Here is a 49718-nt window from a genome sequence, read left to right as displayed (position 1 = left end):
CCACCCCTGGTTGGGACATCGAGAGGCTCACCTCGAGCATTGATCGCTCCGGGGCACAGTTCAGCGGGTCAGGACAGGTCAACCTCCGAGGAGGAACCAGCCATCCACGCGCACATCCCATATCTACCCACTCCCTTATCTGGTTAGATGCCTCCTATGAGGCAGATCACTCGACTTGAGCACATCAGCATGAGCTACACCGACACTGGCGGTGAGAAGCCCCCGCTGGTCCTGCTTCATGGGTGGCCCCAAACCTCCCAGTGCTGGGACGCGGTCATCCCCGCACTGGCCGAGGACTACCGCGTCGTCGCTCCTGATCTTCGCGGCTACGGGCACACCGACAAGCCGCGCGGCGGATATGACAAGAAGACGATGGCTGAAGACATCCGAGAGCTCATCGCGCACCTCGGATACGACTCTGTACGGGTTGTAGGACACGATCGGGGCGCTCGGGTCGCCCACCGTCTGGCCCTGGACCACCGGGAGCTGATCACACACCTGACGCTGCTGGACATCGCTCCGACGCTTCACATGTTCCGAAACGGCACCATGGAGATGGCTCAGGGCTACTGGCACTGGCTGTTCCACATGAAGGACGATCTGCCAGAGCTGCTGGTCGGGCCCCACATCGAGGAATACCTCAGGTTCTTCTTCGAACGATGGACCCTGCAGCGCCACACACTCGACGCGGTGATCCCTGACTACGTGGAGGCGTTCTCCCGACCAGGAGCGTTGCGCGCCGGATTCGACGACTATCGCGCCACCGACATCGACCTGGTCCACGACGCCGAAAACCTCGACGCCGGTGACACAGTGGATCTGCCGATCCAGGTGCTCTGGGGAGATCATGGATTGGTCGCCGGGCGCGACGTGGTCCAAGCCTGGAGACCCTTCGCCCCGCACGCGCACGGCGAACCGATCACCGACTGCGGACACTTCATCCCGGAGGAACAGCCCGAGGTTCTGGTGAAGAAGCTCAAGGACCACCTCGCCTCCTGAGCACGGAGGCCTCCCCCGCTCAGGCCTACAGGGTTCCCCGCGTGGGCTCCCCCGCGAGCGGCGCGGCCTGCCGAGGGAGGTCTCGCCGCAGACTCACGTTCTCTTCGCGCGGGGGAGCAGCACGTCCAGGGCATTCTCGATCGACTCCGCGTGCTTCTCCGCCGTATAGCGATCCCGCACGACGGCGAGGCTCGCCTCCCCCAGCTGGGTCAGCTGCGCTGGGTCGGCCAGGAGCTCGGCGAGGACCCTGCGCAGCGAGCCGGCGTCGCCGGCCTGGTAGTACCGGCCGGTGATTCCCTCCACCACGGCCTCGATCTCGGGGCTTGAATCGGGGTTGCCGTCCTCGGCCAGCACCGGCACGCCGAAGCTCATCGCCTGGGTGACGTTCAGCCCGGCCCCGCCGACGGAGACCGCGAGGTCGGCCTGGGCGTAGAGCCCGCGCAGCTGGTCATAGTCGTAGACGGCGCCGAGAAACGCTGCATCCACGCCGTGTTCGGTGAACACCTGCTCGAGCCGGGGCCGCTCGGCACCCTCGCCCACGATGAGCACCTTCGGCCGCTCAGCCGCCGGCATGCCGCCGAGTGCTTCGGCGAGCAGGTCCAGCCGGTGCCGGCTGGTGAGCCGGGAGCTGTAGATGATCGTGGCGGCTGAGCCGGCGTCGTCGTAAGTGGCTTGACCCACGTGAGCGTCAGCGGCCTCCCGGGCCATGCCGGTCAGAGCCTGCGGGTAGATGCTGTTGTAGATGACCTGGATCTTCTCGGCCGGGACCCCGTAGGAGCTGCCGAGCTCCTTCGCGCGGTCCCCGTAGACGAGCAGCCCGTCGGTCAGTCGGTAGAAGGCGAGCCGGACCCGGCGCTTGAGCCCTTCCTCGGGGCGCTTCCAGCCGTGGCCCCACATGATCAGGGTGCGTCCGCGCAGCGCGGCGATCGCTGAGGCGGCCCAGGCGGAGACGGTGGGGATGCGACCGGCGATCACGTAGGCGTCGTGGTGACCCCGCCAGATCTCCCGGACCTGGCCGTGTTCCCACCAGAACTTGCCCAACGCGGAAAACTTGAGCGGCCTGACCTTCGCCAGGACCTCGTCAGCGGCGGAATGGATCGAGTCGGCGGAGGAGGCTTCGGAGTTCTTGAACCGTCCCACAAGGTCGAAGTCGTACCGCGTGGACTCCAGCAGCCGGCGCAGCAGAGGCTCGCGGTAGTGCGCCACGGTGGGCTGGACCACGAAATACACCCGGGGAGGCGCCATGGGTTCCTCTCACTTTCGAGCCGACTTTGCGGCAGATGCACAAAAAGCCTCTCCTGCTGTGACCGAGGGGACCCGATCACCGGGAGAGGCTTGGAAGTGACTGGAGGGGATGACGGGAATCGAACCCGCATCGTTGGTTTGGAAGACCAAAGCTTTACCACTAAGCTACATCCCCGTGTACGCCCGGAATCTGGCCCTTTTCAGGCTGATTCACCGCCGCAACGAGCCTTCACTCTAGCAAGCCGGACTGCCTCCTCCAAACCCAACACGCCTCGGGATAGTGTCGAGGAGTGAATCTCCCAGACAACTCCTCCGCCCAGCCCGCGAGCACTCCCGCCAGCACCCCGGCCTCTGGCACAGCAGTCTCTGAGATCACGACGGCGGCGGCATCGGCAGCCGAAGCCCACGAACAGGCCGCGCAGGAACTCTCCAGCTCAGCGCATCATGAGCAACTATGGGCGCCGTTGGAGCGGGCCCACCGCGAGCGCGCGGCGGATCTGCGCAGCCGGGCCGCACAGGCGACCGCCGCACCCGATGACCCCGCGCTGACCGCCCCACTCGCGGCACCTCTGGCGGCACCATTGGCGGCCCAGTCCACCCAGGACGCGCTGGCCGCCGCCCGCGCCGCGGCCGCGCAGCTTCCGGCCACCGAGCCTGGCACCTCCCGGCCCCCGCTGGACCTGCGGATCGGGATCATCTGCGACCGGTTCCTCTTCGACACCTACTCCGGGGCGGCCACCCTGATCCCGATCACCCCAGACAACTGGCAGGACCACCTCGATGACGTGGACCTGCTGCTGGTGGCCGCCACCTGGCGCGGCCACGACGGGCTCGCCTGGGACAACACGGCCGCGGAGGCTCCGGAGCGCCGTCGGCTCCTGATCAGCACCATCATCCCGGCCTACCGTGAGGCAGGGGCTCCGCCGGTCTACTACGGCAAGGAGGACCCTCCGGACTACCGACAGTTCCTCGACGTGGCCCGGGCCTGCGACCACATCTTCACCACCGCCGCCGAGGTCCTCGAGGACTACCGGCGCGACTGCCCCGCCGCCCACAGCATCGAGGTGCTGCCCTTCGGGGTCAACCCGCTGCTGCACTCCCCCATCGGGTCCCGCAGCGCACCCGCGCAGGCCCGCGAGCTGATCTTCTTCGCCGGCTCCTGGATGGCAGGCAAGTACCCGAAGCGGGCCCGCTATGCCGAATGGATCTTCGACGGGGTGCTCGACGCGGGCAGGCCGCTGGCGATCGTGGACCGCTGGTGGGAGGAGATCTCCGCCCAGCTGGACTCCGCACACCCGCTGCTCAGCCCCAACCAGCTGATCCCGGTCAAGTACTGGCCCTACCGGGTGCCGGCCATGGACCACCACGAGCTCATGGACCTCCAGCGCGTGGTGGACGTCGCGGTGAACTTGAACTCGGTCATCGACTCGCAGACCATGTTCGCCAACCGGGCGCTGGAGCTGCAGGCCGCCGGCACTCTGGTGCTCTCCAGCTACAACCAGGGCCTGAATTCTTACCACCCGCAGGTCCGCATCGCGAACTCCGCGGCCGACGTGGAGGAGAGCCTGCGCGGGCTCGACCTCGAGGAGCTGCGCCGGGCCCAGGGCGACGGCGTCCGGGAGGTCTACCTGCGCCATCACGTCTCCGACCTGCTCACCCGGGTGGCCCGGACCGCCGGCAAGGCGATGGAGCGTCAGCAGGAGCTGGTGGTCGCCGTGGCCGAGAACGTCACCGCCGAGCTCGCCCAGGACATGGCGGCGCAGAGCCTGGCCGGACTCAGCTCGTCAGCCCCTGGATTCAGCCCGGTGGAGCTGCTCAGCTGGGAGCAGCTCGGCGCCCGCGCCGCGGACCCGCTGGCGACGCCCATCGACGTGTTGCTGCCGTTGAGCGACCAGCGCCGGTATGGGCCGCACTACGCCGCCGATCATGTGGCGGCCTTCCGCTACCAGTCGGCGACGATCAGCACCAAGCTCACCGGCACCGCCGCAGAGACCGACGCGCACGCTCACCAGCACCAGCGCGGCTTCGCCGATCTGGACCTGACGGCCTGGTGGCGGCCCGAGGCGGCGGCGCTGGTCACCCCCGCCGTGCTGGCAGCCTCCGGGCAGGACGCCCGGGTCTACGCCATCGATCATCTGGGGCACGCCGCGGCGTCGTCCATCGCGGCTTCAGGGCTGCTCCCTGCAGCGCTCCCCCATCCCGGGGATGACCTGGCCGCCGTCAAGGCGGAGGTTCGTCGCACCGCGGAGGCCGAGCAGCTGGAGCTCTCGGTGATCGTGCCGATCTACAACAACGGGGACCATCTGCAGCACAAGGCGTTCGCCTCGCTGCGCCGCTCCCCGCATTTTCCGCGCACCCAGGTGCTGCTGGTCGACGACGGCTCCTCCGACCCGGTCACCGTGGCCACCGTCGAAGAGCTGGCCCGGGCCTACCCGAACGTCTCCGCCTTCCGGCACGGCACCGGAGGCTCCGGCTCGGCCTCACGTCCACGCAACACCGGCCTGGAGCTCGCGGCGACCGAATACGTCACCTATCTGGATCCTGATGACGAGGAGCTGGAGGCCGGCTATCACCTGCTTCAGCAGCGCCTGTCGCAGATGCCCGACGCCGACTTCGCCCTGGGCACGCAGGTCACCTGGACCAACCGGCACCAGATCCTGCGGGTCCACGACTGGTACACCGGCATCGAGCAGCGTGATGGCCTGTGCTGGCCGACCCGCGACTCGCTGCGTGAGATCCGGTTCCGCCCGGCCTCGATCGAGGGACTCGTGACACGCACCGAATGGCTGCAGGGGCTGGGACTGACCCAGCCGGTGGGTGCCACCGGGCAGGACACCTTCTTCTTCCAGCAGATCCTCTTCCATGCCCGCGCCTATGTGCCGGTGGACCGCCCGGTCTACACCTACTACGGGGCTGTGGACACCTCCATCGTGAACGTGGTCAGCCCCGGGTACTTCCGCAAGTACCTGATCCTGGAAGCTGCCCGGGCCTCCTGGCTGCGCGAGGTCGGGCTGCTCCAGGACTACCTGGACACCCGCTTCGAGCACTTCTTCGTCACCTGGTACCTGTGGAAGTTCTCCCGGGTCCCCGCCGCAGACAGGGCGGAGGCGGCAGCGGTGCTCGCCGAGATCGCCGCGTTCTACGTGGAGGACCCGAAGAATCACCCCTGGCAGACCCCGGAGGCGCTGCGCTTCTTCGGTCAGCGTCGGCTGCCGTCGGCCAAGAAGCTGCGCCCGCTCGCGGGCCGGGTCAAGCGCCGGGCCCGCAATGCTGCGGGCCAGCGACTGGGTCAGTTCAAGCGAACCCGCCTGGGACGTGGCGCCGGGGCCGTCTACCGGCGCACGCTCAAGCCCAAGTCCGATGACCAGGTCACCGCGCTGCGCGAGGTCTCCGCCGAGATCGACCGCATCCGCCGACGCGAAGCCGACCAGTGGGGCATCACCGCCGCGGAAGCGGCCTACGCGCTGGCAGTGCAGGACCGCAGCAAGACCGACGACGCCGGCTGAGTCAGCGGCCGTATTCCTCGTAGCGACGGCCGGCGGCGGCCTGGAGCATGCCCCACCCTTCACGGTGGTAGACGCTGTCCACATACCGCACCGGTGCACGCTTGAGCCGACGCGCCGCGGTGCGAGTGGCCCCATAGCCGAGCCGAACGACTCCTTCGGCGGCGATCCGCAGCCGAAGCGCCGGAGTGGGGTGCTCGAGCTGAGCGCGGCGGATGAGTTTGGTGGCGCGCACGTGACCGGCACGGATCCCGCGCTGACGCATCCAGGCGGGGCTGAGCCGTTCGGCGGGCAGGTCCTCTTCCACCTGCGCCTCGGCGCACCACCAAGACCGCGCCCCGGCGGCCTGCATCCGGCCGAAGAGGTCGGAGTCCTCGCCGCCGATGAAGCTGAACGCCTCGTCGAAGCGAAAGCCCAGCCGGGTGAACCAGTGCGCGCGGACCAACACGTTGTTGGTCGCCGCCCGGAGGCCCCAGGGTCCGGTGGGAAAATCGATGCGCCGGATGAAGCCGCTGGACTGCAGCCAGGCCGGCGGGTCCTCCCCGAAATGGGTGATCACCGGACCCGAGACGGTGTCGGCCCCGGACTCGTTCGCGCAGTCGATCATCGTGCGCAGCCAGTCCGGCGCCGCGCGTTCGTCGTCGTCGAGGAAGAGCACTGCTTCCGCATCCGTGGGCACGGCCTGCACTGCGGCGTTGCGCGCGGCGGCGATCCCCGGGCGTGGCTCATGGATGTAGTGCGCGGACGGATACCGGCCGCGGACCTGGGCCTCGGCGTCGCCCTCGGGGCTGTTGTCCACCACGATCAGCTGCGGCAGCTGCGCTGCGCCAGTTGACTGCCCTGAGTCGCCCGGGGGCCCGGAAGCTCCGAGATCCTGGGCGCGCAGCGAGGCCAGCAGCTCAGCCAGCGGGCCGGGTCGACGGTAGGTGCAGACACAGATATAGGCGTTGGCGGCGGTGATCACCGGGAGTGCTCCTGCAGCAGCTGGCGCAGCAGGGCGGCGTAGCGGCTTCCCAGGCCCGGCAGGTCGGCGTATTCGGCGACCCAGTCGCGTCCGCGCGAATCCACCGGGGTGGAGTCCGGGTCGGCGGCGAGCTCGGTGAGCGTGGCCGCGATCTCTGCGGAGTCTCCGTCGAGGAAGCTGACGTTGGGCGCGTGGCCGAGCACCCAGGCGGCCTCCCCGGTGACCGCGGCGGTGATGTGTTTGCCCAGGCCCAGCAGCTCGAAGGTCTTCGAGGGCACGGTCCAGGCGAAGGAGGCCCAGTCGGTGCGCAGGCTCACCAGCGCGGTGTCGGCCCAGCGGTAGTGCTCCCAGATCTCCTCGCCGTGCACCGGGTCGCAGAACTCCACCGCCCCGCTCTCCAGGGCCCCGGCGGCGGCGGCGATCTGGCGCAGCTGCTCCTTCTGGGTGCCGGAGCCGACCAGCCGGAGCGTGACGTCGAGCCCCTCGGTGCGCGGGATCATGGCCACGGCCGTGATGAGCCGCTCCAGCGCCTGGCTCTCCCCATGGTTGCCCAGATAGGCGATGCGCAGCTCCCCGGCCTCGCGGGAGCGGTGTTCCAGCTGCGGCACCTGCTCCAGGGCCACGCCGTTGCTGATCGTCTCCACTCGGGCGACACCGCGCTCGCGCAGCCGCTGACCGAAGCCCTCGGTGACGGTGACGACGAGTTCCGCGCGGCGCTGGACGCTGACCACCGCGGATTCCATGACCTTCCCCAGCACGCCTGCCTTGACCCCGGCCTCACGGGCGAGTTCAGGCCAGGCGTCGCGCATGTCGACCACCAGCGGGACCCGGCGGCAGCGGCTGACCAGCCATCCCGCGCAGATGGTGGGCAGCGCGGGCACGGTCGCGATGACCAGATCGGGCTTGGGAGCGCCGAGCGCGCGAGGCACCATCAGCACCGCAGAGGCCAGATCGGAGGCGAAGCGTCCTGCGCGGGAGTTCTGCAGCAGGATGTACGGGGTGCGGTGCAGCCGCTCTCCGGTGGGCCCCGGGCTGGGGCGCAGCCGGAAGCGCCCCAGCGCGCGGACCTCTTCCGGGGTGTGGTGGGAGTTCACGGCAGGCGTGACGACGTCGACCGCCCAGCCGTCCTGGCGCAGCGAGCCCACGAGGCGCTCCCAGCGGCGCTGGGGGGCCGTGCGCTCGGGCCAATAGCTATGCGTCAGCAGCTGGACCCTAGGGGTCACTGCTGCTCATCCTGGGATTCGCGCAGCTCGATGTATTCGATGAAGCCCTCCATGTTGTCGTTCTTCAGAGACCGCTGCAGCAGCTCCAGCATCTCTTCGTCCTTGAGGATCACCTGGGCGCCGCTGGCGGTGGTGGCCATCTCCCCGGTGGGGATGGTGAACATCTCGATGTCCCCGGAACGGATGTCGCGCATCTCCAGGGCGTAGCCGGCGATGGTGTTGGCGTCGAGTCCGTCATCCACGCTCAGGTAGGGGACGATGCCGTTGACCACGTCCATCACCCGCTGCGGGTTGGTGAGGGTGTCGGCGGAGAGCAGCTGATCCACGATGCCGTTGATCACCAGCTGCTGGTTCTGCACCCGGGTGAAGTCTCCGTCTGGGAAGGCCTTGCGCTCGCGGACGAATCGGAGCGCGTTGTCCCCTTCCAGCCGGATGGTGCCTTCGGGGTAGAACGCCGGGTTGTGCTGCCCGGCGGAGAAGGGCCGCGGGTTCTCCACGTAGACCCCGCCCAGCGCGCGGGTGAGGTCGGAGAACCCTTCGAAGTCGATGATGGCCACGTGGTCGATGTGGGTGTTCAGCAGCTCCTCGACCGTGTCGATCACCAGCGGGTAGCCGCCCACGCCCAACGCGGAGTTCACCCGGCCCTGGCCCTCACCGGGGACATCGACCCAGAGGTCACGCACGATGGACATCACGTAGACCCCGGACCGGTCCGCGGGGATGTGGACGAACATCATGGTGTCTGAGCGTTCGGCGGCCTCGTCGCCGATCTCGCCCCGGTACTCCAGATCGTCTTCGCCGCGGCTGTCGGAGCCGAGCAGCAGCATGTTCACCGTGCCGTCCTCGGTGCGCCCGGCGGTGTCATCGCTTCCAAGCCCCAGGTCCAGGACGTTTCGCTGTTCGTCAAAGGTGGTGCGCAGCTGGTTGACGTAGATCAGCCCGGCGCCCACCGCGACGATGAGCAGCACCGCCACGGCGATGAGACCGTTGCGGATCAGGCGGCGTCGTCGTGAGTGGTCTTTGGGGGTGTCCTCGGAAGAGTCTGTGGCGCGGTTCGACGTCGAGGCTGCCACCGGGTCCGCGGGGCGCTTGGCGGCTCTGCGGGGTCGGTGAGGCTGTGGCTCGGGCGAATTCTTTTCGGCCACAGACCCTCCTCTACACGTTCGTCGATCCGATTCATGCTAGCCCACCGATCTGGGCAGTTACGCATCGGCGCTGTTCAGGCGGACTGTTCAGGGACTCCGGTCAGGCGCGGGCCCGGCGGGGGCGGGGCTGGCAGGTCGGGCACCAGAAGGAGGAGCGACCCATGAAGGGATCCCGGCGGATGGTGGCGGCGCGCGGCGTGTCTGCGCAGCGGCGGCAGGGCTGCCCGGTGCGCCCGTAGCTCTGCAGCGAGCGGTCGAAGTAGCCGGAGGCGCCGTTGACGTTGACGTAGAGCGCGTCGAAGCTGGTGCCGCCGGCCTCGAGCGCGGCGAGCATCACGGTCTTGACCCCGTCGAGGAGCCGGGCGGCCTCGGCACGGGTGATGGTCTCGGTGGGGCGCAGGTAGTGCAGCCGGGCGAGCCAGAGCGCCTCATCGGCGTAGATGTTGCCGATCCCGGAGACCATGCCCTGATCCAGCAGCGCCCGTTTCAGCCCGGTCTTGCGTCGGCGCAGGGTGCGGAAGAAGGTCTCCTCGTCGAATCCGGGCTCCAGCGGGTCCGGGGCGATGTGCACCGCTGCGGCCGGCACGCTGCCGCTGGGGTGGGTGGAGGCGACCAGCTCGGAGATCTGCATGCCGCCGAAGATCCGCTGGTCGATGAAGCGCAGCTGCTTCGGGCGCGCGTCTTCGCCTCTGGAACCTTCGTCGCCGGAACCTGACAGATCAGTACATTCCCCACCGAGCTGAAGCGTGATCTTCAGATGCTTCTGCGCCGGAGCGGAGGGATCATCGATGAGCACCTGTCCGCTCATGCCCAGGTGGATCAGCAGCGACTGCTGGACCGGTTCACTCCCGGAGGCGGATTCGGCAGGTGCCGCGGGTCCCTGCAGCGGGATCCAGAGGAATTTTCCGCGCCGCTGGGGCGCCAGCAGCGTCTGCTGGGTCAGTGCGGCGGCGAAGGAGTCCAGTCGGGCCGGTTCGGCGAGCGTGGTGCCCAGAGCGTGCCGGCGCAGGCTGCGCGGATCGTGGATGGTGACCTTCTCCACGGTGCGTCCGGTGGCCCAGCGGCCGATGCCGCGGCGGACCACTTCGACCTCGGGCAGCTCGGGCATCAGGCGGGTGCGTCGTCCCCGAAGCGGTCGAGGACCAGGGTGAGGATGTCGCCCTGTTCACCGCGGCCGGCGGTGAGGGTCTCCACGGTGACCCGGGCGGCTTCGCGCTCGGCCTCCTTCTTGGAGGGCCCGGAGCCGGCGCCGTACGGGGTTCCGCCGATGACCAGGGTGGCATTGAAGGACTTGTGGTGGTCCGGACCGAAGTCGGTGATCAGGTACCGGATCTCGCCCATGTCTTTGGCGGCCGCAATCTCCTGGATGGTGGTCTTCCAATCCTTGCCGGCGGTCATCGCGTCCTTGTCGCTGAGCAGCGGGACCACGAGGCGCAGCACCAGACGGCGGGCCGTCTCGGTGTCGGTGGAGAGGTAGGCGGCGCCGATGAGCGCCTCCATGGTGTCGGCGAGGATCGAGTCCTTGTCCTGCCCGCCGGTTAGCCGTTCGCCGGCGCCGAGGCTGATGTGGGGGCCGACGCCGAGGCTGCGGGCGACCCGCGCCAGGGCACGGGTGCTCACCAGCGCGGCACGGAGCTTGGCGAGGTCGCCCTCGGCCAGGTCCGGGAAGGTCCGGAACAGGTAATCGGTCACCGCCAGGCCGAGGATCGAGTCCCCGAGGAACTCCAGCCGCTCATTGGTGGGCAGGTTGGAGTTCTCGTAGGCGTAGGAGCGATGTGTCAGGGCAAGACGAAGAGTCCCGGGGGCAATATGCACCCCGAGACTCTTCACAAGCTCTTCGTGATCACTCACGTGTGATGTCGTCATGTTTCGACGACTCAGGCGTCAGCGACCTTGCGACCCTTGTACTCATAGAACAGTGGTGAGCCGGCGGAGTCGGTGACCAGCTTGGCCTGGTGAGGCTGGCTGTAGACGACGCGACCGTTCTCCACGGTCTTCACCAGCTTCGGCACAGAAGCCTTCCACTGCGAGCGGCGGTGACGGGTGTTGGATCGGGACATCTTCCGCTTTGGAACAGCCACGGTGTCTCTTTTCTCTCTAGATGATGGACAGGGTCTTGGTCAATGAAGTTCTAGGTGTTCAAGTTCTAGGTGCTGGAGCTGGACTCGGGGTCCGACTCCGGCAGTCCCGCGGCCACGTCTTTCAATGCGGCCCAGCGGGGGTCGAGCTGCTCGTGGTAATGCTCGAGGTCGTCCTCCATGCGGAATCCGCAGACGGAGCACAGTCCCGGGCAGTCCTCGCGGCAGACCGGCTGGAACGGCAGCGCCGAGACCATCAGGTCACGCAGCACCGGTTCCAGGTTGATGGTGAGGTCATTGCCCATCGGGCGGGTGTCCTCATCCTCTTGCTCTGCCGGATCGGTCCGCGCCTTCTGGGGCCAGCTGAACAACTGCATGATGTCAACGGTGAGCGGGAACTTCAACTCATCGAGACACCGTCCGCACTGTCCGGTGACCTCGCCGACGGCGGTGCCTGTCATCAGCACACCTTCATGCACCGATTCCAGACGCAGATCCACCTGCAGCTCGCTGCCCTGCGGGATCCCGATGAGGACCGTTGCGAAGCCCTCCGGGGCCGGGACAGTTCTGTGAATCTCGTGCTGAGTTCCGGGCTTGCCCCGGAGCTCCTGCACATCTACGCGTAGAGCAGTCATTGCTGAACCACTCCTCAATGATCTAGACCGACGTGCCACTCTACCAGTCAGGGTGGCTGCGGGGCGAACCCCCGATCAGATCTGGCCGACGAACTCTTTCAGCCACTCGCGCAGGTCCGGTCCGAGGTCTTCGCGGTCCACTGCCAGGGTCACCACGGCCTTGATGTAGCTGAGCTTGTCCCCGGTGTCATAGCGGCGTCCGCGGAAGATCACGGCGTGGACTCCGCCGCCTTCTTCGGCGGGCTTGGACGCCATGGCCTGCAGCGCGTCGGTCAGCTGGATCTCGTTGCCACGACCGGGCTTGGTCTGCTCGAGCTCGGCGAAGATCGCCGGGTGCAGCACGTAGCGGCCGATGATGGCGAGGTTCGAAGGCGCCTCGTCCACGGGAGGCTTCTCCACCAGAGCGTGGACGGGCACGACGTCGGCGGGCTGTCCGTTCTCGCCGTGGAGCTTGTCGTGGCCGTTGGCGTCGATGACGCCGTAGGCGCTGATCTTGTCCTCAGGAACCTCCATCACGGCGATGACGGATCCGCCGAGCTTCTCCTGGGTCTCCAGCATGGTCGAGAGCAGCTCGTCGCGCTCATCGATCAGGTCATCGCCGAGCAGCACGGCGAAGGGCTCGTCGCCGACGTGGCGCTTGGCGCAGAGCACCGCGTGGCCCAGGCCCTTGGCCTCGCCCTGGCGGATGTAGTGCAGATCGCCGAGCTCGGTGGCCTGACGGACAGCCTCCAGCTTCTTGGTGTCACCCTTGGCTTCCAGGGTGGCCTCCAGGTCGGGGACCCGGTCGAAGTGGTTCTCCAGGGAGCGCTTGTTGCGGCCGGTGATCATCAGGATGTCATCGAGGCCGGCCTTCGCGGCTTCGGCGACGACGTACTGGATCGCCGGCTGATCCACCACGGGAAGCATCTCTTTAGGCATGGCCTTGGTGGCCGGAATGAATCGGGTTCCCAGTCCCGCAGCGGGGATCACGGCTTTTCGAGTAGACGTTGTTGAACTCATGTAAACACCTTATCGTTTCCTGAATGCTTGACCAGAGGGTTCTATGAAGTTTATTCATCCGACTCTCTCAGCGGCGGCGATCCTGGAGTCGGCGCTGCACGGCACGCGGAATGAACTCAGCGACGTCTCCGCCGAGCGTGTGGATCTCCTTGACCAGCGTGGAGGACAGATGCGTGTAGCGGCCGTCCGCGGCGAGGAACACGGTCTCCAGCCCGGAGAGATGGCGGTTCATCGTGGCCATCGGGGACTCGTAGCCGAGATCCCTGGGGTCGCGCAGGCCCTTGACCAGAGCGTTGGCGCCTACCTCTTTGCAGAAATCGGTCAGCAGCCCGGTGCCCAGCGGCTTGACGCTCACCCCGCGCACATAGGAGAAGGTCTCCTGCGCCATCGCTATGCGCTCTTCGACGGAGAACATCGGGTTCTTGTGGATATTGGGCGACACGGCGACGATCACCTCGTCGAAGAGGTTCGAGGCACGGGCGATGATCTCCACATGGCCGTTGTGCAGGGGGTCGAATGATCCGGGGCACACTGCTAGCTGCATGATCTGACACTACTTCAGGTGAGCAACCTCCTGCCTCAAGACGCGCAGGACACATTCCCGATCGGCTGGCTGTCTACGATGGAGTACATGTCCTCTCATCCCACCCCCAGCCCCGATCCGCTCACCCTCGACCAGCCCTGGGCCCGGACCGCGGCCGGAGCCAACACCTTGGGCATCGACTCTGCGCAGAGCTCACCCCAGGTCATGCCCACCATCTACGAGCGCACGACGGCGGCGGCGATCGCCCACGGCGCGATCAATCTGGGTCAGGGATTCCCCGACACCGAGGGCCCGGACTGGCTGCTGGAGCTGGCCGCGCGAGCGATCACCGAGCCCGAGACCGGTCCGCGCAATCAGTACGCGCCGGGGATGGGATTGATCGAGCTGCGCGAGGCGATCGGTGACGCCCAGGCGCGGCGCCAGGGCGTCACGTTGGATCCTGCCACGCAGGTCATGGTCACCACCGGAGCCACCGAAGGGATCTCGGCGACGATCCTGGCGTTCGCCCGTCCCGGCAGCGAGGTGCTCACCTTCGAGCCGCACTATGACTCCTACGGGGCCTGCGTCGCCCTAGCCGGGGCCCGCCTGGTGGGCATTCCGCTGCGCGGCCCGGAGTTCCGCCCCGATCTGGACGCCTTCGAGGCCGCCATCACCGAGCGCACCTCGATGATCCTGCTCAACACCCCGCACAACCCCACCGGCACGGTCTTCAGCACCGAGGAGCTGACCCGGATCGTGGAGCTGGCGGTCAAGCATGATCTCAAGATCATGTGCGACGAGGTCTACGAACACCTGGTGCTCTCCGATGCGCGGCTTCCGCACCGCAGCATCCTCACCATCCCCGGCGCCGAGGAGGTGGCCGTCGCGGTGGGCTCCGCCGGGAAGTCCTTCTCGGTCACCGGGTGGAAGGTCGGCTGGATCACCGGTGGGACTGAACTGGTCAGCCAGATCCGCGGGGTCAAGCAGTTCCTGAGCTTCTCCTCCGGTCCGGCCTTTCAGTGGGCGATCGCCCACGGACTCGAGGACGACCGAGGATTCTTCGCGAAGAACACGGCCGAGCTGGAGGCCGGCCGGGACCTGCTGCGTGACGGCCTGCGCGAGCTGGGCCTGGCGCCGAACCGCGCCGAGGCGGGCTACTTCGTGCTCGGCAACGTCTCCGGCATCACCTCCCTCTCGGCCGCCGACTTCTGCCGGATCCTCGCCGAGGAGGTCGGTGTCGCGGCGATCCCGGTCTCGGCGCTGACCATCCAGCACCTGGCAGCACCGACCGATGAGCTGGAGCACCTGGTCCGCTTCGCCTTCTGCAAGGATCACGCGACCATCGAAGAGGGGCTGCGCCGGATGCGTGAGCACCTGCCGGCCGCGCTGGCTGCCTGCCCGCCGGTGGAGGCTGCCTTCGGCGCGAGCTCGGTGGCCGACGCCGGCCCGGCTGCCCGCGCGACCGTGTCTGTCGCCGGACCTGGAAGCCTGTGATGCCGCACCGGGACACCCTGGGGCTCCCCCGCAGCCAGCGGCTCTCCTTCTCCGGGCAGCTGGCCGAGCTCACGAAGGACGACCTCACCGAGGACGGGGTGGTGCTGAGCATCGGCGGGGCCGAGCAGTCCCATGTGGAGGTCGGCGATCCCGATTATCTGCTCCACGACTACCTGTTCCGGATGGGCGCGGTGCTGCAGACCTGCGCCCGCGAGCGCCTGGGTCCTGCTGCCGCTGGCAGCTCGGCGAGCCCTGAGACCCCATCCTCCGAGCGGTCGACCTCCGGCTCCCCCCGGGTGCTGCACCTGGGCGCCGGGGCGCTGACCCTGCCGCGGTGGATCGAGCACCACTGGCCCGCGGTGGAACAGACCGTGGTGGACATCGAGCCCGAGCTGGTGGAGTTCGTGTTGGAGCATCTGCCGATGCGCAGAAGCCCGCGCAATCTGGTGGCCGACGCCGCCGCGGTCCTCGGCCCCGGCGGGGCCCTGGAGGAGGCGAGCTTCGACGTCGTCGTGGTGGACCTGTTCAACAGTGCGGCCGCGCCGGAGCACCTGCGCAGCCCGGAGTTTCACCGGGCGGTCTCTGCGGGTGTGGTCCCGGGCGGGCTGCTGCTGGTGAACCTCGGGGATGAGCCGCCGATGGACTTCGTCCGGGCGCAGGTGGCCTCGCTGCTCGACGCGGCGGCCGCGACCGCAGCCGGAGGCGGCGTGACAACTCCTGCTGAGGCGGCGAGCTCCGCGCTGCTGAGCGCGCCCAGCGATGTGCTCCAGGCCCGTGCGGAGGGGAACCTGACCTTCGCCGCGCGCCGTGGGCCTGAGCTGGAGCAGACCGAGCTCAACGCGCTCTGGGCCGCGGGCCCGCATCCCGGGGACGTGCTCAGTGCGGAAGAGCTGCTGGTGTGGGCTCGACCATGAAGATCTGGGTGCTTCCGTAGGACTTCTCGCTGAAGATCTCCAGGCCGTCCGGCAGTGAGGGCTCCCCGCTGCCGGCGTCGCGCTCGATCACCACGGTGGCCGCCTCGTGCAGGTGCTCCCGTGCGGCGCGCAGCACCTTGAGCAGCTCGGCATCGCCGAGGCTGTAGGGCGGATCCAGGAAGAGCAGCTCGATGGGCGGGCCGGTGCGGGACCCGAGGTATTTCAGCGCATCGGCCTTGTGCACCGAGACCTGCTTGCGCAGCGACTTCTCCGCGTCCGGGCCGAAGAACTCGGCGTTGCGGCGCAGCGTGCGCACCGCGGACTCGGCCTTGTCGATGGCCTCCAGGCTGCGGGCGCCACGGCTGAGCGACTCGAAGCCCAGCGCCCCGGAACCGGCGTAGAGGTCGACGACGACGGCGTCGATGAGCGCGTCATAGCCTTCGAGCCGGGAGAACAGCGACTCCTTGACCCGGTCGCTGGTGGGTCGGGTGGCGTCGTTCGGGACGGCGACGAGGCGGCGTCCCTTATGCGTGCCGGCGATGATCCGTGCCATCTCACACTCCTGTCCTGGGGCCCTGATGTCCTGATCCGCGGGAGGTCAGCCGCGCTGGATGAATTCGTCCGCACCCTCGTGGAGGTCGCGGTACTCCCCTACCGCGGTGCGGAGTCCAGGGTAGTCCTCCCAGCTGGGATCCTTGGCGCTGAGCTGGCTCAGCAGCTCGGAGGCGCGGACGATGATCTTCTCATCTCTGATCGTGCGCAGCAGCTTCAGCGTCGACGCCCGGCCGGCCTGCGCGGCGCCGAGCACGTCGCCTTCACGCCGGCGCTCCAGATCCAGCCTCGCCAGGGTCATCCCGTCGGAGTGTTCGGCGACCTGTTCCAGCCGCTCCAAGGACGGGTGCCCGTCGGGCAGCCGGGTCACCAGCAGCGCCAACCCGTGGGCGCCGCCGCGGCCGATCCGTCCGCGCAGCTGGTGCAGGGTGGAGACCCCGAAGGCGTCGGCGTCGAGCACCGCCATCACCGTGGCGTTGTGCACGTCCACGCCCACCTCGATCACGGTGGTGCAGACCAGCACGTCGACCTCCCCGCGCTCGAAGGCGGTCATCACCTCCTCCTTGGAGGCGGCGTCCATCCGGCCGTGGACCTCGGCGCGCCGGGTCCTGCCCAGCAGCGGGTGATCGGCCAGGCGCTGGGAGATCAGCTCCACCGAGGCGTCCTGGTCGGTCTGCACCCCGGTCTCGGGGTCCTCGCGCGCATCGGCCTCGCTGATCTTGGGGCACACCACGTAGACCTGGTGACCGGCGGCGACCTCCTCGGCGATCCGCTCCCAGACCCGGCCGATGAGGCGCGGGCCCTGCACGGTGCGCACCACGTGGGTGACGATCGGCTGTCGGCCCATCGGCAGGCCCTCCAGGGTGGTCAGCTCCAGATCGCCGAAGACCGTCATCGCCACCGACCGTGGGATCGGGGTGGCGGACATGACCAGCATGTGCGGGGTGAGCTCGTAGCGGGTGCGCAGCGCATCCCGCTGCTCCACCCCGAAGCGGTGCTGCTCATCGACCACGGCCAGGCCCAGATCGACGAAGTGCACCTGGTCGCCGAGCACCGCGTGGGTGCCCACCACCAGTCCGGCGGTGCCGGAGGCGATGTCCAGCAGGGCGCGGCGTCGATCGGCGGTGTTCAGCGATCCGGTGAGCAGGGTGAGCCCGACCTCCCCGGCGAGGTCACCGAGCATCCGGCGCAGCGAGCGCTCATGCTGGGCGGCGAGCACCTCGGTGGGCGCGATCAGGGCGGCCTGTCCGCCGCTCTGAAGCACCTGCAGGATCGCGCGCAGCGCGACGAGGGTCTTGCCGGAGCCCACCTCGCCCTGGAGCAGCCGGTTCATCGGGTGCTCGCTGTCGAGCTCGGCGGCGATGAGCCCGCCGCAGCGGACCTGACCCTCGGTGAGGGTGAAGGGCAGCGCGGCGTCGAACCGGGCCAGCAGTCCGTCCTCCCGTGCGGGTCGCGGCTCGGCCCGGCGGTGCTGCTCCTGGGCGCGGCGCAGATGCAACAGCCCCTGGAGCAGGAACGCCTCGTGATAGCGCATCCTTCGCAGTCCGCGGTCTGGGTCTTCCATGGTCTCGGGCCGATGGATCAGCCGGTAGGCCTCGCCCAGGTCGGGCAGCTCCTCTTCTGTGCGGACGCTGGAGGGCAGCGGCTCGGGCCAGGCGGAGAAGTCGGTGAGGTCCAGCAGGATCTCGATGCAGTCCAGGATCCGGAAGCTGCTGATCCCGGAGGTCGCCGGATACAGCGGCACCGGGGTCTTGCCCCGGCTCAGCGCCCGGGGCAGGGCGGTCGCGCCCAGCGGGTCCTTGGCCGGGTCGACATGGTCGGTGATGGTCTCCGGATCGGCGTCGACCAGCACGGTGAAGTCGGGGTTGTTCAGGGTGGGGCGGTCGCGGTAGCTGCCGACCTTGCCGTGGAAGATCGCGCGGACGCCCTGGGTCAGCTGGCGGCCCACGCTCCAGCCGTTGAAGAACGCCATCTTCAGCGAGTTGCCCTCGTCATCGGCGACCCAGACCTCGGCGAGGGAGCCGCGCCGGTTCTGCATCTTGCGCACCGAGACCCCGGTGACCTCGGCGATCAGGCTGACGTGCTCCCCGGCCTCGGGGAGATCGCGGAAGGAGGAGAGCTGACCGAACTCGATCCAGCGGCGCGGATAGTGCTGCAGCAGCTGCGCGGCGGTGGTGATGCCCAGCCCCTGCTTGAGCGTCTTCGCCGACTCCGCGCCGATGAGCCGGCTCAGCTCGGTGGAGGGAAGCACATCCACGCGGGGGTCACTCCTGGCTTCGGGGCGGCTGGTCTTGATGAGTGATGTGCAGCGCGGTGGCGGCGTAGGACTCCACCGGTCCCGCGGCGTGCACGGTCTCGGAGGTGCGCGGCTCCTCACACGTGTGCACGTGGATCCGCCAGCGGTAGGTGCCGTCGTCGTCGGCGTTCACGTCGATCGGGGTCACGATCACCGAGTCGCCGAGGTCATCGAGGGCATGGCGCAGCGAGGCGGCTCCGAGCGGGTCCAGCCGCACGGTGCACATGACCTCGGCGCCGTCTGCCCCGTCGGCGGATGCCTCCGCAGTGGACGCCGGCGCGGAGTTCTGGCCCTCGGGGCCCTCATCGGCGGGGCGCTGCTGCCAGCCGGGCAGAGTGTGCAGCGGGGCGAAGTCCATGGCGATCCCGGTGATGGTCGAATGCAGCGCGATGAGCACCACCAGCAGTCCGGCTCCCCCGGAGTCCACCACGTTCGCGCGCTGCAGCACCGGCAGCTGTTCCCGGGTGGCCTGCACGGCGACGAAGGCGCGGGAGACCACGTAGGGCATGGCCGCCTCCAGGGCGGCCCGGCTCTCGGGCTCCTGGGCCGCGGCGGCACGATGGCGCACCTCGGAATGGACCGCGTCGAGCACCGAGAGCATGGTCCCGGCGACCGGGTCGGTCAGCGCGGACCAGGACCGGACCTTTGCACGCTCCAGCGCCCGGGCGAACCCGGAGATGGTGAGCCGCTCCTGCCCGTGCAGCGGTTCGGCCAGCCCGGAGATCAGCACCGCGAGCAGGGTGCCGGAGTTCCCGTAGGCCTCCGACATCGCGCGGGAGCCGGCGGCGGCGAAGAGCTCGCCCAGATCCTGGGTGGAGGAGGTCTCCACGCTCGCGCGGCAGGCCTTGATCGTGGCGAGCATGTTCTCGCCGGTGTCGGAGTCAGGGATCGGGAACACGTTGAGCCGGTTGAGGTTCTCGACGTTCTGTTCCAGGGCGGCTTCGGCCAGGATGAACCAGCGGTGCACTGCGGCGGCGCCCTTGACCTTGCCCCTCACCTAGTGCTCCCCTCGAGAGTGGTCTGTGTGTGGCCTCATCCGACGTGGCGTCGGCGGCTCATCTGTACGCGGCATATTCGTCCAGCGTACTGTCCGCGATGGCATCCGCGACGTCCGCCATGGCCTGTTCGTCCTGGTAGAAGATCCATTGGCCGTCCTGGGAGTAGCCGCTGCCGCCGGTGGGGACGGTGAACATGTCGACGTTGCCGGCGGCGCCGCGCACGTTCCAGCGCAGCGCGGCCGCGGTGCCGGCGTCGAGGGTGTCATCGACGATCAGGTGCGGGGAGAAGGTCTCCACCATCTCCTGGATCCGGCCGGGGCTGCTCAGGTTGCCGGGATCCAGCGTCTCGTCGAGGACTGCGCGGATGAAGGCCTGCTGGTTGCGCACCCGCTGGAGGTCCCCGTCGGGGAAGCTCATCCGGTGCCGGACGAAGGACAGCGCCTCTTCGGAGTTCATCTCCTGCTCCCCGGGATGGAAGGTGAAGCCCTCTGCGGTGGTGAACGCCTGGTCGTAGCCGGAGTACACGGTGACCCCGCCGAGCGCATCGACCAGACCGGTGAAGCCGAGCATGTCCACCGCCGCCACGTGATCGATGCGCGCATCGAAGAGGGACTCGATGGTGCTGACGGTCAGCGGTATGCCCCCCAGGCTCAGTGCGGCATTGATCTTGTGCGAGCCGTGTCCCGGCACCTCCACCCAGAGGTCGCGCGGGATCGACATGATCTGCACGCTCTGCCGGTCACTGGGGACATGGACCAGCATCATGGTGTCGGAACGCCCGCCCTGGGGCACCCGCGCAAGTTCCTCGGTCGCACCCGATCCGCCGTTGTCATCGGAGCCCAGCAGCAGGATGTTGATCGACTCGTCCTCCTCGGCCCGGACCGGGCGGACCTCCTCCTCCGGGAAGCTCTCCTCGAAGGTCTGGGCATTGTCCTCATAGGCGCTGCCCAAGGAGTTCAGGTACCACATCGACGCCACCAGGGCACCGACCACGACGACGGCCACCACACTCACGATGATCAGTACGGCACGACGCCCGCGCCTCTTCGGCCTGGGCCTGGCGTAGTCGACCTGATTTGTCATCTCGTGCTCCTGGAATGGGCAACTGTTGAGAACTTGATACAGAATATGTCATGTGTCTATATCTCCCGGCTACCCCCGTGTTCGCGTTCGTGCCGTCCTGACCACACTGTTGGGACTGGGTCTGATCAGCGGCTGCGCCTCCACGGCGACGGTCGAAGCCGCCCCGGACGCGGCGAATCCTGACTGCGCCGACGTGATGCTCATGGTGCCTGAGGTCCTCGGGGACCATGAGCTGCGCCCCACCACATCCCAGGGCACCGCGGTATGGGGCGATCCCAGCCAGGTGGTCATGCGCTGCGGGGTCGTCCCTCCGGGTCCGAGCGCTGAGCACTGCGTGGGGGCCGACGGCGTGGACTGGCTCGCGCTGGAAGAGGACGAGCAGACCTGGCGGCTGGTCACCTATGGTCGGGATCCAGCCGTGGAGGTGCTGCTGAACCTCGACGAGGTCGGCTCCTCCACCGCGATGCTCGGCCTGGCCCCCGCGGTGCAGCAGGTGGAGCAGACCAGGGCCTGCACCACCCTGGATCAGGAGATCGAGGAGACCGAGGACGCGCAGGAGGTCCAGGAGGGCGCGGCGACGGAGCCGCAGGACTGAGGAGCCCGGCCCCTGGGCCGGGCGCCGGCCTCAGCCGGTCGCAGCGGCAGGACTGGTGCAGCTCGCCCGCCCGGGCAGGTTCAGCGCAGGCCGGAGGGGCGCTGCAGCGCCAGGCTGATCAGCTCGGTGATCAGCGCGGTGTAGCCGATCCCGGTGGCCTTCCACATCTGCGGGTACATGCTGATCGGGGTGAAGCCGGGCATGGTGTTGACCTCGTTGATGACCACGTCCCCGGCGGTGGTGTAGAAGAAGTCTGCCCGCGAGATGCCCTCGGCGCCGAGGGATTCGAACGCGATGACGGCCTGGCGGCGGATCTCCTCGCTGACCTCCGCGGGCAGCTCGGCCGGGCAGGAGAGGTCCGCGGCCGCGGCGTCGGTGTATTTGGCGGTGAAGTCATAGAACTGGTGCGCCTGGGAGCCGTCGTGGACCACGATCTCGCCCAGCAGCGAGGCGCGGGCGGGTGCGCCGTTCTGGGATCCGAGCACTCCGCACTCGATCTCCCGACCGTCGATCCCCTGCTCCACGATCACCTTGGGGTCGTGTCTGCGCGCCTCGGCGATGGCGTCTTCGAGCTGGGCGTGGTCATCGACCCGGGTGATGCCCATGGAGGAGCCTGCTCGGGAGGGCTTCACGAACACCGGCAGCGTCAGCTCGCGGATCCGCTCCAGCGCCGCGGCGGGGTCCTGGGTCCACTGTCGGTCGGTGATGGTCACCCAGGGCCCGACGTGCAGCCCGGCGGCGGCGAAGGCGATCTTCATGTAGTGCTTGTCCATGGCCAGCGCAGAGCTGAGCACCCCGGCGCCGACGTAGGTCAGTCCGGCGAGCTCGAGCAGTCCCTGGATGGTGCCGTCCTCGCCGAAGGGTCCGTGCAGCAGCGGGAAGACCACGTCGACGTGGCCCATCGCGGTGGAGCTGCCGTCGGCGTGGACCTCGAGGAGTTCGGCGCGGCGCTCGGAGGAGCCGGCGGCGCCCGAGTGGAGCTGCACCGTGGACTCGGTGGGCAGCACCCGGGGCAGCTCCTCGCCGCCGAAGCCGTGGCTGCGCGGGTCGGTGACCGGGCGGGTCCACTGGCCGGTGGCGGTGATGCCGACGGCGACGACGTCGAAGGCGTCGGTGTCGATGGCGTTGAGCACGCCGGCCGCGGTCACGCAGCTCACCGCATGTTCGGAGGACTGCCCGCCGTAGAGGACGAGGACGCGGGGCTTGCATGCAGGGTCAATCTCTGCCATGGGTCATCTTCCTTCGGCTTTGAGGTCTCGTGCCAGCAGCAGCGAGGACAGGCGGTCCACCGGCAGCTTGCCGTCCAGGACGGCCACCACGGCTTCGCAGATCGGCATCTCGACGTCGTGCTGGCGGGCCAGCTCCACCACGGCGGAGCCGGACTTCATGCCCTCGGCGGTCTGCGAGAGCTGGGCGGTGGCCTCGTCGGCGGTGAGCCCCTCGCCGAGGAGTCGACCGGCGCTGCGGTTGCGCGAGAGCGGGGAGGCGCAGGTCGCGACGAGGTCACCGAGGCCGGCGAGGCCGGAGAAGGTCTCCAGGCGTCCGCCCAGCTCGGTGGCCAGGCGGGTGGTCTCGGCCAGCCCGCGGGTGATCACCGAGGCTTTGGAGTTGTCGCCGAGCTTCTGCCCGTCGCAGATGCCCACCGCCAGGGCGATGACGTTCTTCACGATTCCGGCGATCTCGACCCCGATGACATCGGTGTTGGTGTAGGGCCGGAAGTACGCGTTGTTGCACAGCGCCGCCACGCGTTCGGCGGTCTCCTCACTGGTGCTGGCGACCACCGAGGCGGTGGGCTGCTCCTGGGCGATCTCCATGGCCAGGTTGGGTCCGGAGACCACCGCGATGCGCTCGGGGGCGACGGCCAGCTCGGCGCCGATGACCTCGGACATGCGCAGGTCGGTGCCCCGCTCGAGACCCTTGATCAGCGAGACCAGGACGGCGGACTCGTGCAGGTTCTCGCGGACCACCTGCAGCTGCGAGCGCAGCGACTGGGCCGGCACGGCGAGCACGACGATCTCCGCGTCGCGGACGGCCTCGGCCAGGTCGCTGGTGGCGGTGATCATCTCCGGGAGGCGGGTCTCGCCGAGATAGGTGGTGTTGGTATGGGACTCGGTGATCTCGGCGGCCACCTCGGGGCGGCGGGCCCAGAGCGCGATCGTGGGTGCGTGGCCTCCGAGCACGGCGGCGTCGGCCATCACCTTGGCGAAGGTGGTGCCCCAGCTGCCGGCTCCCAGGACGGCGATCTTGGTCATGGCTGACCCTCCTGCGCGTCGTCGGACTGGTCGGCTGCGGGGTGCTGAGCTTCCCGTGGGGTGCGGCGCGGCTGCCTGCGCGGGACCCGCTGGCGCAGGCTGCGGTCCCAGATCATCTCCGGGGGCTCCTCCCCGCGCAGCGCGGCCACCCCGTCGGTGAGCGCGGCCTCGATGCGTTCGGTGGCCTCGGTGAGCACGGCCCGGGTCATCGGGCCGCCGCGCAGGTCGGAGAGGTCGATCGGCTCTCCCACGGTGAGCTGGTAGCGCTTGCGTGGGAAGAACTTGGGCATCTTGGCGTAGGTGCCGAAGAGCTCCTGCACGCCCCAGTGGGTGATCGGGATCAGCGGGGCCCCGGTGCTCAGCGCGAGCCGCGCGGCGCCGGTCTTCGCTCGCATCGGCCAGCCCTCGGGGTCCCGGGTGAGGGTGCCTTCGGGGTAGATCATGATCGCACCGTCGGCGGCGAGCACGTCCTTCGCCGCCTCCAGCGAGCGGCGGGCGTCGGTGCGGCTGTCCCGGGAGACCGGGATCTGCTTCAGGCCGCTGAACACCTTGCCCAGCACCGGGATGCGGAACAGCGAGTCCTTGGTCATGAAGTGGAAGGTGTGGCCGCTGCGGTAGACGGCGTGGGCGACGGCGAGCGGATCGACCTCGCTGACATGGTTCGCCACCACGATGAACCCGCCGTGCGGCAGCGTCTCCAGGCCGTGCCAGCGGCGTCCCATGGCCAGGTTCAGCACTGGGACGCACACGACGGCGGCGGCGGAGAAACCGAGCCGGGTGCCGCGACCCACGGTGTAGTCCATGGTGCCATGGGCTGAGCCCCCGCGGGTCAGCGTGGTCTCAGCCGGCTCGGCGCGCTTGGACTTCCGGCGGCTCGAGCCGGATTTGCGGCGGCTCGAGCGGCCTCGGCCCTCGACGGGTGCTGGGTCGCTGCTCTGATCGGTCACAGAGATAGACCCTACCGGCCCGACTCAGCGTTCGGACATCACGACATCCGCACCCAGGTCGTTGAGCTTGTCCATGAAGTGCTCGTAGCCGCGGTTGATGACTTCGATGCCGGTGACGGTGGAGGTGCCCTTCGCGGCCAGCGCCGCGATCAGGTGGGAGAAGCCGCCGCGCAGGTCCGGGACGTCGATCTCGGCACCGGTGAGCTCCACCGGACCGGAGATCACGGCGGAGTGCAGGAAGTTGCGCTGCCCGAAGCGGCAGGGGCTTGAGCCCAGGCACTCCCGGTGCAGCTGGATGGAGGCGCCCATCCGCTGCAGCGCCTCGGTGAAGCCGAACCGGTTCTCATAGACGGTCTCGTGCACGATCGAGACGCCGTGGGCCTGGGTCAGCGCGACCACCAGCGGCTGCTGCCAGTCGGTCATGAATCCCGGGTGCACGTCGGTCTCGAGCACCAGCGGCTTCAGGGCGTGGCCTGCGTGCCAGAAGCGGATGCCGTCGTCGTCCACGGCGAACTCGCCGCCGATCTTGCGGTAGGTGTTCAGGAAGGCCATCAGGTCACGCTGGGCGGCGCCCTTGACGTAGATGTCGCCCTGGGTGACCAGTGCGGCCGAGGCCCAGGAGGCGGTCTCGTTGCGGTCGGTGATCGCGCGGTGGCGGTAGCCGGAGAGCCGGTCCACGCCTTCGATACGGATGGTGCGGTCGGTGTAGACCGTGATGATCGCGCCCATCTGCTGCAGGATCGCGATCAGGTCGTGGATCTCCGGCTCCACCGCGGCGTTCTCGAGCTCGGTGATGCCCTCGGCGAGCACCGCGGTGAGCAGCACCTGCTCGGTGGCTCCCACGGAGGGGTAGGGCAGGGTCAGCTTCGCGCCCTTGAGCCCGCGCGGTGCGGAGATGTGGATGCCGGTGGGAGATTTGTCGACGACGGCGCCGAAGTTGCGCAGCACCTCGAGGTGGTAGTCGATCGGGCGGTCACCGATCCGGCAGCCGCCGAGGTCGGGGATGAACGCCTCGCCGTGCTGGTGCATGAGCGGACCGCAGAAGAGGATCGGGATGCGGGAGTCCCCGGCATAGGCGTCGATCTCGGAGTGGGCGGCGCTGTAGGAGTCGCGCGGGTCCAGCGTGAGGTCATTGGTGACCGGGTCGGCGTCGACCTTGACGCCGTGGATCTGGAGCAGATTGGTGACGATCTCGACGTCTTTGATCGCCGGGACGTTGCGCAGCTGCGAGGGCTCGCTGCCCAGCAGCGCGGCCACCATGGCCTTCGGCACGAGGTTCTTTGCGCCACGGACGTGGACGGAACCCTCGAGTGGCTTTCCACCTTGGACGGTGAGCAGCTTGGCCATTGGACTGGATGTCCCTTCTTCGACAAACGTGGAATGTAGCTTTGCCACTGTAACCACATCCGCTGGGGTCCCTTCCCAGTTCCGCCGGTGGCGGAGGCAACAATTCGGTCAAGCCCGAGCCCCCGCAGGGTGGAATCAGGCGAGGTCAGACCTTTACTGGCAGGGTTTTCGGCTTGAATCCGGGCCGTGTCTCCTCGAAGGCCAACACGTGCGACTCTTCGCGCAATGTGAGCGAGATATCGTCGAGTCCCTCGAGCAGCCGCCAGCGGGTGTAGTTGTCGATCTCGAAGGTGGTGTCCACCGAGCCGCAGCGCACGGTGCGGTTCACCAGGTCCACGGTGATCTCGGTGCCGGGGTTGTTCTCCAGCTCCTTCCAGATGAGCTCCACATCGGGCTGGGCCACCTTCGCGGCGAGCAGGCCCTGCTTGGCCGAGTTGCCGTAGAAGATGTCGGCGAAGCGCGAGGAGATCACGGCGCGGAAGCCGTAGTCCTTCAGCGCCCAGACGGCGTGCTCGCGGGAGGAGCCGGTGCCGAAGTCGGATCCGGCCACCAGCACCGAACCGTGCTTGTAGACGGGCTGGTTGAGCACGAAGTCCGGGCTCTTCCGCCAGGAGGAGAAGAGCGCATCTTCGAAGCCGGTCTTGGTGATCCGCTTCAGGTAGACCGCGGGGATGATCTGGTCGGTGTCCACATTCGACTGCTTCAGCGGGACGCCGATGCCGGTGTGCGTGGTGATGGGTTCCATGGTCACTTTCTCAGCAGTTCAGAGCGAGGCTCAGAGATGTCGGTGAGCGAGGCTCAGGGTGTCGGTGAGCGAGGCTCAGAGGTGTCGGTGAGCGAGGTTCAGGCGGGGACGAGGAGGTCGGCGGGCGCGGAGAGGGTGCCGCGGATCGCGGTGGCGGCGGCCACCACCGGGGAGACCAGGTGGGTCCGGCCGCCCTTGCCCTGCCGACCCTCGAAGTTGCGGTTCGAGGTGGAGGCGCAGCGCTCTCCGGGGGCCAGCTGGTCCGGGTTCATGCCCAGACACATCGAGCAGCCGGCGAAGCGCCATTCGGCGCCGAACTCCTTGAACACCTTGTCCAGGCCCTCGGCTTCGGCCTGCAGCCGGACCTTCGCGGAGCCCGGGACCACGATCATCCGAATCTCGGGGTCCTTCTCGCGGCCGGCCAGGACCTCCGCGGCGGCACGAAGATCCTCCATCCGGGAGTTGGTGCAGGAGCCCAGGAAGACGGTGTCCACCCGGATGTCCTTCATCCGGGTGCCCGGTTCCAGGTCCATGTAGGTCAGCGCGCGTTCGGCGGACTCGCGGGCGACGTCGTCGGTGAAGTCGGTGGGGGCCGGGACCGCGCCGTTGAGGCTCACGCCCTGGCCCGGGTTGGTGCCCCAGGTGACGAAGGGGTCCAGGGTGTCGGCGTCGAGGATCACCTCGGCGTCGAAGACGGCGCCGTCATCGGTGCGCAGCGACTCCCAGTATTCGACGGCCGAGTCCCAGTCCTCGCCCTGCGGGGCGTGCGGGCGATCCTTGATGAACTCGAAGGTGGTCTGATCCGGGGCGATCATCCCGGCCCGGGCGCCGGCCTCGATGGACATGTTGCAGATGGTCATCCGCGCGTCCATGGAGAGCTCCTCGATGGCGCTGCCGCGGTATTCGAGCACGTAGCCCTGTCCGCCGCCGGTGCCGATCTCGGCGATGACCGCCAGGATGATGTCCTTGGAGCTGACGCCGGGGCGCAGCGAGCCGTTGACGGTGATCGCCATGGTCTTGAACGGCTTCAGCGGCAGGGTCTGGGTGGCCAGGACATGTTCGACCTCGGAGGTGCCGATGCCCATCGCCAGGGCGCCGAAGGCCCCGTGGGTGGAGGTGTGGGAGTCACCGCAGACCACGGTCATGCCGGGCTGGGTGAGTCCGAGCTGGGGGCCCACCACGTGGACGATCCCCTGGTCGGCGTCGCCCAGGGAGTGGATCCGGACGCCGAACTCCTCGGCGTTCGCGCGCAGCGTGTCCACCTGTTTCCGCGAGATCGGGTCCGCGATCGGCTTGTCGATCTCCAGCGTGGGGGTGTTGTGGTCCTCGGTGGCGATGGTCAGATCCGGGCGACGGACCGGACGGCCGGCCAGGCGCAGACCCTCGAAGGCCTGCGGGCTGGTCACCTCGTGGACCAGGTGCAGGTCGATGTAGAGAAGGTCCGGGGACCGCTGACCGTCTGACTCCTTGCCGGGGACGACGACGTGGTCGCGCCAGACCTTTTCAGGCAACGTGAGTGGCTTGTTCGCCATGGGATCCTCCTGATTGGCTCACTCTCTACAGAACCACCATTGGACGGCGGCTTCTATACCCCCACGCACAGGTCTCATTATCTGAGATCGCGTGGGCGATTACCAGTATCATGAGCACATGCCAGCTTTGCCCTATTCCCCCCGGCCCGGTGAGCAGTACTCGCCCCAGACCTCCCGTGCCGCCGCCTCCGCGGCCGGCGGCACCGGTCCGCGCCGGATGGTGGCGCAGAAGCTGCCCCCGGCAGACGCTGCCGGCACGACTCCGCCCACGCTGCCTGCGGATCCGCCGCGGCCGCTGCACTCCCCCTCCGGGATCGGGGTGGTGGACAAGTCGGTGATGATCATGGACGCCCTGGAAGCCGGTCCGGCCTCGCTGGCCCAGCTGGTGGAATGCACCGGACTTGCCCGGCCCACCGTGCACCGGCTGGCCAGCGCGCTGGTCCATCACCGCTTCCTCAGCCGCGACGTGCGTGGACGCTATGTGATCGGGTCCCGGCTCGCCGAGCTGGCCTCGGCCGCCGGCGATGACCGGCTGGTCACCGCGGCGGGCCCGATCCTGCTGCGGCTGCGCGACGCCACCGGCGAGAGCTCCCAGCTCTATCGCCGGCAGGGCGACGCCCGGGTCTGTGTGGCCTCCGCGGAGCGGCCGATCGGGCTGCGCGACTCGATCCCGGTGGGCACCCAGCTCTCGATGAAGGCCGGCTCCGCCGCCCAGGTGCTGCTGGCCTGGGAGGACCACGAGCGCCTGGTCGAGGGCCTGCAGGGCGCCCGCTTCACCCCCACGGTGCTCGCCGGGGTGCGACGACGCGGCTGGGGCGAGTCCCTCGGGGAGCGCGAGGCCGGGGTCGCCTCGGTCTCAGCCCCGGTGCGCGGACCCTCGGGACGGGTGCTCGCTGCGGTGTCGATCTCGGGACCGATCGAGCGGCTGACCCGCCAGCCCGGACGGCAGTACGCCGGCGTCGTCGTGCAGGCGGCGCATCAGCTCACCGAGCTGGTGCGCAAGAACCCCGACGCCGCCGAACACGGGCTGGGAGAGCAGTAGCCCAGGCACAACGACCGAGGCACGCCCGCCTGGAGGCATTTCCCAGGAATCTCGGTCCCGCCTTTATGATGAGGGCGTGATTGAGAATATAAGCGTCATCGGAACTGGCTACCTCGGCGCCACCCATGCGGCATGCATGGCAGAGCTGGGCTATAACGTCCTCGGTGTGGACATCGACCCGGAGAAGATCGATTCGCTCTCCCGCGGCGAACTTCCCTTCCATGAACCCGGCCTGCCGGAGCTCATCCGCAAGCACGTGGATTCGGGTCGACTGCGCTTCACCACCGATCTCGAAGAGGTCGGCGCCTGGGGCGACGTGCACTTCATCGCCGTGGGCACCCCGCAGCAGGCCGGCGGCACCGGCGCGGACATGACCTTCGTCAACGCCGCCACCAGCTCGCTGGCAAGGGCGATCAAGAAGGACGCGCTGATCGTGGGCAAGTCCACCGTCCCGGTGGGCACCGCCCGGCGGCTGGCCGCCCTGGTCGAGGAAGAGTCCGCCGAGGGTGTGCGCGTGACCCTCGCCTGGAACCCTGAGTTCCTGCGTGAAGGCTTCGCCGTCGAAGACACGCTGCGTCCCGACCGGCTGGTCGTGGGCACCGCCGAGGAGGCCGATGAGGCCGTGCTGCGCGAGGTCTACTCCGAGGCGCTGAGCCGGGAGACCCCCTGGATCACCACCGACTTCGAGACCGCCGAGCTGGTCAAGGTCGCCGCGAACGCGTTCCTGGCCACCAAGATCTCCTTCATCAACGCCTTCGCCGAGGTCACCGAGACCGTGGGCGGCAACATCACCACCCTGGCCGACGCGATCGGCCACGACACCCGCATCGGGCGCAAGTTCCTCAACGCCGGCGTCGGCTTCGGCGGCGGCTGCCTGCCCAAGGACATCCGCGCCCTGCAGACCCGCGTGGGCGAGCTCGGCCTGGACCACACCATGCGCTTCCTGGATGAGATGGACCAGATCAACCTGCGCCGCCGCGACAAGGTGGTCACCCTCGCCGAGCAGATCCTCGACGCTGACCTCACCGGCAAGCGCATCGCGGTGCTGGGTGTGGCGTTCAAGCCGCTCTCCGACGACGTCCGCGACTCCCCCGGTCTGGATGTGGCCGTCCGGCTGTTCAGCTCCGGCGCCGACGTCGCCGTCTATGACCCGGAGAGCAACCGCAATGCGGCCAAGCGCTTCCCGCGCCTGGGCTATGTGGACTCGCTCATCGAGGCTGTCACCGGCGCGGACCTGGTGGTCCTGACCACCGAGTGGAACGAGTTCAAGGCGCTCACCCCCAGCGACCTCGAGCCCCTGGTGGCGCAGAAGCAGTTCATCGACGCGCGCAATGTGCTCAGCGCCGAAGAATGGGAAGGCGCCGGCTGGCGCTTCGCCCAGCTGGGTCGGATCTTCAACGACGCCTGAACGAATCCCAGCCACGATCACCGATGGCGCCCGTGAGGACCACCTCGCGGGCGCCATCGGCGTCTGATCCGGCTTCTTCGCCCGCCTCGGGGGTCTCTGCGACGTCCAGGATCTCGCCGATCCTCAGGAAGCCTGCCGGAAGCGTCACGTCTGCGGGGAAGCTGGCGAGCAGCTCGTAGTCCTCTCCCCCGGCGGCGGCCCAGCGCAGCACCTGCGCGTGCGCCTGCGTCGCCGAGAGTCCCAGAGCCTCTGCGGCCGGGAGCAGAGCAGCAGCCTGCTCAGCCAGGGCGGTCTCGTCCAGGAGCACCCGCACGGCGGAGGCTCGGGCGATCCGTCCGGCGTCGCGCAGCAGTCCGTCGGAGAGGTCCATGCCGGCGGTGGCCCCGGCGGCCAGGGCCTGGGCGCCGGTGGTCAGGCGCGGTGCGGGAGCGATCTGGGCGTCGCGCAGCCGGGAGAGCCGCGGCTCGGCACAGGGGTGGCCGGCTTCGAGCAGCGCCAATCCTGCCGCGGCCGCGCCCAGGGGGCCCGAGACGGCGAGCTGGTCTCCCGGTCGGGCGCCGGTGCGGCGCAGCGGCGCCCGACCGGCAGGCAGCCGCCCGACGGCGGTCAGGGTCACCGAGATGCCGGGGCCCGTGCCGAGGTCGCCGCCGGCGATGTGGCAGTGTCCCGCGCCTTCGCGGCGCATCGCCTCGGCGAGTCCGCGGTAGAACCCGCGCACCCAGTCCAGCGGTGTGGCTTCGGGCAGCGTCAGGCTGACCAGAAGGGCGATGGGGGTCGCCGCCATGGCGTTGAGGTCGGAGAGGTTCTGTGCGGCGGCCTTGAGCCCGACGGCTCGGCCCATCGGGGCGCCCTGATCCGGCGCGGTCCACCAGCTCGCGCGGAAGTCCTGGTCCTGGCTCAGGGTGTCAGTGGTGAGCGCGATGCGGGCGGGTGCGCCGTCGTCGGGGAGCGCCAGCACCGCCGCGTCGTCACCGGAGGCCAGGGCAAGCGCGGCCAGGTCGGTCTCGCGGCTGTGGAGATCGCCGAGCTCCTGAAGGATGACGGCGAGGACCGCGTCCTCACCGGACTCCCCCACGCTCAGCGCGTCAGGGTCATTCAGCATCAGGGGCACTCAACATCAGGATCGCTGGCGCTCGGACTCATTCTGCATGGGAATCATTCTGCATCAGGGTCACTGGACATCGGGGAGCTCAGCCGCCAGGACCGCAACACCCGCATCGTCGCGGATCTCCAGGCGCTCCACGTCCTCACGCAGCACCGCCCAGCCCATCCGACACTCGAGGGGCACCTCGGTACCGAGGAATGACGCTGACTCGATCTCCTGCCCATCCGCGGCCACCAGTGCCACGGTGAAGGAGCCCTCGCCGGTGAGCCCATCGATCTCCACGACCGCCTCGGTGCCCCGGTCACGGGCGATCAGCACCCCGTCAACCTCAATGCCTCGGTCGCTGAACCGCAGCGGCTCCAGAGAGCCGGGAGGGACCGGCGGGGCCTCCTCATGCCGGGAACCCAGGCCGCGGCGCAGCGTGGTGCGGAACTCGCGCAGCGCGCTCAGCTCCTCAGCAAGCTGCGGGTCCTGTGCGCACATCGCGTCCAGCTCCTGCTGCTCGGCCTCGCTGAGCTCATCTGCGAGGGCGGCGCCCAGCAGCTCGGCCCCCCGCTGGGATGTTGGACCGGAACGCCTCGCGGGGCCCTGCTTGGACGCCGGATCAGATTCGGGCTCGGCGATCGAGCTCGCCTGGAGACGCCCCGCTGGAGTCAGCCGGGGGTCGGCGTCGTCGTGATGTTCACTCATGCCCCACCTTCATGTCTTCATCATCGCGCGGCGCAGGACGCCCGCCCCTCATGCAATTCGCCCCGCCAGTTTATCCAGCTCGACAGACGTCTCTCATTCCTCATCCGGGCCTTCGACCAGTCAATCCACGGTCGAAGAGTCCGGCTCTACAATACACAGCGTCCTCTGTGTCGAAAACCCTCAGACAAAAGATAGGTTCAATTACCGTCAATGCCAAGGCGACCTGCTTCCTACTACTTAGTGCCGAGTCGAAATTAGGTATACCGAGTTCCCGAAGAGGTCGCGACGAGCACCGATTCTCAGTGAGACATTCATCACTCTCGAGTCGAGGCGGGGAGCATATGGGACAACCCCATCGTGTTCGCTGTGCCGGTGGACACTTCCGGTGGACACCGACACAGCGAGGTGAAAGGGTCAGCCGATGGACATGACCCAATTCTGGGACGGGTGGGATCCCATCATCCACACCGTCATCACACTCACCGCAGGCTACATAGCCCTGCTCATCATTCTCCGACTCTCCGGCCCGCGGACGATGGCGTCGATGACGCCGCTGGACTTCATCGTGGCGGTCACCATCGGCTCGGCGTTCGGTCGTACCCTCACCGCGGTCGATGTGCCGCTGAGCCAGGCGATACTCACGGTGCTGCTGCTGGTGCTGCTGCAGTGGCTCATGGCCTGGATGCGCGGCCGCTCCCCGAAGATGCGCCGGATCCTGGACGCGCCCCCGGTGCTGATCTACTACCAGGGCAAGTTCCAGCGCAAGGCGCTGCGCAAGCACCAGCTGGTCGAGGACGACATCCACACCGCGGTGCGCTCCTCCTCCCGCGGCTCCCTGAAGGAGGTCTCGGCGGTGATCCTGGAGCAGAACGGCGGCCTGGTGGTCATCGGCGACGCCGAGCTCGACGACTCCTCCTCGGTGCTGAAGTTCACCGGCGAGGCCGAAGACGACTGACCCACTCCTCCCACGTCGAGGGGCGGATTCTCCGAGCACTCTGGGCCGAAAAGCCCATGAGATGCACGGAGAATCCGCCCCTCAATGCGTGGTCCAGGACCACGCATACAAAAGCGCTCTGCGCCCGTTCCGTCAGGAAGCGGGCGCAGAGCGCAGAGAGTGAAGCTTACTCGTCAGGCGTGTGACTTCTGGTTGCGAAGTGAGCGAGCGACGAGGATGGCACCGCCGACGAGCAGCAGTGCTGCGCCGCCGACCAGGATGCCGATCGAGCCCGGGCCGGTGGCGGCGAGCTCGTCGCCGGCGCCGGCTGCGTCTGCGCCGGAGGCGTCGGTGCCTGCTGCGTCGGCGCCGTCTGTGCCGGCGCCGTTGACGCCGGTGTTGGCTGCGTCGGTACCGGTGCCGGCAGTATCAGTGCCGGAATCGTCGGTGCCTGCAATGGTGATGGTGACCGTGTCGGTCAGGCCGCTCTCGGCGCCGGTGGCGGTGAGCTCGTAGGAGCCCGAGGCGTCGCTGTTGAAGGTGGGCTCAGCGGAGACGTCGCCGTTCGGGCCGGCGGTCTTGGTGACATCAGTGCTGGAGACTGCACCGACAGAGGCGAGGCTCTGGGTGTTGCCGTTGATGCCGGTCAGCACGATGTTGACGTCCTCACCCGCGATGAAGATCGGGCTGAAGACCACGGTGATGGGCGTGTTGATCGAAACCGTGATGCTGTCGGGCGTCGGGGTCGGTGCGTAGGCCATGGCGGGGGCCGGGGCGAGAGCCACAAACCCGACGATGCCGGCGACTGAAAGGGTCTTTGCGAAGGTCTTCTTCATGGGGTCTACCTCAAAGCTGCAGGAATATTGGTTTAAAGCAATCTCCGTGAAGAGTCGCCAGGCATCTCCCGCTCCCGGTCTTGCTGGGGCTGAGTGACACCATTCAATCTACGGTTCGTCACCGGTGAAATGCAAATTTCTCAGGGATACACACCCGATATCTGCTCTATCCAAAGGAAAAGATAACACGCTTGTCATCTGCCGTACGCCTCAGGCGCTGACTGCCGAAGAGAAACGGTCAGTTCAGCATTCCGGCTCGACGTCGACGTCGGTCAACACGGGGGTCGAAACGACATCCAACTGGTCCCCGGTATCCGTCTGCGCCTGCACGTCGAGCGTGGCAGACTCCCCCGGCGCGAGGTCGGTGGTCCACTCGTAGACGTTGCGGCCGTCGTGCTGACCCGCGAGCTGCGCCTCACCGGCATCGCCGGTCAGTTCGGCCCCCTCGGGGAGGTAGACGTAGGCAAGCGTGCGATTGATGCCGCGTGGGACGCCGCTCTGGGTCTCCTCGCCTGATGTGCCGAGCAGGTAGTCGGGGTAGTCGCTGATGTCTTCTGGGGCGTCGTTGCGCAGGGTCACGCGCAGGGATGCCGTGGCGTCGCTGCACCAGGCGGCGCTCGAGCCGGCTGCCATGTAGTAGTCGAGCTTCGCCCCGACGCCGTCGTTGAGATACACGCCGAACGCGGTGTTGTCGTCGTCGCTGACCGGCATTGCGCCTGACACGGAGGTGTCTTCGAGCAGCGCACGTTCTTCTTCGTCGGCGCTCCACACCAGCAGGCGGCGCTCGTCGACGGCCCGGGTGATGGCCTGCACCGCGGTGACCGGGTCCACGTCGTCGCTGAGCAGGGCTTCGAACACGGCATCGGCGGCGACACCGAAGAATACGTCCTGCTCGGCGGGGTCCTCGTACCGCAGGTAGGCCTCGTTGAGCAGCAGCTGCACCGCGTTCTCGCTGGAGATCACGTCACCGGTGGGCAGTTCCAACGGGCCCGTGGCCTCCAACAGGTAGGAGAGCGTGACCGGGTCGATCGCGATCACTCCCGTCGGGTCGCCCCCTTGATCGGCCTTCCAGAATTCGCGGGCCACGTGCGCGGCCTCGGCGAAGTCGGGAATCATGGTGGGATTCTGCATATAGCGGGCGGGCCGGTCGCCGAAGATCAGCTCGGTGTCGAACTCGAGCGGCGTGACAGCCTCCTCGCTGCTGAAACTGCGTCCGGGCAGCTGATCGCTGAACTCAATCTCCCCATCGGTCGCGGTGAGCTTGATGACCGATCCGATGATGCCGCCCTGGGATCGCCATTCGGCGCTGTTCTGCAGCAGCAGCAGGTGCTCGCGCTGCCCCTCGGCGCCGAGGAACCCGGGCAGCAGCGAGGTCGCACGGGAGGTGCCTTCGAGCGTCGGCTCGATCTCAGCGAGCAGCTCATCGATCTGCGCAGTGCCGTCCCGCAGCGGACCGACGACGCGGGCCGGTTCGATCGTCGCGAGGCGGGCGCGAGCGTCGGTCACGGAGACCAGCGCCGACTCGACCTGCGCGTTGAGCGCGCTCAGTCCGGCGACATCAACCTGGCCCTCGCGCGGCAGCAGCGCGTCCACCCCGTCACCGGCCTCGGCCGCGGTGGCAAGCCCGTCGCTGGCGAGATCGTCGAGCGTCTCGGTGAGCGTGCGTGTGGCGGTGAACTGCGGGCCCACCCACGGCACGCCCTCGGCGAGCCTCCACGCAGGCCCGGACGTGTTGCTGCGTGCGGCGGCCAGCTCGTTCTGCAGCTCGTCGACCTGCGACGTGTCGCCGGCGAGCACGGACTGCATGTCAAGTCCTGCAGCCACCTGCTGGGCGCGCTCGATGTGCGGCAGCGCGCGGACGGCACCGACTCCGGCCCAGGCGAGCACGACCACGAACCCGAGCGCGAGCGTGGTGACCAGCGCGAGCACGATCCGTCCGGCGGAGACCCGTGTTGTTGCGCCTCTGCGCCGATGCTGTCGCTTCCTGACCATGGGGGCCATCCTATGGCAATCCACAGGCTCGCCCTGTCGGCCGAATGATCAGTCGTGGCACGCGGGCGGACCCGCGGCCACGCCCGCGTCTCTCAGGTAGGTTTAGCCGGGTGAAGTCCCCAAACAGCGCCGTCGAGACGGATCGCACCACCAGCCGCATCGAACCGCCCACCCCAGAGCACGTCACGCCCGTCGCGGTGAAGCACGCTTCCTCCGCTGAGCGGCGGGCCCGCGGAACACGGACCTGGCTCGAGGGCAGCCGGACGGCACGCGCCTGGAACGGCACGGTTCTCGCCTACACCGCGGTCGCCGTCGGCGCGGCCCTGGTGCTCTCGGTGGCTGCCCGGACCCAGCTGGAAGCTCCGCTCGGGCCGGTGCTGTCGTCCCTGTTGCTGTGGATCGGCATGGCTGTGCCCGTGGTCATCGCCATTGCCCGCTCCCGTCCCCGCGGCCTCTTTCGCTTCCGGTGGACCGACATCCTGTGGGGTCTCGGCCTCGGCGTCCTGCTGCGCATCGTGCAGGGGTGGCTCGAGGTGGCCGCCGGCAGTCCTGGTGGGCTGCCTTCCTACCCGACCCTCAACGGCGACCTCAGCATCAACGCGACGTGGCTGCTCCTCGGCCTGTTCGCCCCCGTGCTGATCTTGCCGCTGGTGGAGGAGTTCCTCTTCCGCGGCGTGGTGCTGGTGTCCGTGTACCGCATGGCCCGACGCGGCGTGGAGGCCGGCCTGCTCGCCATCCTCGCCTCCACCGCTGCCTTCGTGGCGCTTCATGCCGTCAACGGGATGAACCGCTGGGACGAACCGGTCTATCTCGCGCTCGTCGGTCTGACCTGCGGCATGCTCGTGCTCTTCACCGGTCGGATCTGGGGCGCCGTGCTGGTTCACATGGTGTTCAACGGCATGTGGGTCGCGCTCGCCCTGACCGGGACCGCACTGGCGTAGCCGCCGGCGGCCGAGACCGGCGGAGGAGACCCGCGGAGGAGACCCGCAGGGAATTCGGCCACCATCAGCTCGCCGGACAACAACCGGAGAGACGCATAATGCCCGCCCCCTCAAGGGACGGGCATTGCGATGAGAAATTCCTCAGCCTCCGCTGCTCAGACACGGGGTCTGCGCTGCGGAGCCGTGGTGACCCCAGCGGGATTCGAACCCGCGTTACCGCCGTGAGAGGGCAGCGTACTAGGCCGCTATACGATGGGGCCTTATCAATTTGTGCCTCCCGCGCGGCGGGAGGGTCCTGCATTGTGGAATGTAGGTCCCCCGCGCTCCGAGGAGCGTGGGGGACATACGGCCGTGACCCCAGCGGGATTCGAACCCGCGTTACCGCCGTGAGAGGGCAGCGTACTAGGCCGCTATACGATGGGGCCGTATTCCATAGCTGTGGCCCCCGTCGCCGAGGGCCGATCCTGCTGTGATAGAGACCATGTAAGCGTCTCCGCTGGGCTACTAGGACTCGAACCTAGAACGACGGTACCAGAAACCGCTGTGTTGCCAATTACACCATAGCCCAATATTCGCTTGTCAACGCCGTCGCAGCGGCCATATTTCCGCGCCGAGCAACGGGAATCAACTATACACACTGGTGGCGCCCAAGCACAAAATGAGCCCGGCGCCACCGGTGAGTGGAACAGATCAGCCGCGTGCGGCGACGAGCTCCCGGAACCGGCGCAGCCGGCTCAGCGAGGACTCGCGTCCCAGCAGCTCCATGGATTCGAACAATGGCGGGGAGACCCGACGTCCGGAGATCGCCGAGCGCACCGAGCCGAAGGCCTTGCGCGGTTTGAGCTCGAGCCCCTCCAGCAGCGCCTCGCGCAGCGCAGCCTCGATCACCTCGGTGCTCCACCGGGCGTCCTCGATGTCGCTGAGCGCCGCGATGGAGGCGTCCAGGGTCTCGAAGACCTGATCTCCGAGCCCGCTGAAGGCCTTGTCCTCGATGGCGAGGTCGGCGTCGTCGGTGAAGAGGAACGCCATCATGTCCGCACCCTCGTCCAGCAGCGCGATGCGCTCCTGCACCAGGGGCGCCGCGCCGTCGAGCAGGGCGGCCTGTCCCGGCGCCAGCTGCTCCCCCAGCAGGCCCCTGGCCTGCAGGTAGGGCACCAGGCGGTCGCGGAAGTCTGCGGCCTGGAGGCGACGGATGTGGGTGCCGTTGATGGCCTCGGCCTTCTTCACGTCGAAGCGTGCGGGGTTGGCCAGGACGTCGGCGATGTCGAAGTGCTCGATGAGCTGCTCCACGGTGAAGATGTCCTCATCGGCCGAGAGCGACCAGCCCAGCAGCGCCAGGTAGTTCAGCAGACCCTCAGGGATGAAGCCGCGGTCGCGGTGGTGGAAGAGGTTCGACTCCGGGTCCCGCTTGGAGAGCTTCTTGCTGCCCTCCCCCATCACGTAGGGCAGGTGACCGAAGACCGGCATGTGCTTGGCCACGCCGATCGCGTGCAGCGCCCGGTAGAGCGCCACCTGGCGCGGGGTGGAGGAGAGCAGGTCTTCGCCGCGCAGCACGTGGGTGATCTCCATGGCGGCGTCGTCCACCGGGTTGACCAGGGTGTAGAGCGGCTGGCCGTTGGCGCGGGCCACCACGAAGTCAGGCGTGGACCCGGCGCCGAAGGTGATCTCGCCGCGCACGACGTCGGTGAAGGTGATGTCCTCCTCGGGCATCCGGAAGCGCAGCACCGGTTCGCGGCCCTCGGCACGGAAGGCGTCGATCTGCTCCTGGCTCAGCGTCCGGTCGAAGCCGTCGTAGCCCAGCTTCGGGTCCCGTCCGGCGGCCTGGTGGCGTGCCTCGACCTCCTCCGGGGTGGAGAAGGCCTCGTAGATGAATCCCGCCTGCAGCAGCTGGCTGAGCACCTCGGCGTAGAAGTCACCGCGCTGGGACTGCCGGTAGGGGGCGTGCGGGCCGCCGGTCTCGGCGCCCTCGTCCCAGTCGATGCCGAGCCAGCGCAGCGCCTCGAGCAGCTGCTGGTAGGACTCCTCGGAGTCCCGGGCGGTATCGGTGTCCTCGATCCGGAAGATCATCTTGCCGCCGGTGTGGCGGGCGTAGGCCCAGTTGAACAGGGCGGTGCGGATCAGCCCGACGTGCGGGGTGCCGGTGGGCGAGGGGCAGAAGCGGACCCGGACCTGCGTGCTCGGGTCGACGGCGGGGATCTCGGTGGACGGTGCAGCAGAAGTGACAGTCATGTGTGGAATCAGTTCCTGAAGTGGTTGACGAGGGTGCCGATGCCTTCGATGTCCGCCTCGAAGCGGTCTCCGGCGCCGAGCAGCCCGACGCCGGCCGGGGTGCCGGTGAGGATGACGTCGCCGGGGAGCAGGGTGAAGGCCTGGGAGATGTAGGCGATGAGCTCGGCCACGCCGAAGATCATCTCGGAGGTGGAGCCGTCCTGGACGGTCTCGCCGTTGAGCCGTCCGGAGATCCGCAGGCCCTCGGGCTCGAGGTCGGTCTCGATCCAGGGGCCCAGCGGGGTGGAGCCGTCGAAGCCCTTGGCGCGGGCCCACTGGCCGTCGGTGCGCTGTGCATCGCGGGCGGTGAGATCGTTGGCGACCGTGTAGCCGAAGATGACTTCCTGGACCCGATCCACCGGCACGTCCTTGCAGATGCGCCCGATGACGACGGCGAGCTCGGTCTCGTAGCTGATCTCCTCAGAGAAGGAGGGCAGCGTGACCGGCTCGTTGGGGCCCACCACGGCGGTGTTGGGGATCAGGAACAGCAGCGGCGAGACCGGGATCTCTCCGCCCATCTCCTTGACGTGGTCGGCGTAGTTGCGACCCACTCCGATCACCTTCGAGCGCGGGATGATCGGGGCGACCAGCCGCACGTCTTCGAGGCGGTGGGTGGTCTCGGTCTGCTGGATCCCTTGATAGAACGGGTCTCCGTTGAGCCCGATGATGGTTTCTTCGCCCTCTTCCCCGGTGACAAGACCGTAGGAGGGTTCGGCGTCCGTGACAAAACGAGCAATGCGCATGGGCCAACTCTATCGCCCACGCGCATTGCACGTTCCGCAGTGGTCCGTTCTCCAGCGGCTCAGGCGAGGCGGTGCATCCAGTCGTGGCGATCCTGGACCGTGCCGGTCTGGATGCCCAGCAGCTCCTCGCGGATCGAGAGGGTGACCGCTCCGGTGCCGGCGGAGGCGATGCTGCGCTCCCCGTCCAGCAGCTCCCCGATGGGGGTGATGACCGCGGCGGTGCCGCAGGCGAAGGCTTCGGTGATGCTGCCGTCGGTGATGCCGGCGTCCCACTCCTCCAGGGTGACCTGCCGCTCCTGGACCTCCATGCCGCGGTCCTTGGCCAGCTGGATCACCGAGGCGCGGGTGATGCCCTCCAGGATCGTGCCGGTCAGCGCGGGGGTGATGAGCTTGTTGTCGGCGGTCACCAGGAAGACGTTCATGCCGCCGAGCTCCTCGATGGCGTTCTCGCGCAGCGGGTCCAGGAAGAGCACCTGATCGCAGCCCTTGGCGGTGGCCTGCTGCTGGGCGGCCAGAGAGCCGGCGTAGTTGCCGCCGGTCTTGGCCGCGCCGGTTCCGCCGGGGGCGGCGCGGATGTAGTCGCGGGAGACCCAGATGCGCACCGGCTTGAGCTCGCCGCCGAAGTAGTTTCCGGCCGGAGACGCGATGACCCGGTAGGAGACCGCGTTGGCAGGCCGGACGCCGAGGAACGCCTCGGAGGCGAACATGAAGGGCCGCAGGTAGAGCGCCTCGCCGTCGCCGTCGGGGACCCAGTCCTTGTCGGTCTGGACCAGCTCCTCCAGAGATTCGATGAAGAGCTCCTCGGGGAGCTCGGGCAGCGCCATCCGCACGGCCGAGCGGTTGAGCCGTCGGGCGTTCTCCCACGGGCGGAAGGTGTAGATCCCCCCGTCGGCGTGCCGGTAGGCCTTCATGCCTTCGAAGACCTCCTGGGCGTAGTGCAGCACCGCCGCCGCCGGGTCCAGCGAGATGGGGCCATAGGGCTCCACCCGGGCGTTGCCCCAGCCACCCTCCGACGTCCAGTCGATCACCGAGGTGTGGTCGGTGAAGTTCGTCCCGAAGCCCGGGTTCGCCAGGATCTGCTGCAGCCGCTCGGGCGAGGTGGGCGTCGGGTGGGGGGTGTGATGGAACGTCATGGTGACCTTTCAGATGTGCATGAGCGGGTGCGCGCTGCGAGTGAGTCTCGTGCCCTACTCTACGAGACTCGCTCCCCCGGCCGCCCAGCACGGTTCGACTGGACAGCCGGGCTCAGCGGGTCGGGCCCGGTTCAGCTGACGGGCGCGGTGCGGCCGGACAGGCGCGCCACGAAGGCGTCGCCGCGCTGGCTGGTGTTCAGCCCGGAGATCCCGTCCTGCGCCCACTGGCTCAGCTGCGCGTGGACCGCGGCCTCCACCCGGGCCGCGGCCTCGCTCAGACCCAGGTGATCGAGCATCAGCGCAGCGGAGAGCACCGCCGCGGTGGGGTCGGCGATCGCCTTGCCGGCGATGTCCGGGGCGGAGCCGTGCACCGGTTCGAACATCGACGGCGCGGTGCCGGCGGTGTTGATCGAGGCCGAGGCGGCCAGGCCGATGCCGCCGGTGACGGCCGGGGCCAGGTCGGTGAGGATGTCGCCGAAGAGGTTGTCGGTGACGATCACGTCAAAGCGCTGCGGGTTGTTGACCATGTGGATGGTGGCCGCGTCGACGTGCATGTAGTCCCAGCGCACGTCCGGGAAGGACTCGGCGACGGCCGCCGTCGTCCGGGTCCAGAGGTCGCCGGAGTAGGTCAGCACGTTGTTCTTGTGCACCAGGGTCAGGTGCTTGTCCCGGGCCTGGGCGCGGACGAAGGCGTCCTGGACCACGCGGCGCACGCCGTAGGCGGTGTTGACCGAGACCTCGGTGGCGATCTCCGCGTCGGTGCCGCGGCGCAGCAGCCCGCCGTTGCCGGCGTAGGGACCCTCGGTGCCCTCGCGGACGACGACGAAGTCGATCGGGTTCTCCTCGTCCACGCCGCGCAGCGGGGACACGACCCCGGGGTAGGAGCGGGTGGGGCGCAGGTTCACGCAGTGGTCGAGGTTGAAGCGCAGTCCCAGCAGCAGCTCACGCTCGATGATCCCGGAGGGCACCCGGGTGTCCAGCGGGTCGGCGCCCACCGCACCGAAGAGGATCGCGTCGTGCCCGCGCAGGGCCTGCAGCGTCTCTTGGGTGAGGGTCTCTCCGGTGGTGAGCCAGTGCTCGGCGCCCAGGGAGTACTCGGTGTAGGTGAACTCGGCGCCCTCCGGGGCCAGCGCGGCGTCGAGCACCTTCCGGGCCTCCGCGACCACCTCGGGTCCGATGCCGTCGCCGCCGATTACTGCGATGTCAAATGTGTTCTGAGCCATAGCGTCACTCTATGTGCTGGGTCCCGGCAGGACGACAGGGTCGGCGCAGCCTCTCAGCATCTGAGATCAGGCCCGCACCGTGGAGCTGCTGCCCGCAGGGCGGTGATCTCCCCTGCTCAGTCGGTCTTCTCCTCGTGGCGAGGGAAGATCGGCGTGGGCTTGGCCAGCACGGTGCCGGGGAGAAGCTCGGTGTGGAAGGCTTCGAAGCTGCGCGGGCCCGCACCGGAGGCGTTGGTCCGTCCGGCGTCGCCGGCGGCCTCGACGTTCAGCGCGTCCAGGAGCCTGCTGGCGGACTCCGGCATGACCGGCTGCGCGAGCAGCGCGACCTTGCGCACCACCTCGGCGGTCACGAAGAGCACCGTGTTCATCCGGGAGAGGTCGGTCTTCTTGAGCTTCCAGGGCTCCTGCTCGGCGAAGTAGGCGTTGGCCTCCCCGAGGACGAACCAGGTCCGCTCCAGGGCGCGGTGGAAGTCCTGCATGTCATAGGCCTCGCGGCTGATCTCCAGCAGCTCATCGGCCTGGGCCAGGATCCGGCGGTCAGCGGCGGTGCGCTCACCCGGCTGAGGGATCATCTCGTCACAGTTCTTGGCGATCATCGACAGCGAGCGCTGGGCGAGGTTGCCCAGATTGTTCGCCAGATCGGAGTTCTTCCGGCCCAGCACGGCCTCATGGGTGTACGAGCCGTCCTGGCCGAAGGGGAACTCGCGCAGCAGGAAGAACCGCACGGCGTCGAGCCCGTATTCGGCGACCCAGTCGGCGGGGGCCACCACATTGCCCACGGACTTGGACATCTTCTCCCCGGCGTTGTGCAGGAAGCCGTGGATCATCACCCGCTTCGGCAGCTCGAGCTGCGCGCTCATCAGGAACGCCGGCCAGAAGATGCAGTGGAAGCGGGAGATGTCCTTGCCGATGACGTGGACGTCGGCGGGCCAGAACTTGGCGAAGCTCTCGGACTCGGTGTCTGGGAAGCCGACGCCGGTGAGGTAGTTGGTCAGCGCGTCCACCCAGACATACATCACGTGGTCCAGGCCGGTCTCGGGCGCGGTGAGGTCCTTCGGCACCGGGACGCCCCAGTCGAAGGTGGTCCGGGAGATCGAGAGGTCGTCCAGACCCGACTCCACGAACCGGATGACCTCGTTGAAGCGGGTGCGCGGTCCGCCGAAGTCGGGGTTGTCCCGGTAGAAGTCGAGCAGCGGCTGCTGGTACTTCGAGAGCCTGAAGAAGTACGACTCCTCCTCGGTCCAGGTCACCGGGGTGCCGGTCTCGGTGGCGTAGCGCTCGCCGTCGGCGCGGAGCTCGGTCTCGTCGGCGGTGAAGAACCGCTCGTCGCGCACCGAGTACCAGCCGGCGTACTTGTCCAGGTAGATGTCCCCGGCCTCGACCATGCGTCGCCAGATGGCGGTCGACGCGGCGTAGTGATCCTCGTCAGTGGTGCGGATGAAGCGGTCGTAGGAGACGCCCAGGACGTCGTCGTCGACCCGCTTGAACTCCGCCGAGTTCCTGGTGGCCAGCTCGCGCGGAGAGATGCCCTCCTTCTCCGCGGACTGCTGCATCTTCTGCCCGTGCTCATCGGTGCCGGTGAGGAAGTAGGTCTCGTGTCCGTCGAGGCGCTTGAAGCGCGCCATCGCGTCGGAGGCGATGTACTCATAGGCGTGGCCGATATGCGGCGTCCCATTGGGATAGGAGATCGCAGTGGTGATGTAGAACGGGGGCTTGGAAGAAGTCACCCTAGGAATTTACCCCACGCGGTTGCCCGGTGAAGATCCCGGTGCAGGACTCGGTCCTCGAGACCTGCACCGGGACCTGCACCGGATCAGCGCTGAGCTCAGTCCTCGAGGTCGACCTCGGCGGCCAGATTGGCCTGGACCTCGGCGTTGATCGAGTCCAGCACCCCGGCGGGCAGCGCGGCGTCGATGGCCAGCACTGCCAGCGCGCGGCCCTCCTTGGTGTTCTGCGAGACCTGCATCCCGGCGATGTTGACCTGGTGCTCCCCCAGGATCCGGCCCAGGGCGCCGACGACGCCGGGGCGGTCGGCGTATTCGAGCACCACCAGGTGCTCGGTGAGCGCGATCTCCAGGTCGTAGCCGTTGATCCCGACGATCTTCTGGATCTGCTTGGGTCCGGTGAGGGTGCCGCGGACCTCCAGGTTGGTCCCGGAGCTGGTGGCGCCGCGCACGGTGAGCGCGTTGCGGTAGTCCTCGACCTCGGTGGTGGTGGTCAGCCGGGTGGAGATCCCGCGCTGCTCGGCGAGCACCGGGGCGTTGACGTAGGAGACCTGCTCCGAGACGACGTCGGTGAACAGGCCCTTCAGGGCGGCGAGCTGCAGCGCCGAGACGTTGAGCTCGGCGATCTCGCCGGCGGCCTCGGTCTCGATATCGGTGAACGCCTCGGTGGCCAGGGCGTTGAGGATCCGGCCGAGCTTCTCGATCAGCGGGATCCCGGGACGGACCAGCTCGTCGATGGCGCCGCCGGCGACGTTGACCGCGTCGGGGACCAGCTCGCCGGCCAGGGCCAGGCGCACGGACTTCGCCACGGAGACGCCGGCCTTCTCCTGGGCCTCGGCGGTGGAGGCGCCCAGGTGTGGGGTGACCACCACGTTGTCGCGGGTGAAGAAGGGCAGATCGGTGGAGGGCTCGGTGGCGAACACGTCGACGGCTGCGCCGCCGATGGCGCCCTCGGCCAGGGCCTGCTCCAGGTCGGCCTCGTCGATCAGACCGCCGCGGGCGACGTTGACCACGAACGCGGTGTCCTTCATCTTCGCGAAGGCCTCGGTGTTGAGCATGTTCAGGGTCTCGGGGGTCTTCGGCATGTGGATGGTGATCACGTCGGACTTCGCGTAGAGCTCATCCAGGGTGACCAGCTGGGCGCCGAGCTGGTGGGCCCGGGCGGAGGTCACGTAGGGGTCGTAGGCGATGACCTCCATGTCGAAGGCCTTCATCCGCTCGGCCACGAGTCCGCCGATGCGGCCCAGGCCGATCACGCCGAGGGTCTTCTCCGCGAGCTCCATGCCGGAGTACTTCGAGCGCTTCCACCCGCCGTCGCGCAGCGACTGGTGCGCCGGGGAGATGTGTCGGGCCAGGCCCAGGATGTGGGCGCAGGTGAGCTCCGCGGCGGAGGTGATGTTCGAGGTCGGGGCGTTCACGACCATCACACCGGCCGCGGTGGCGGCCTTGATGTCGACATTGTCCAGACCCACGCCTGCCCGGGCGACGACCTTCAGCTGCTTGGCGTGGGAGAGCACCTCGGCGTCGACCTGGGTGGCAGAGCGCACCATGATGGCGTCGGCGTCGGCGAGATCGGCGAAGAGCCGCTCCCGGTCGGTGCCGTCAGACTGGCGGATCTCAAAGTCCGGTCCCAGCGCATCGACGGTGGCGGGTGAGAGTTCTTCGGCAAGTACGACGACGGGGCGGTGAGTGCTCACAATGTCCTTCTTCTGCTCGGGGCGCTTCTAGGGATGGCTTCGTGATGGGTGGTGCACGCGAAGACGGTGAGCGGGGCGGGCCGCCATGACCCGCCCCGCTCACCGTGTCAGCTCATCGAGCGGTCGTGCCCTCGGTGTAGTCATCATCCTGCGGGATCCAGGAGAAGAGCTTGCGCAGCTCGCGTCCGGTGGACTCGATCGGGTGCGACTCGTTCTTCTTGCGGAGCTCGTTGAACTCCTTGCCGCCGTCGCGCTGGTCATCCATGAAGCGCTTCGCGAAGGCTCCGGACTGGATGTCGGCGAGGACTGCCTTCATGTTCTCCTTGACCTCCGGGGAGATCACGCGGGGGCCGGAGACGTAGTCGCCGAACTCTGCGGTGTCGGAGATGGACCAGCGCTGCTTGGTCAGCCCGCCCTCGACCATCAGGTCCACGATCAGCTTGAGCTCGTGGAGCACCTCGAAGTAGGCGATCTCGGGCTTGTAGCCGGCCTCGGTGAGGGTCTCGAAGCCGTACTGCACCAGCTGGGAGGCGCCGCCGCAGAGGACTGCCTGCTCGCCGAAGAGGTCGGTCTCGGTCTCTTCGGTGAAGGTGGTCTCGATGACGCCGGCGCGGGTGCCGCCGATGCCCTTGGCGTAGGCCAGCGCGATGGACTTGGCCTGGCCGGAGGGGTCCTGCTCCACGGCGATCAGGGCGGGCACGCCGCGGCCGGCCTCGTACTCGCGGCGGACCACGTGGCCCGGTCCCTTCGGAGCGACCATCGCGACGCCGACCTCGGTGGGCGCCTCGATGTAGCCGAAGCGGATGTTGAAGCCGTGGGAGAACAGCAGCACGTTGCCGGGCACCAGGTGCGGGGCGATCTCGGCGGAGTAGACCGCGGCCTGGTGCTGGTCCGGGACCAGGATCATGATGACGTCGGCCTCGGCGGATGCCTCGGCCACGGTCTTCACGGTCAGGCCCTGCTCCTCGGCCTTGGCCTTGGAGCTGGAGTCGGCCTTCAGACCGACGACGACGTCGACGCCTGAGTCGCGCAGGGACAGCGCGTGGGCATGGCCCTGCGATCCGTAGCCGATGACAGCGACCTTCTTGCCGCTGAGCACGGACAGGTCGGCGTCGTCGTCGTAATAGAGATCAGTCACAGTGAGGGCTCCTCATGGTGGGGGTGGGGTTACAGGTCAGTGGTTCCGAGGTGGTGTTCAGCGCAGCGCTCTGTCGGTCATGGACTTCGCGCCGCGGGAGATCGCGAGCCCGCCGGACCGCACGATCTCGCGGACTCCGAAGGGTTCCAGGACCTCCAGCAGAGCATTGAGCTTGTCAGGCGCGCCGGTGGCCTCGACGGTCAGTGAGTCCACGGAGACGTCCACGATCTTGGCGCGGAAGAGCTCGACGGCCTGGGTGACCTGCAGACGGGTGGGCGAGTCGGCCTTCACCTTGATCAGCAGGTGTTCGCGCTGGACCGAGTTCTCCGGTGCCAGCTCGATGATCTTGATGACGTTGATCAGCTTGTTCAGCTGTTTGGTGATCTGCTCGAGCAGCTTGGAGTCGGCGTCGACCACCACTGTGATCCGGCTCAGCCCCGGCAGCTCGGAGGGACCCACCGCCAGCGAGTGGATGTTGAACGCGCGGCGGGCGAAGAGTCCGGAGACCTTGGTCAGCACGCCGGGGACGTCCTCGACCAGGACCGAGAGGGTGCGTCGCTGCTCCGGCGAGACGATGTCATGTGTGCCCATGCTTTAGTCCTCCTCGTCCCACTGCGGGGTCAGGTTGTGCGCGAACTGGATGTCGCTGTTGGAGACCCCTGCAGGGACCATCGGCCAGACCATCGAGTCCCGCGAGACCACGAAGTCCACGACCACCGGGCGGTCGTTGATCGCCATGGCCTCGGCGATCACGGCGTCGATGTCCTCGGGACGCTCACAGCGCAGCCCCACGCAGCCGTAGGCCTCGGCGAGCTTGAGGAAGTCGGGGATCCGAACGATCTCCCCGCCGGAGTCGGACACCGAGGTGTTGAGGTGGGTGTTGGAGTAGCGGGACTCGTAGAAGAGGGTCTGCCACTGCCGCACCATGCCCAGCGAGGAGTTGTTGATCACCGCGACCTTGATCGGGATCTTGTTGATCGCGCAGGTGGCGAGCTCCTGGTTGGTCATCTGGAAGCAGCCGTCGCCGTCGATGGCCCAGACCACCCGGTCCGGGTTGCCCACCTGGGCGCCCATGGCGGCAGGCACCGCGTAGCCCATGGTGCCGAGCCCGCCGGAGTTCAGCCACTGCCGCGGCCGCTCGTACTTGACGAACTGCGAGGACCACATCTGGTGCTGCCCGACGCCGGCCACGTAGACGGCCTCGGGACCGGCGGCCTGGTTGATCTTCTCGATGACCTGCTGCGGGGCGATCTTCCCGTCCTCCGGGGTGGTGTAGCCCAGCGGGTAGGTCTCGCGGAAGCGGTTGAGCTGCTTCCACCAGCCGCTGATGTCGGTGCGTCCGTGCTTGGTCACCAGCGCGTCGAAGGCGAAGGTCAGCTCGGGCACGATCTCCTTGAGCGAGCCGACGATCGGCACGTCGGCCGCGCGGTTCTTCGAGATCTCGGCGGGGTCGATGTCGGCGTGGATGACCTTCGCGTCCGGGGCGAAGCTCTCCAGCTGCCCGGTGACCCGGTCATCGAAGCGCGCGCCGAGGGTGATCAGCAGGTCCGAGCGCTGCAGCGCGGCGACGGCGGAGACCGTGCCGTGCATCCCGGGCATTCCCAGGTTCTGCTGGTGCGAATCCGGGAAGGCGCCGCGGGCCATGAGCGTGTTGACCACCGGTGCGCCGACGGTCTCGGCCAGCGCGTAGAACTCCTCGGAGGCCTCAGCCTTGATCATGCCGCCGCCGATGTAGAACACCGGGCGGGAGGCGGCCTGGATCAGCTTCGCGGCCTCGCGGATCTGCTTGGAATGCCCGCGGGTGACCGGACGGTAGCCGTTGAGCTCGATCTTCGGCGGCCAGGCGAAGGTGGTCTGGGCGACCTGGGCGGACTTGGTGATGTCCACCAGCACCGGGCCGGGCCGACCGGTGGAGGCCAGGTGGAAGGCCTCTGCCATGACCTTCGGGATCTGGTCGGCGTCGGTGACCAGGAAGGAGTGCTTGGTGATCGGGGTGGCGATGCCGACGATGTCGGCCTCCTGGAACGCATCGGTGCCGATGACCGCGGCGTTGACCTGGCCGGTGATCGCGACCATCGGCACGGAGTCCATGTGGGCGTCGGCCATCGGGGTGACCAGGTTCGTCGCGCCGGGGCCGGAGGTGGCGAAGCAGACGCCCACCTGACCGGTGACCATCGCGTAGCCCTGGGCGGCGTGGCCGCCGCCCTGCTCGTGGCGCACCAGGATGTGGTTGATCTGCTCGGAGTCCATCAGCGGGTCATAGGTGGGCAGGATGGTGCCGCCGGGGATGCCGAAGACGTCTGTCACGCCGAGTGACTCGAGGCTGCGAATGATCGATTCGGCGCCGGTGGCCGCTACCGGCTCCACCGTGCGGCCGGGACCGTAGATGCGCGGGTCCGGGGAAGTCCCAGCGGCGCTGCTGGATGCTTTGGAGGCCAGCATGGCTGGGCTCGTGGCTGTCAGATTGCTCATCTTTTCCTCAGTCTCTGGTTCCCGAATTGCTGATCCAAGAAATCTCTGATCCGTGGCGGATCCGCTCCGGTCAAGAGAAAACCCCGGCTGAGAAGCCTATGGGGCCTTCTGCCGGGGTGAGCGGATGCGTCAGCTCCAGTTCAACCGTTCGGCTGCCTCGGTGAGGCAGACGAGCGGCCGACCTGAGGCGTGTGAATCACTTCACATGTCCCCCGGCGGCGGGTACGGGTACTACCGCTAGTAGTTGACGCATGGCGTCCATGCTTCCCTGGCCCGTGATCAGTGTCAACATCCCGGATGCCC

42 protein-coding genes and 4 tRNA genes are annotated in these 49718 nt (G+C 68.4%); 9 read left to right on the top strand and 37 right to left on the bottom strand.

All coding sequences use genetic code 11. From position 1 onward, the window contains the following. The first annotated feature begins 189 nt into the window (after positions 1 to 189). Complete coding sequence (locus tag LTH96_RS03850; RefSeq protein WP_241464412.1) at positions 190 to 999, top strand: alpha/beta fold hydrolase; 810 nt, start codon at positions 190 to 192, stop codon at positions 997 to 999. A 93-nt stretch (positions 1000 to 1092) separates the two neighbouring features. On the opposite strand, the gene LTH96_RS03845 is transcribed toward LTH96_RS03850, so the two are convergent. Both LTH96_RS03845 and LTH96_RS03840 read right to left on the bottom strand, forming a co-directional pair. Continuing rightward, positions 1093 to 2244 carry a glycosyltransferase family 4 protein gene (locus tag LTH96_RS03845; RefSeq protein WP_241464411.1) on the bottom strand — a complete coding sequence of 384 codons (1152 nt, stop codon included), beginning with the start codon at positions 2242 to 2244 and terminating at the stop codon, positions 1093 to 1095. Between the two features lie 101 nt (positions 2245 to 2345). Beyond that, positions 2346 to 2419, bottom strand: a tRNA-Gly gene (locus tag LTH96_RS03840). 115 nt (positions 2420 to 2534) lie between these two features. Between LTH96_RS03840 and LTH96_RS13195 the strand changes: the two genes are divergently transcribed. Continuing rightward, positions 2535 to 5750, top strand: a complete 3216-nt coding sequence (locus LTH96_RS13195) for a glycosyltransferase (protein WP_241464410.1) — start codon at positions 2535 to 2537, stop codon at positions 5748 to 5750. Position 5751: 1 nt separating this feature from the next. Here LTH96_RS13195 and LTH96_RS03830 read toward each other — a convergent pair whose 3' ends face one another. The 9 genes from LTH96_RS03830 to coaD all read right to left on the bottom strand — a co-directional run bounded on the left by LTH96_RS03830 (position 5752) and on the right by coaD (position 13335). After that, positions 5752 to 6711 carry a glycosyltransferase gene (locus LTH96_RS03830; RefSeq protein WP_241464409.1) on the bottom strand — a complete coding sequence of 320 codons (960 nt, stop codon included), beginning with the start codon at positions 6709 to 6711 and terminating at the stop codon, positions 5752 to 5754. Next, a complete protein-coding gene (locus LTH96_RS03825; protein ID WP_241464408.1) occupies positions 6708 to 7934 on the bottom strand; it encodes a glycosyltransferase family 4 protein in 1227 nt (408 codons plus the stop codon). The genes LTH96_RS03830 and LTH96_RS03825 overlap by 4 nt, the downstream gene beginning before the upstream one ends. Further along, entirely contained in the window at positions 7931 to 9079 is a 1149-nt protein-coding gene (locus LTH96_RS13190; protein ID WP_241464407.1) for an LCP family protein, read from the bottom strand. Before LTH96_RS13190 ends, LTH96_RS03825 begins: the two co-directional genes overlap by 4 nt. A gap of 100 nt (positions 9080 to 9179) precedes the next feature. Further along, on the bottom strand, positions 9180 to 10187 hold the full coding sequence (gene mutM / locus LTH96_RS03815) for a bifunctional DNA-formamidopyrimidine glycosylase/DNA-(apurinic or apyrimidinic site) lyase (protein WP_241464406.1): 1008 nt from the start codon (positions 10185 to 10187) through the stop codon (positions 9180 to 9182). Then, a complete protein-coding gene (gene rnc, locus LTH96_RS03810) occupies positions 10187 to 10930 on the bottom strand; it encodes a ribonuclease III (protein WP_241464405.1) in 744 nt (247 codons plus the stop codon). The genes mutM and rnc overlap by 1 nt, the downstream gene beginning before the upstream one ends. Positions 10931 to 10956: 26 nt before the next feature. Continuing rightward, entirely contained in the window at positions 10957 to 11160 is a 204-nt protein-coding gene (rpmF, locus tag LTH96_RS03805; RefSeq protein WP_058888791.1) for a 50S ribosomal protein L32, read from the bottom strand. Between the two features lie 65 nt (positions 11161 to 11225). Continuing rightward, complete coding sequence (locus tag LTH96_RS03800) at positions 11226 to 11792, bottom strand: DUF177 domain-containing protein (protein WP_241464404.1); 567 nt, start codon at positions 11790 to 11792, stop codon at positions 11226 to 11228. 75 nt (positions 11793 to 11867) lie between these two features. After that, positions 11868 to 12791, bottom strand: a complete 924-nt coding sequence (gene galU, locus LTH96_RS03795) for a UTP--glucose-1-phosphate uridylyltransferase GalU (RefSeq protein WP_241464403.1) — start codon at positions 12789 to 12791, stop codon at positions 11868 to 11870. Positions 12792 to 12858: 67 nt separating this feature from the next. Next, positions 12859 to 13335: a pantetheine-phosphate adenylyltransferase gene (gene coaD, locus LTH96_RS03790; protein WP_241464402.1), complete on the bottom strand. Its 477-nt coding sequence runs from the start codon at positions 13333 to 13335 to the stop codon at positions 12859 to 12861. 18 nt (positions 13336 to 13353) lie between these two features. Here coaD and LTH96_RS03785 point away from each other — a divergent pair, with 18 nt between their 5' ends. Both LTH96_RS03785 and LTH96_RS03780 read left to right on the top strand, forming a co-directional pair. Continuing rightward, on the top strand, positions 13354 to 14808 hold the full coding sequence (locus tag LTH96_RS03785; RefSeq protein WP_241464401.1) for an aminotransferase class I/II-fold pyridoxal phosphate-dependent enzyme: 1455 nt from the start codon (positions 13354 to 13356) through the stop codon (positions 14806 to 14808). Beyond that, positions 14808 to 15722: a spermidine synthase gene (locus LTH96_RS03780; RefSeq protein ID WP_241464400.1), complete on the top strand. Its 915-nt coding sequence runs from the start codon at positions 14808 to 14810 to the stop codon at positions 15720 to 15722. Before LTH96_RS03785 ends, LTH96_RS03780 begins: the two co-directional genes overlap by 1 nt. On the opposite strand, the gene rsmD is transcribed toward LTH96_RS03780, so the two are convergent. From rsmD to LTH96_RS03760, 4 genes are read right to left on the bottom strand one after another with little or no spacing between them, the layout of a single operon-like run. Then, positions 15685 to 16275 (bottom strand): 16S rRNA (guanine(966)-N(2))-methyltransferase RsmD, encoded by a 591-nt coding sequence (rsmD, locus tag LTH96_RS03775; RefSeq protein ID WP_241464399.1) that lies wholly within the window; start codon positions 16273 to 16275, stop codon positions 15685 to 15687. The genes LTH96_RS03780 and rsmD overlap by 38 nt on opposite strands. A 45-nt stretch (positions 16276 to 16320) precedes the next feature. After that, complete coding sequence (locus LTH96_RS03770) at positions 16321 to 18531, bottom strand: ATP-dependent DNA helicase RecG (RefSeq protein ID WP_241464398.1); 2211 nt, start codon at positions 18529 to 18531, stop codon at positions 16321 to 16323. Positions 18532 to 18538: 7 nt separating this feature from the next. Next, positions 18539 to 19567 (bottom strand): DAK2 domain-containing protein, encoded by a 1029-nt coding sequence (locus LTH96_RS03765; RefSeq protein WP_241464397.1) that lies wholly within the window; start codon positions 19565 to 19567, stop codon positions 18539 to 18541. 58 nt (positions 19568 to 19625) lie between these two features. Further along, positions 19626 to 20651 (bottom strand): LCP family protein, encoded by a 1026-nt coding sequence (locus LTH96_RS03760; RefSeq protein WP_241464396.1) that lies wholly within the window; start codon positions 20649 to 20651, stop codon positions 19626 to 19628. 52 nt (positions 20652 to 20703) lie between these two features. On the opposite strand from LTH96_RS03760, the gene LTH96_RS03755 reads away from it, so the two are divergent. Next, positions 20704 to 21246 carry a DUF3515 family protein gene (locus tag LTH96_RS03755; protein ID WP_241464395.1) on the top strand — a complete coding sequence of 181 codons (543 nt, stop codon included), beginning with the start codon at positions 20704 to 20706 and terminating at the stop codon, positions 21244 to 21246. An 80-nt stretch (positions 21247 to 21326) separates the two neighbouring features. Here LTH96_RS03755 and LTH96_RS03750 read toward each other — a convergent pair whose 3' ends face one another. From LTH96_RS03750 to leuC, 6 genes are all read right to left on the bottom strand, one after another. Further along, positions 21327 to 22475 carry a D-alanine--D-alanine ligase family protein gene (locus tag LTH96_RS03750; RefSeq protein WP_241464394.1) on the bottom strand — a complete coding sequence of 383 codons (1149 nt, stop codon included), beginning with the start codon at positions 22473 to 22475 and terminating at the stop codon, positions 21327 to 21329. A 3-nt stretch (positions 22476 to 22478) separates the two neighbouring features. Next, positions 22479 to 23498: an NAD(P)H-dependent glycerol-3-phosphate dehydrogenase gene (locus LTH96_RS03745; RefSeq protein WP_241464393.1), complete on the bottom strand. Its 1020-nt coding sequence runs from the start codon at positions 23496 to 23498 to the stop codon at positions 22479 to 22481. Then, a complete protein-coding gene (locus LTH96_RS03740; protein WP_241464392.1) occupies positions 23495 to 24445 on the bottom strand; it encodes a lysophospholipid acyltransferase family protein in 951 nt (316 codons plus the stop codon). Before LTH96_RS03740 ends, LTH96_RS03745 begins: the two co-directional genes overlap by 4 nt. A gap of 24 nt (positions 24446 to 24469) precedes the next feature. Beyond that, positions 24470 to 25792: a UDP-N-acetylglucosamine 1-carboxyvinyltransferase gene (gene murA / locus LTH96_RS03735; protein WP_241464391.1), complete on the bottom strand. Its 1323-nt coding sequence runs from the start codon at positions 25790 to 25792 to the stop codon at positions 24470 to 24472. A 145-nt stretch (positions 25793 to 25937) separates the two neighbouring features. Next, entirely contained in the window at positions 25938 to 26537 is a 600-nt protein-coding gene (gene leuD / locus LTH96_RS03730) for a 3-isopropylmalate dehydratase small subunit (RefSeq protein ID WP_241464390.1), read from the bottom strand. A 98-nt stretch (positions 26538 to 26635) separates the two neighbouring features. Continuing rightward, positions 26636 to 28069: a 3-isopropylmalate dehydratase large subunit gene (gene leuC / locus LTH96_RS03725; RefSeq protein ID WP_241464389.1), complete on the bottom strand. Its 1434-nt coding sequence runs from the start codon at positions 28067 to 28069 to the stop codon at positions 26636 to 26638. A gap of 118 nt (positions 28070 to 28187) precedes the next feature. Here leuC and LTH96_RS03720 point away from each other — a divergent pair, with 118 nt between their 5' ends. After that, complete coding sequence (locus tag LTH96_RS03720) at positions 28188 to 29111, top strand: IclR family transcriptional regulator (protein WP_370644373.1); 924 nt, start codon at positions 28188 to 28190, stop codon at positions 29109 to 29111. A gap of 76 nt (positions 29112 to 29187) precedes the next feature. Continuing rightward, a complete protein-coding gene (locus tag LTH96_RS03715; RefSeq protein ID WP_370644372.1) occupies positions 29188 to 30519 on the top strand; it encodes a UDP-glucose/GDP-mannose dehydrogenase family protein in 1332 nt (443 codons plus the stop codon). On the opposite strand, the gene thiL is transcribed toward LTH96_RS03715, so the two are convergent. Then, positions 30506 to 31621, bottom strand: coding sequence for a thiamine-phosphate kinase (gene thiL, locus LTH96_RS03710; RefSeq protein WP_241464388.1), 1116 nt, complete (start codon positions 31619 to 31621; stop codon positions 30506 to 30508). The genes LTH96_RS03715 and thiL overlap by 14 nt on opposite strands. Positions 31622 to 31690: 69 nt before the next feature. Further along, entirely contained in the window at positions 31691 to 32314 is a 624-nt protein-coding gene (locus tag LTH96_RS03705; RefSeq protein ID WP_241464387.1) for a hypothetical protein, read from the bottom strand. 421 nt (positions 32315 to 32735) lie between these two features. Here LTH96_RS03705 and LTH96_RS03700 point away from each other — a divergent pair, with 421 nt between their 5' ends. Then, positions 32736 to 33269, top strand: a complete 534-nt coding sequence (locus tag LTH96_RS03700; RefSeq protein ID WP_241464386.1) for a DUF421 domain-containing protein — start codon at positions 32736 to 32738, stop codon at positions 33267 to 33269. A 173-nt stretch (positions 33270 to 33442) separates the two neighbouring features. On the opposite strand, the gene LTH96_RS03695 is transcribed toward LTH96_RS03700, so the two are convergent. Both LTH96_RS03695 and LTH96_RS03690 read right to left on the bottom strand, forming a co-directional pair. Beyond that, the gene (locus LTH96_RS03695; RefSeq protein ID WP_241464385.1) at positions 33443 to 34084 is read right to left on the bottom strand and encodes a hypothetical protein; all 642 of its coding nucleotides are present in this window, start codon (positions 34082 to 34084) and stop codon (positions 33443 to 33445) included. A 243-nt stretch (positions 34085 to 34327) separates the two neighbouring features. Next, positions 34328 to 36076 carry a DUF4012 domain-containing protein gene (locus LTH96_RS03690; protein ID WP_241464384.1) on the bottom strand — a complete coding sequence of 583 codons (1749 nt, stop codon included), beginning with the start codon at positions 36074 to 36076 and terminating at the stop codon, positions 34328 to 34330. Between the two features lie 110 nt (positions 36077 to 36186). Between LTH96_RS03690 and LTH96_RS13185 the strand changes: the two genes are divergently transcribed. After that, positions 36187 to 37017, top strand: a complete 831-nt coding sequence (locus LTH96_RS13185) for a type II CAAX endopeptidase family protein (protein WP_241464383.1) — start codon at positions 36187 to 36189, stop codon at positions 37015 to 37017. Positions 37018 to 37201: 184 nt separating this feature from the next. Here the strand turns inward: LTH96_RS13185 and LTH96_RS03680 are convergent. The 12 genes from LTH96_RS03680 to LTH96_RS03625 form a co-directional block, all read right to left on the bottom strand. Further along, a tRNA-Glu gene (locus LTH96_RS03680) sits at positions 37202 to 37277 on the bottom strand. A gap of 92 nt (positions 37278 to 37369) precedes the next feature. Next, positions 37370 to 37442: transfer RNA gene (locus LTH96_RS03675), tRNA-Glu, on the bottom strand. Between the two features lie 71 nt (positions 37443 to 37513). Further along, positions 37514 to 37585: transfer RNA gene (locus LTH96_RS03670), tRNA-Gln, on the bottom strand. Positions 37586 to 37707: 122 nt separating this feature from the next. Continuing rightward, positions 37708 to 39246: a glutamate--tRNA ligase gene (gene gltX / locus LTH96_RS03665; RefSeq protein ID WP_241464382.1), complete on the bottom strand. Its 1539-nt coding sequence runs from the start codon at positions 39244 to 39246 to the stop codon at positions 37708 to 37710. A gap of 8 nt (positions 39247 to 39254) precedes the next feature. Continuing rightward, positions 39255 to 40028 (bottom strand): fumarylacetoacetate hydrolase family protein, encoded by a 774-nt coding sequence (locus LTH96_RS03660; RefSeq protein ID WP_241464381.1) that lies wholly within the window; start codon positions 40026 to 40028, stop codon positions 39255 to 39257. 59 nt (positions 40029 to 40087) lie between these two features. Beyond that, positions 40088 to 41161: a branched-chain amino acid aminotransferase gene (locus LTH96_RS03655; protein WP_241464380.1), complete on the bottom strand. Its 1074-nt coding sequence runs from the start codon at positions 41159 to 41161 to the stop codon at positions 40088 to 40090. A gap of 131 nt (positions 41162 to 41292) precedes the next feature. Further along, positions 41293 to 42384 carry a 3-isopropylmalate dehydrogenase gene (locus tag LTH96_RS03650; protein WP_241464379.1) on the bottom strand — a complete coding sequence of 364 codons (1092 nt, stop codon included), beginning with the start codon at positions 42382 to 42384 and terminating at the stop codon, positions 41293 to 41295. 116 nt (positions 42385 to 42500) lie between these two features. Next, on the bottom strand, positions 42501 to 44111 hold the full coding sequence (gene metG, locus LTH96_RS03645) for a methionine--tRNA ligase (RefSeq protein WP_241464378.1): 1611 nt from the start codon (positions 44109 to 44111) through the stop codon (positions 42501 to 42503). A gap of 98 nt (positions 44112 to 44209) precedes the next feature. Further along, positions 44210 to 45805: a phosphoglycerate dehydrogenase gene (gene serA / locus LTH96_RS03640; RefSeq protein ID WP_241464377.1), complete on the bottom strand. Its 1596-nt coding sequence runs from the start codon at positions 45803 to 45805 to the stop codon at positions 44210 to 44212. 112 nt (positions 45806 to 45917) lie between these two features. Beyond that, positions 45918 to 46943 (bottom strand): ketol-acid reductoisomerase, encoded by a 1026-nt coding sequence (gene ilvC / locus LTH96_RS03635; protein WP_241464376.1) that lies wholly within the window; start codon positions 46941 to 46943, stop codon positions 45918 to 45920. A 57-nt stretch (positions 46944 to 47000) separates the two neighbouring features. Next, complete coding sequence (gene ilvN / locus LTH96_RS03630) at positions 47001 to 47534, bottom strand: acetolactate synthase small subunit (RefSeq protein WP_241464375.1); 534 nt, start codon at positions 47532 to 47534, stop codon at positions 47001 to 47003. A 3-nt stretch (positions 47535 to 47537) separates the two neighbouring features. Further along, positions 47538 to 49415 (bottom strand): acetolactate synthase large subunit, encoded by a 1878-nt coding sequence (locus tag LTH96_RS03625; RefSeq protein WP_241464374.1) that lies wholly within the window; start codon positions 49413 to 49415, stop codon positions 47538 to 47540. Between the last annotated feature and the right edge of the window lie 303 nt (positions 49416 to 49718).

Source organism: Nesterenkonia sp. LB17 (assembly GCF_022565915.1).
Lineage (GTDB): Bacteria > Actinomycetota > Actinomycetes > Actinomycetales > Micrococcaceae > Nesterenkonia.
This window is presented reverse-complemented; position numbering and strand designations above follow the sequence as displayed.

Coding starts and splice junctions, on each gene's coding strand:
- coaD (WP_241464402.1), bottom strand. CDS start 13,335: ATGCAGCTAGCAGTGTGCCCCGGATCATTCGACCCCCTGCACAACGGC.
- LTH96_RS03800 (WP_241464404.1), bottom strand. CDS start 11,792: ATGACTGCTCTACGCGTAGATGTGCAGGAGCTCCGGGGCAAGCCCGGA.
- galU (WP_241464403.1), bottom strand. CDS start 12,791: ATGAGTTCAACAACGTCTACTCGAAAAGCCGTGATCCCCGCTGCGGGA.
- ilvN (WP_241464375.1), bottom strand. CDS start 47,534: ATGGGCACACATGACATCGTCTCGCCGGAGCAGCGACGCACCCTCTCG.
- LTH96_RS03845 (WP_241464411.1), bottom strand. CDS start 2,244: ATGGCGCCTCCCCGGGTGTATTTCGTGGTCCAGCCCACCGTGGCGCAC.
- rsmD (WP_241464399.1), bottom strand. CDS start 16,275: ATGGCACGGATCATCGCCGGCACGCATAAGGGACGCCGCCTCGTCGCC.
- LTH96_RS03780 (WP_241464400.1), top strand. CDS start 14,808: ATGCCGCACCGGGACACCCTGGGGCTCCCCCGCAGCCAGCGGCTCTCC.
- LTH96_RS03625 (WP_241464374.1), bottom strand. CDS start 49,415: ATGAGCAATCTGACAGCCACGAGCCCAGCCATGCTGGCCTCCAAAGCA.
- gltX (WP_241464382.1), bottom strand. CDS start 39,246: ATGACTGTCACTTCTGCTGCACCGTCCACCGAGATCCCCGCCGTCGAC.
- LTH96_RS03655 (WP_241464380.1), bottom strand. CDS start 41,161: ATGACGTTCCATCACACCCCCCACCCGACGCCCACCTCGCCCGAGCGG.
- thiL (WP_241464388.1), bottom strand. CDS start 31,621: ATGCTGAATGACCCTGACGCGCTGAGCGTGGGGGAGTCCGGTGAGGAC.
- LTH96_RS03760 (WP_241464396.1), bottom strand. CDS start 20,651: ATGACAAATCAGGTCGACTACGCCAGGCCCAGGCCGAAGAGGCGCGGG.
- leuC (WP_241464389.1), bottom strand. CDS start 28,069: ATGGCGAACAAGCCACTCACGTTGCCTGAAAAGGTCTGGCGCGACCAC.
- murA (WP_241464391.1), bottom strand. CDS start 25,792: ATGGCCAAGCTGCTCACCGTCCAAGGTGGAAAGCCACTCGAGGGTTCC.
- LTH96_RS03850 (WP_241464412.1), top strand. CDS start 190: ATGAGCTACACCGACACTGGCGGTGAGAAGCCCCCGCTGGTCCTGCTT.
- LTH96_RS03700 (WP_241464386.1), top strand. CDS start 32,736: ATGGACATGACCCAATTCTGGGACGGGTGGGATCCCATCATCCACACC.
- LTH96_RS03750 (WP_241464394.1), bottom strand. CDS start 22,475: ATGGCAGAGATTGACCCTGCATGCAAGCCCCGCGTCCTCGTCCTCTAC.
- LTH96_RS03660 (WP_241464381.1), bottom strand. CDS start 40,028: ATGCGCATTGCTCGTTTTGTCACGGACGCCGAACCCTCCTACGGTCTT.
- leuD (WP_241464390.1), bottom strand. CDS start 26,537: ATGGAACCCATCACCACGCACACCGGCATCGGCGTCCCGCTGAAGCAG.
- LTH96_RS03695 (WP_241464385.1), bottom strand. CDS start 34,084: ATGAAGAAGACCTTCGCAAAGACCCTTTCAGTCGCCGGCATCGTCGGG.
- LTH96_RS03650 (WP_241464379.1), bottom strand. CDS start 42,384: ATGGCTCAGAACACATTTGACATCGCAGTAATCGGCGGCGACGGCATC.
- LTH96_RS03745 (WP_241464393.1), bottom strand. CDS start 23,498: ATGACCAAGATCGCCGTCCTGGGAGCCGGCAGCTGGGGCACCACCTTC.
- LTH96_RS03720 (WP_370644373.1), top strand. CDS start 28,188: ATGCCAGCTTTGCCCTATTCCCCCCGGCCCGGTGAGCAGTACTCGCCC.
- LTH96_RS03705 (WP_241464387.1), bottom strand. CDS start 32,314: ATGAGTGAACATCACGACGACGCCGACCCCCGGCTGACTCCAGCGGGG.
- LTH96_RS03690 (WP_241464384.1), bottom strand. CDS start 36,076: ATGGTCAGGAAGCGACAGCATCGGCGCAGAGGCGCAACAACACGGGTC.
- mutM (WP_241464406.1), bottom strand. CDS start 10,187: ATGCCCGAGCTGCCCGAGGTCGAAGTGGTCCGCCGCGGCATCGGCCGC.